This is a genomic window from Bradyrhizobium nitroreducens (assembly GCF_002776695.1).
Classification (GTDB): domain Bacteria; phylum Pseudomonadota; class Alphaproteobacteria; order Rhizobiales; family Xanthobacteraceae; genus Bradyrhizobium; species Bradyrhizobium nitroreducens.
Genome location: NZ_LFJC01000003.1, coordinates 6854774 through 6910838, shown reverse-complemented (window position 1 = coordinate 6910838; position 56065 = coordinate 6854774). Strand labels below are relative to the sequence as shown.

General features: G+C 63.1%; 58 protein-coding genes and 1 pseudogene (1 of these 59 only partly in view). 24 read left to right on the top strand and 35 right to left on the bottom strand.

Annotated elements, in window-relative coordinates:
- The 3 genes in view from gor to rpiA are tightly spaced (at most 46 nt apart) and all read right to left on the bottom strand, a layout consistent with a single transcriptional unit that may run on beyond the window.
- Positions 1 to 905 carry the 5' portion of a glutathione-disulfide reductase gene (gene gor, locus TSA1_RS32890; RefSeq protein ID WP_100179950.1) on the bottom strand. The gene continues 484 nt to the left of window position 1, outside the view, so 905 of the gene's 1389 nt are visible here — the first part of the coding sequence; it begins with the start codon at positions 903 to 905; the stop codon falls past the left edge of the window.
- Positions 906 to 951: 46 nt separating this feature from the next.
- Positions 952 to 1494 carry a DUF2059 domain-containing protein gene (locus TSA1_RS32885; RefSeq protein ID WP_100179949.1) on the bottom strand — a complete coding sequence of 181 codons (543 nt, stop codon included), beginning with the start codon at positions 1492 to 1494 and terminating at the stop codon, positions 952 to 954.
- A 2-nt stretch (positions 1495 to 1496) separates the two neighbouring features.
- Positions 1497 to 2210: a ribose-5-phosphate isomerase RpiA gene (gene rpiA, locus TSA1_RS32880; protein WP_100179948.1), complete on the bottom strand. Its 714-nt coding sequence runs from the start codon at positions 2208 to 2210 to the stop codon at positions 1497 to 1499.
- Positions 2211 to 2367: 157 nt separating this feature from the next.
- On the opposite strand from rpiA, the gene TSA1_RS32875 reads away from it, so the two are divergent.
- The 7 genes from TSA1_RS32875 (at position 2368) to TSA1_RS32845 (ending at position 9149) form a co-directional block, all read left to right on the top strand.
- A complete protein-coding gene (locus TSA1_RS32875; protein ID WP_100179947.1) occupies positions 2368 to 3042 on the top strand; it encodes an HAD-IA family hydrolase in 675 nt (224 codons plus the stop codon).
- Between the two features lie 155 nt (positions 3043 to 3197).
- On the top strand, positions 3198 to 3692 hold the full coding sequence (locus TSA1_RS32870) for a hypothetical protein (RefSeq protein WP_100179946.1): 495 nt from the start codon (positions 3198 to 3200) through the stop codon (positions 3690 to 3692).
- 108 nt (positions 3693 to 3800) lie between these two features.
- Complete coding sequence (moaA, locus tag TSA1_RS32865) at positions 3801 to 4820, top strand: GTP 3',8-cyclase MoaA (RefSeq protein ID WP_100179945.1); 1020 nt, start codon at positions 3801 to 3803, stop codon at positions 4818 to 4820.
- Between the two features lie 172 nt (positions 4821 to 4992).
- Positions 4993 to 5574: a TRAP transporter small permease subunit gene (locus TSA1_RS32860; protein ID WP_100179944.1), complete on the top strand. Its 582-nt coding sequence runs from the start codon at positions 4993 to 4995 to the stop codon at positions 5572 to 5574.
- A 26-nt stretch (positions 5575 to 5600) separates the two neighbouring features.
- Positions 5601 to 7256: a TRAP transporter large permease gene (locus TSA1_RS32855; protein WP_100179943.1), complete on the top strand. Its 1656-nt coding sequence runs from the start codon at positions 5601 to 5603 to the stop codon at positions 7254 to 7256.
- A gap of 120 nt (positions 7257 to 7376) precedes the next feature.
- On the top strand, positions 7377 to 8666 hold the full coding sequence (locus TSA1_RS32850; protein ID WP_100179942.1) for a M20/M25/M40 family metallo-hydrolase: 1290 nt from the start codon (positions 7377 to 7379) through the stop codon (positions 8664 to 8666).
- A gap of 72 nt (positions 8667 to 8738) precedes the next feature.
- Positions 8739 to 9149, top strand: coding sequence for a tudor domain-containing protein (locus TSA1_RS32845; protein WP_142253186.1), 411 nt, complete (start codon positions 8739 to 8741; stop codon positions 9147 to 9149).
- A gap of 118 nt (positions 9150 to 9267) precedes the next feature.
- Here TSA1_RS32845 and TSA1_RS32840 read toward each other — a convergent pair whose 3' ends face one another.
- The 8 genes from TSA1_RS32840 to TSA1_RS32805 form a co-directional block, all read right to left on the bottom strand.
- Complete coding sequence (locus TSA1_RS32840; protein ID WP_100179940.1) at positions 9268 to 10650, bottom strand: ATP-binding protein; 1383 nt, start codon at positions 10648 to 10650, stop codon at positions 9268 to 9270.
- A gap of 1 nt (position 10651) precedes the next feature.
- A complete protein-coding gene (locus TSA1_RS32835) occupies positions 10652 to 11326 on the bottom strand; it encodes a response regulator (RefSeq protein ID WP_097659014.1) in 675 nt (224 codons plus the stop codon).
- A 109-nt stretch (positions 11327 to 11435) separates the two neighbouring features.
- Entirely contained in the window at positions 11436 to 11795 is a 360-nt protein-coding gene (locus TSA1_RS32830) for a hypothetical protein (protein WP_245448465.1), read from the bottom strand.
- Between the two features lie 77 nt (positions 11796 to 11872).
- Complete coding sequence (locus tag TSA1_RS32825) at positions 11873 to 12436, bottom strand: MarR family winged helix-turn-helix transcriptional regulator (RefSeq protein WP_100179939.1); 564 nt, start codon at positions 12434 to 12436, stop codon at positions 11873 to 11875.
- A gap of 505 nt (positions 12437 to 12941) precedes the next feature.
- Entirely contained in the window at positions 12942 to 14030 is a 1089-nt protein-coding gene (locus TSA1_RS32820; RefSeq protein ID WP_100179938.1) for a TRAP transporter substrate-binding protein, read from the bottom strand.
- A gap of 167 nt (positions 14031 to 14197) precedes the next feature.
- On the bottom strand, positions 14198 to 15286 hold the full coding sequence (locus tag TSA1_RS32815) for a TRAP transporter substrate-binding protein (RefSeq protein ID WP_100179937.1): 1089 nt from the start codon (positions 15284 to 15286) through the stop codon (positions 14198 to 14200).
- 218 nt (positions 15287 to 15504) lie between these two features.
- Complete coding sequence (locus tag TSA1_RS32810; RefSeq protein ID WP_100179936.1) at positions 15505 to 16647, bottom strand: Mrp/NBP35 family ATP-binding protein; 1143 nt, start codon at positions 16645 to 16647, stop codon at positions 15505 to 15507.
- A gap of 54 nt (positions 16648 to 16701) precedes the next feature.
- Positions 16702 to 17151, bottom strand: a complete 450-nt coding sequence (locus TSA1_RS32805) for a VOC family protein (RefSeq protein ID WP_245448464.1) — start codon at positions 17149 to 17151, stop codon at positions 16702 to 16704.
- A gap of 199 nt (positions 17152 to 17350) precedes the next feature.
- On the opposite strand from TSA1_RS32805, the gene TSA1_RS32800 reads away from it, so the two are divergent.
- From TSA1_RS32800 to TSA1_RS32780, 5 genes are all read left to right on the top strand, one after another.
- Positions 17351 to 18223, top strand: a complete 873-nt coding sequence (locus TSA1_RS32800; protein WP_100179934.1) for an NAD(P)-dependent oxidoreductase — start codon at positions 17351 to 17353, stop codon at positions 18221 to 18223.
- Between the two features lie 114 nt (positions 18224 to 18337).
- Positions 18338 to 19618 (top strand): sodium:proton antiporter NhaD, encoded by a 1281-nt coding sequence (gene nhaD / locus TSA1_RS32795; protein WP_100179933.1) that lies wholly within the window; start codon positions 18338 to 18340, stop codon positions 19616 to 19618.
- A gap of 138 nt (positions 19619 to 19756) precedes the next feature.
- Positions 19757 to 21352: a sensor histidine kinase gene (locus TSA1_RS32790; RefSeq protein WP_100179932.1), complete on the top strand. Its 1596-nt coding sequence runs from the start codon at positions 19757 to 19759 to the stop codon at positions 21350 to 21352.
- Positions 21353 to 21396: 44 nt separating this feature from the next.
- Complete coding sequence (locus tag TSA1_RS32785; RefSeq protein WP_100179931.1) at positions 21397 to 21600, top strand: DUF1289 domain-containing protein; 204 nt, start codon at positions 21397 to 21399, stop codon at positions 21598 to 21600.
- A gap of 28 nt (positions 21601 to 21628) precedes the next feature.
- On the top strand, positions 21629 to 22183 hold the full coding sequence (locus TSA1_RS32780) for a TIGR02281 family clan AA aspartic protease (RefSeq protein WP_100179930.1): 555 nt from the start codon (positions 21629 to 21631) through the stop codon (positions 22181 to 22183).
- 399 nt (positions 22184 to 22582) lie between these two features.
- Here TSA1_RS32780 and dusA read toward each other — a convergent pair whose 3' ends face one another.
- Positions 22583 to 23581, bottom strand: coding sequence for a tRNA dihydrouridine(20/20a) synthase DusA (gene dusA / locus TSA1_RS32775; protein ID WP_100179929.1), 999 nt, complete (start codon positions 23579 to 23581; stop codon positions 22583 to 22585).
- A gap of 403 nt (positions 23582 to 23984) precedes the next feature.
- Between dusA and TSA1_RS40160 the strand changes: the two genes are divergently transcribed.
- Positions 23985 to 24233: a hypothetical protein gene (locus TSA1_RS40160; RefSeq protein WP_174719183.1), complete on the top strand. Its 249-nt coding sequence runs from the start codon at positions 23985 to 23987 to the stop codon at positions 24231 to 24233.
- 68 nt (positions 24234 to 24301) lie between these two features.
- On the opposite strand, the gene TSA1_RS40155 is transcribed toward TSA1_RS40160, so the two are convergent.
- Positions 24302 to 24502, bottom strand: a complete 201-nt coding sequence (locus tag TSA1_RS40155; protein WP_174719182.1) for a hypothetical protein — start codon at positions 24500 to 24502, stop codon at positions 24302 to 24304.
- A gap of 370 nt (positions 24503 to 24872) precedes the next feature.
- Here TSA1_RS40155 and TSA1_RS32765 point away from each other — a divergent pair, with 370 nt between their 5' ends.
- Positions 24873 to 25733, top strand: a complete 861-nt coding sequence (locus TSA1_RS32765; RefSeq protein ID WP_174719181.1) for an AraC family transcriptional regulator — start codon at positions 24873 to 24875, stop codon at positions 25731 to 25733.
- Between the two features lie 71 nt (positions 25734 to 25804).
- On the opposite strand, the gene TSA1_RS32760 is transcribed toward TSA1_RS32765, so the two are convergent.
- The 12 genes from TSA1_RS32760 to TSA1_RS32705 all read right to left on the bottom strand — a co-directional run bounded on the left by TSA1_RS32760 (position 25805) and on the right by TSA1_RS32705 (position 37124).
- Positions 25805 to 27028, bottom strand: coding sequence for an ABC transporter substrate-binding protein (locus TSA1_RS32760; protein ID WP_100179928.1), 1224 nt, complete (start codon positions 27026 to 27028; stop codon positions 25805 to 25807).
- Between the two features lie 76 nt (positions 27029 to 27104).
- A complete protein-coding gene (locus TSA1_RS32755; protein ID WP_100179927.1) occupies positions 27105 to 28970 on the bottom strand; it encodes an AMP-dependent synthetase/ligase in 1866 nt (621 codons plus the stop codon).
- A gap of 1 nt (position 28971) precedes the next feature.
- The gene (locus TSA1_RS32750) at positions 28972 to 29751 is read right to left on the bottom strand and encodes an enoyl-CoA hydratase/isomerase family protein (protein ID WP_100179926.1); all 780 of its coding nucleotides are present in this window, start codon (positions 29749 to 29751) and stop codon (positions 28972 to 28974) included.
- 16 nt (positions 29752 to 29767) lie between these two features.
- Complete coding sequence (locus tag TSA1_RS32745) at positions 29768 to 30901, bottom strand: LLM class flavin-dependent oxidoreductase (protein WP_100179925.1); 1134 nt, start codon at positions 30899 to 30901, stop codon at positions 29768 to 29770.
- Positions 30902 to 31068: 167 nt separating this feature from the next.
- Positions 31069 to 31863, bottom strand: a complete 795-nt coding sequence (locus tag TSA1_RS32740) for a creatininase family protein (RefSeq protein WP_100179924.1) — start codon at positions 31861 to 31863, stop codon at positions 31069 to 31071.
- On the bottom strand, positions 31864 to 32628 hold the full coding sequence (locus TSA1_RS32735; RefSeq protein ID WP_100179923.1) for an enoyl-CoA hydratase/isomerase family protein: 765 nt from the start codon (positions 32626 to 32628) through the stop codon (positions 31864 to 31866). It abuts the gene before it with no gap.
- Between the two features lie 103 nt (positions 32629 to 32731).
- Positions 32732 to 33451 carry an ABC transporter ATP-binding protein gene (locus tag TSA1_RS32730; RefSeq protein ID WP_100179922.1) on the bottom strand — a complete coding sequence of 240 codons (720 nt, stop codon included), beginning with the start codon at positions 33449 to 33451 and terminating at the stop codon, positions 32732 to 32734.
- Complete coding sequence (locus TSA1_RS32725) at positions 33444 to 34169, bottom strand: ABC transporter ATP-binding protein (RefSeq protein ID WP_100179921.1); 726 nt, start codon at positions 34167 to 34169, stop codon at positions 33444 to 33446. Before TSA1_RS32725 ends, TSA1_RS32730 begins: the two co-directional genes overlap by 8 nt.
- Positions 34166 to 35197 (bottom strand): branched-chain amino acid ABC transporter permease, encoded by a 1032-nt coding sequence (locus tag TSA1_RS32720; RefSeq protein WP_245448462.1) that lies wholly within the window; start codon positions 35195 to 35197, stop codon positions 34166 to 34168. The genes TSA1_RS32725 and TSA1_RS32720 overlap by 4 nt, the downstream gene beginning before the upstream one ends.
- Entirely contained in the window at positions 35181 to 36050 is an 870-nt protein-coding gene (locus tag TSA1_RS32715) for a branched-chain amino acid ABC transporter permease (RefSeq protein ID WP_092252326.1), read from the bottom strand. The genes TSA1_RS32720 and TSA1_RS32715 overlap by 17 nt, the downstream gene beginning before the upstream one ends.
- 114 nt (positions 36051 to 36164) lie before the next feature.
- Positions 36165 to 36689, bottom strand: coding sequence for a flavin reductase family protein (locus TSA1_RS32710; protein ID WP_100179919.1), 525 nt, complete (start codon positions 36687 to 36689; stop codon positions 36165 to 36167).
- Between the two features lie 90 nt (positions 36690 to 36779).
- Positions 36780 to 37124 carry a VOC family protein gene (locus TSA1_RS32705; protein WP_245448461.1) on the bottom strand — a complete coding sequence of 115 codons (345 nt, stop codon included), beginning with the start codon at positions 37122 to 37124 and terminating at the stop codon, positions 36780 to 36782.
- 632 nt (positions 37125 to 37756) lie between these two features.
- Here TSA1_RS32705 and TSA1_RS32700 point away from each other — a divergent pair.
- Both TSA1_RS32700 and ribB read left to right on the top strand, forming a co-directional pair.
- Positions 37757 to 38380 (top strand): Lrp/AsnC family transcriptional regulator, encoded by a 624-nt coding sequence (locus TSA1_RS32700; protein ID WP_100179917.1) that lies wholly within the window; start codon positions 37757 to 37759, stop codon positions 38378 to 38380.
- Between the two features lie 142 nt (positions 38381 to 38522).
- Positions 38523 to 39599 (top strand): 3,4-dihydroxy-2-butanone-4-phosphate synthase, encoded by a 1077-nt coding sequence (ribB, locus tag TSA1_RS32695; RefSeq protein WP_100179916.1) that lies wholly within the window; start codon positions 38523 to 38525, stop codon positions 39597 to 39599.
- Here ribB and TSA1_RS32690 read toward each other — a convergent pair.
- The 8 genes from TSA1_RS32690 to TSA1_RS32655 form a co-directional block, all read right to left on the bottom strand.
- A complete protein-coding gene (locus tag TSA1_RS32690) occupies positions 39558 to 39809 on the bottom strand; it encodes a hypothetical protein (protein WP_430649783.1) in 252 nt (83 codons plus the stop codon). The two genes, ribB and TSA1_RS32690, sit on opposite strands and share 42 nt — an antisense overlap.
- 105 nt (positions 39810 to 39914) lie before the next feature.
- Complete coding sequence (locus tag TSA1_RS32685) at positions 39915 to 40604, bottom strand: YoaK family protein (RefSeq protein WP_100179915.1); 690 nt, start codon at positions 40602 to 40604, stop codon at positions 39915 to 39917.
- A 1-nt stretch (position 40605) separates the two neighbouring features.
- Positions 40606 to 42021, bottom strand: a complete 1416-nt coding sequence (locus TSA1_RS32680; RefSeq protein WP_100179914.1) for an alginate export family protein — start codon at positions 42019 to 42021, stop codon at positions 40606 to 40608.
- Positions 42022 to 42035: 14 nt separating this feature from the next.
- Positions 42036 to 42968: a glyoxalase gene (locus tag TSA1_RS40150; protein ID WP_174719180.1), complete on the bottom strand. Its 933-nt coding sequence runs from the start codon at positions 42966 to 42968 to the stop codon at positions 42036 to 42038.
- The gene (locus TSA1_RS32670; RefSeq protein ID WP_100179913.1) at positions 42968 to 43432 is read right to left on the bottom strand and encodes a DoxX family protein; all 465 of its coding nucleotides are present in this window, start codon (positions 43430 to 43432) and stop codon (positions 42968 to 42970) included. The genes TSA1_RS40150 and TSA1_RS32670 overlap by 1 nt, the downstream gene beginning before the upstream one ends.
- Position 43433: 1 nt before the next feature.
- Complete coding sequence (locus TSA1_RS32665) at positions 43434 to 45320, bottom strand: amidohydrolase (protein WP_100179912.1); 1887 nt, start codon at positions 45318 to 45320, stop codon at positions 43434 to 43436.
- On the bottom strand, positions 45317 to 45607 hold the full coding sequence (locus TSA1_RS32660) for a XapX domain-containing protein (RefSeq protein WP_100179911.1): 291 nt from the start codon (positions 45605 to 45607) through the stop codon (positions 45317 to 45319). Before TSA1_RS32660 ends, TSA1_RS32665 begins: the two co-directional genes overlap by 4 nt.
- Before the next feature lie 26 nt (positions 45608 to 45633).
- Positions 45634 to 46284 carry a hydrolase gene (locus TSA1_RS32655; protein WP_100179910.1) on the bottom strand — a complete coding sequence of 217 codons (651 nt, stop codon included), beginning with the start codon at positions 46282 to 46284 and terminating at the stop codon, positions 45634 to 45636.
- A 314-nt stretch (positions 46285 to 46598) separates the two neighbouring features.
- Between TSA1_RS32655 and TSA1_RS32650 the strand changes: the two genes are divergently transcribed.
- Both TSA1_RS32650 and TSA1_RS32645 read left to right on the top strand, forming a co-directional pair.
- The gene (locus TSA1_RS32650) at positions 46599 to 47414 is read left to right on the top strand and encodes an alpha/beta fold hydrolase (protein WP_100179909.1); all 816 of its coding nucleotides are present in this window, start codon (positions 46599 to 46601) and stop codon (positions 47412 to 47414) included.
- Between the two features lie 13 nt (positions 47415 to 47427).
- A complete protein-coding gene (locus TSA1_RS32645) occupies positions 47428 to 48060 on the top strand; it encodes an isochorismatase family protein (RefSeq protein ID WP_100179908.1) in 633 nt (210 codons plus the stop codon).
- A gap of 18 nt (positions 48061 to 48078) precedes the next feature.
- On the opposite strand, the gene TSA1_RS32640 is transcribed toward TSA1_RS32645, so the two are convergent.
- Positions 48079 to 49005, bottom strand: coding sequence for a helix-turn-helix domain-containing protein (locus TSA1_RS32640; protein WP_100179907.1), 927 nt, complete (start codon positions 49003 to 49005; stop codon positions 48079 to 48081).
- A 262-nt stretch (positions 49006 to 49267) separates the two neighbouring features.
- Here TSA1_RS32640 and TSA1_RS32635 point away from each other — a divergent pair, with 262 nt between their 5' ends.
- Positions 49268 to 50257, top strand: a complete 990-nt coding sequence (locus TSA1_RS32635; protein WP_100179906.1) for a LysR family transcriptional regulator — start codon at positions 49268 to 49270, stop codon at positions 50255 to 50257.
- Here the strand turns inward: TSA1_RS32635 and TSA1_RS32630 are convergent.
- Positions 50191 to 51111, bottom strand: a complete 921-nt coding sequence (locus TSA1_RS32630; protein ID WP_100179905.1) for a ring-cleaving dioxygenase — start codon at positions 51109 to 51111, stop codon at positions 50191 to 50193. The two genes, TSA1_RS32635 and TSA1_RS32630, sit on opposite strands and share 67 nt — an antisense overlap.
- Positions 51112 to 51403: 292 nt before the next feature.
- On the opposite strand from TSA1_RS32630, the gene TSA1_RS32625 reads away from it, so the two are divergent.
- The 5 genes and pseudogenes from TSA1_RS32625 to TSA1_RS40820 all read left to right on the top strand — a co-directional run.
- Complete coding sequence (locus tag TSA1_RS32625; protein ID WP_100179904.1) at positions 51404 to 52276, top strand: alpha/beta fold hydrolase; 873 nt, start codon at positions 51404 to 51406, stop codon at positions 52274 to 52276.
- Positions 52277 to 52455: 179 nt separating this feature from the next.
- Positions 52456 to 53358 carry an MBL fold metallo-hydrolase gene (locus TSA1_RS32620; RefSeq protein WP_245448460.1) on the top strand — a complete coding sequence of 301 codons (903 nt, stop codon included), beginning with the start codon at positions 52456 to 52458 and terminating at the stop codon, positions 53356 to 53358.
- 80 nt (positions 53359 to 53438) lie between these two features.
- Positions 53439 to 55058 carry an MFS transporter gene (locus TSA1_RS32615; protein WP_100179902.1) on the top strand — a complete coding sequence of 540 codons (1620 nt, stop codon included), beginning with the start codon at positions 53439 to 53441 and terminating at the stop codon, positions 55056 to 55058.
- A 461-nt stretch (positions 55059 to 55519) separates the two neighbouring features.
- A complete protein-coding gene (locus TSA1_RS40825) occupies positions 55520 to 55660 on the top strand; it encodes a hypothetical protein (protein WP_245448459.1) in 141 nt (46 codons plus the stop codon).
- A gap of 59 nt (positions 55661 to 55719) precedes the next feature.
- Positions 55720 to 56065: pseudogene (locus TSA1_RS40820) on the top strand (hypothetical protein); the annotation flags it as partial.

Below are 56065 nucleotides of genomic sequence, written 5' to 3'. Positions count from 1 at the left end.
TAGATGCTGTCGACCGAGCTCTTGGAGAAATGGTCGACCGCGATGCCGCCATTCTTCGGGTTGATGGCGACGCCGGCGTTCTCGAGGCCAAGGTTGGCGACGGCCGGGTGGCGGCCGATCGCGAACATCACCTGGTCGGACGCGAGGCTCGATCCGTTCGACAGATGCGTGGTGAACTCATCGCCATGGCGATCGACCTTCGCCACCGTGCAGCCGGTGAGGATGGTGATGCCCTGCTTCTCCATCTCGGCACGAACGTGGGTCCGGACATCCTCGTCGAAACCGCGAAGAATGTTGTCGCCGCGATAGATCACGGTGACGTCGGAGCCGAAGCCGGCGAAGATGCCGGCGAATTCCAGCGCGATGTAGCCGCCGCCCTGGATCACGATCCGCTTCGGCAACTTCTTCAGATGAAACGCTTCATTGGAGGAGATCACGTGCTCGATGCCGGGGATCGGGGCGCCGTGATTGGGCGCGCCGCCGGTCGCGATCAGGATGTATTTCGCCGTGATCTTCTTGTCGTCCGCGAGCAGGCGGACGGTGTGCTTGTCCTCGATCACCGCACGGCTCTTGACGATCTGCGCGCCGGACTTCTCGACATTGGCGGTGTAGGCCGCCTCCAGCCGCGCGATCTCCTTGTCCTTGTTGGCGATCAGCGTCGGCCAGTCGAAGCTGGCGGGCGGAACGGTCCAGCCGAAGCCGGCGGCGTCCTCGAGCTCGTGACGGAAATGCGAGCCGATCACGAACAGCTTCTTCGGCACGCAGCCGCGGATCACGCAGGTGCCGCCCATGCGGTACTCTTCCGCGATCATCACGCGGGCGCCGTAACCGGCCGCGATACGGGCGGCACGCACGCCGCCCGAGCCACCACCGATCACGAAGAGGTCGACGTCGAATTCAGCCATTGTCCACTCCGACCTCTTTCAGGGATTTCTGACCAGATAGGTACTGTCAGATTTCCTTGCCACGCTTGCGCATCTCGGCGCGGAAGGCCCCCATCACGGTCTCGGAGAAATTCTGGGCCCAGGAGTTCATGAAAGCCATGCTGAGGCCGATGGCGCGCGGCTCGGCGTCGATCAGCTTCTTGCCGAGCGGCGACTTGTAGAAGGTGACGAGGTCCTTCAGCTCCTGCTCGGTGAACTCGCTGGCATAGATCTGCGCCATGCCGTCGCCAATCTCGTTCTGGCGGCCGTTGAGCTGCTGGGCGACGACCTGTGCGACCTCGTTGAGGTCCTTCTGGTAGTTCAGGTTCTGCTGGATCAGCGCGATCTTGGTCTTCTCGACGAGGCCGGGCACGGCGCCCTGATACATCGCGGTGGCGTTCTTGATCTGCAGGATCTCCTTGGCCGCCGCAACCGCGGCGGGCGAGGCTTTCGGCTGCGCGGGCGCCGCTGCGGCCTTGGGCTGGGCCGGAGCCGGCTGCTGCGCCACGGCCGGGACGGCCAATCCTGCAGCAAGAACCACGGCCGGCAAGAACTTCAATACGATCTTCATTCCTAGTCTCCTTTCGGCTTGCGCCGTTCAATCACGCGAATTCCCTCAGCCCCCGCCAGAACGGCGGAGCTGGCCAAGCCGATGAACAGCCCGTGCTCGACCACGCCTGGAATGGCGCTCAATGCCTTGGCGAGGCTGGCAGGATCCTCGATCCGTCCGAGCTGGGCATCGACGATCCAGTGGCCGCCGTCGGTGACGAAAACGTGGCCGTCCTTGCCCTTGCGGACCGCCATTTGCCCGGAAACGCCGCATTCGGCAAATGCCTTCTCGATCGCCCGGCGCGTCGCGCCGAGGCCGAACGGGATGACCTCGACCGGCAACGGAAACTTGCCGAGCGTCGGCACCCATTTGGTGTCATCGGCAATCACGATCATGCGATCGGAAGCCGCCGCCACGATCTTCTCGCGCAGCAACGCGCCGCCGCCGCCCTTGATCAGGTTGAGCGCGGGATCGATCTCGTCGGCGCCGTCGACGGTGATGTCGAGATGGTCGACCTCATCGAGCGTGGTCAGCGGCACGCCGCAGCGCTCCGCGTCCGCGCGGGTCTGCTCGGAGGTCGGCACGCCGATCACCTTCAAGCCGGCGGCGACGCGCTCGCCGAGCAGCTCGACGAAGTGCTTGGCGGTCGAGCCGGTCCCGAGCCCAAGCTGCATGCCGTCCCGCACCTCTTCGAGCGCGCGCGCCGCAGCCTGCCGCTTCAACTGGTCCATATTCACGTTTGCGCCCGCCTCTGAAGCCTCGAACCTGCCGGCCGATCCCGGCCCGCTTTCGGCGGCCTATGTAGCCTCGTTTTCCGCGCGGGAACAGGCCTATAAGGTGAACTTATGGGCCCGCCCCTTGCGTGGACACGACCGGGCCGGTAGCGCTTGGATCATGACCTCCGCTCACACCATTGTCTTCGATCTCGACGGCACGCTCGTGGACACGGCGCCCGACCTGATCACCGCGCTGAACTATGTGCTCGACCGCGAAGGGCTGCCGCCCGTGCCGATGGCCTCGGCCCGCAACATGATCGGCGCCGGCGCCCGCAAGCTGATCGAGCGAGGGCTGGAAGCGGAGGGCCGCGCCGTCACCCCCGCCGACATGGACCGAATGACCGCGGACTTCATCGCCTACTATGCCGACCATATCGCGGTCGAATCCCGTCCCTTCGAGGGGCTCGAGGCCGCGCTCGACCATTTTTCTGAGCAGGGCCATCGGCTCGCGGTCTGCACCAACAAGCTGGAATGGCTGTCGAAGCGCCTGCTGGACCAGCTCGACCTCAGCCGCCGCTTCGCGGCGATCTGCGGCGCGGACACTTTTGGGGTCCAGAAACCAGATCCGACCATTTTCCGTGAAACCGTGGCGCGCGCCGGCGGAGCGGTCAAAGCCAGCATCATGGTCGGCGATGCCGGAACCGACGTCGGGGTGGCCCGCCGCGCCGGGGTCCCGGTGATCGGGGTCAGCTTCGGCTATACGGACGTGCCGATTGCCGAGCTGAAGCCGGACCGGCTGATCCATCACATGCGCGACTTGCCGGCCGCGGCCTCCAGCCTGATGTCGCCATAGCACCATCAAGCCACTGAAATTGCGTTACTATTTTTCGGCAACCCGCGTTAACCACTCGCTAAGCATGCGCTGTGCGCCGGTTGCCTGCCTGCAACGACGCTCCTAAGGTCCGCACGGGGTTGTGGCGGTTCGTCGCAGTTTGAGTGGATGGGGTCATGCGTCGTGTCATCGCGGTTGCGTTAGCGGGAGCGGGTCTGCTGGGAGCGGCGGGCCTTGGCGGCTGCTCCTCGATGTCCTGGGACATGTTCAAATCGGCCCCGCCGCCCCTCCAGGTCCGACTCGAATCCAATCCTCCGGGCGCGGACGCCACCACCTCGGTAGGCCCGGGCTGCAAGACCCCCTGCTCCGTCTCGGTTCCCGCCCCCGATGCTCCCTTCACGGTCACCTTCGCGCTGCCCAAGTATCAGCCGGCGAGCGTCCCGGTGAACGTGATCAAGAATCCTGGGGATTTCACCACACCGGCCTCGGTGACATCAGACCCGAATCCGGTGTTTGCGGAACTCCAGCCGGCCACCCCGCCGAAACCGGTTCGCAAGCCGCACCGGCCCAGGAAGCCCAAACCGGCCGCGTCCGCGCCTGTCGCAGCACCGGTTGAGACCGCGCCGGCCGCAGCCTCGCCGTTCCCCGACCCGAACGCAGGCCGGCGCTGATCTACGTATACCACCCGATTGTCCTCGCCGCGTCCGATGCTTAGATTGCGTGCCCAAGCACCGCTGAAGCCAAGGTGCTCCCGTCGCCGTAAGTGACAAGGCCTTTCCATGAACGGATCCACCGCGCTGTCGACCCCGATGACCGATCCGTTCGGCCGGACCATCAGCTATCTGCGCGTCTCCGTCACCGACCGCTGCGACCTGCGCTGCTTCTACTGCATGTCGGAAGACATGACGTTCCTGCCCAAGGCGAATCTGTTGACGCTGGAGGAACTCGACCGGCTCTGCTCGGCCTTCATCGCCAAGGGCGTCAGGAAGCTGCGCCTCACCGGCGGCGAGCCGCTGGTCCGGCGCAACGTGATGACGCTCGTGCGCTCGCTGTCGCGGCATCTATCGAGCGGCGCCCTGAACGAGCTGACGCTGACCACCAACGGAACCCAGCTGGCGAAACACGCCGCCGAGCTCGCCGATTGCGGTGTCCGCCGCATCAATGTCTCGCTCGACACGCTCGATCCCCAGAAGTTTCGCGAGATCACCCGCTGGGGCGAGATCGACAAGGTGCTGGAAGGCATCGAGGCCGCGCGCGCCGCAGGACTTGCCGTCAAGATCAACGCGGTGGCGCTGAAGAACCTCAACGAGGACGAGCTTCCCGAACTGATGCGCTGGGCCCACGGAAAAGGCATGGGCCTGACACTGATCGAGGTCATGCCGATGGGCGAAATCGGGTCTGGACGGATCGACCAGTATCTGCCGCTGTCGCTGCTGCGCGCGCGCCTCGCCCAGCAATTCACGCTGACGGATCTGGTCGAGAGCACGGGCGGGCCGGCCCGCTATGTCAGCGTCGCCGAGACCGGCGGCAAGCTCGGCTTCATCACCCCGATGACGCACAATTTCTGTGAATCCTGCAACCGGGTTCGCATCACCTGCACCGGGACGCTGCACACCTGCCTCGGCCATGAGGATGCCTCGGACTTGCGCAAACCTCTGCGTGCATCCGATGACGACACGCTGCTTGCGGATGCGATCGACCGCGCCATCGGCCTGAAGCCCAAGGGCCACGATTTCATCATCGACCGCCGCCACGACCGTCCCAGCGTCAGCAGGCACATGAGCGTCACCGGCGGCTGACGCCCATCGGGGCGCGGCCTTATTCCCCTTAACTATCAACAAACTTCCGATTGACTGGCGGCACGCCCGCTGGTTTGGTGCGGCAGCCTCATGCCTGCGCGGCGAGACAAGCCACGCGCCAGTTCGGCGCAGTCAATGCGGCCGGGGCACACAATCGGGGGAGGACCTAGCGTTGCAAGCGCTCTTGAAGCTGAGCCAAGGGATTGACGCGTTCACGCGCTGGACGGGCAAACGCCTGGCGTGGCTGATCATGGCCGCCGTCGTCATCTCGGCGGTCAATGCGATCATCCGCAAGACCTTCGACACGTCGTCGAATTCGTGGCTCGAGCTGCAATGGGTGCTGTTCAGCATCGTGTTCCTGCTTTGCTCGCCCTGGACGCTGCTCGACAACGAGCACATCCGCATCGACATCGTGAACAACGCGTTGCCGAAGACGGTGCGCAACCTGATCGACGTGGTCGGTCACCTGTTCTTCCTCATTCCGCTGTGCATCGTCATGATCGTCACAGGCGTGCCGTTCTTCCAGCGCTCGATGCAGATCAACGAGCAATCCGGCAATGCCGGCGGCCTGCCGCAATGGCCCGCCAAGTCCCTCATCATGATCGGGTTCGCCTTGCTGCTGGTTCAGGGCATCTCCGAATTGATCAAGCGGATTGCGGTGATGCGCGGATTGATACCCGACCCGCATGAATCCCAGGTCTCGGCGCTGGAGGCGGAAGTCGAGCATCTCGTCGAAGCGATTGAGAAGAAATAGCCGTTGGCGACGGTTTAGGGGGAACTATGACCGCTTTTATCATCGCCAATATGGCGCCCATCATGTTCGCGTCGCTGGTCGTCGTGCTGCTGCTCGGCTATCCCGCGGCATTCTCGCTCGGCGCCGTCGGCCTGTTCTACGCCATCATCGGCGTCGAGCTCGGCCAATTCCACCCGGACTTCCTGCAGGCTCTCCCCGAGCGCGTCTACGGCGTGATGAACAACGACACGCTGCTCGCCATCCCCTTCTTCACCTTCATGGGACTGGTGCTGGAGCGGTCGGGCATGGCCGAGGACCTGCTGGACACCATCGGCCAGCTGTTCGGTACCATCCGCGGCGGCCTTGCCTATGCCGTGATCTTCGTCGGCGCGCTGCTCGCCGCGACGACGGGCGTGGTCGCCGCCTCCGTGATCTCGATGGGCCTGATCTCGCTGCCGATCATGCTGCGCTACGGCTATGACCGCCGCGTCGCGGCCGGCGTCATCGCCGCGTCGGGTACGCTCGCGCAGATCATTCCGCCCTCCCTCGTTTTGATCGTGATGGCCGACCAGCTCGGCAAGTCCGTCGGCGACATGTACGAGGGCGCCTTCATCCCCGGCCTCGTGCTCGCCGGCCTCTACGCCCTCTACGCCTTCCTCGTCAGCCTGATCTTCCCGAAGGCCACCCCGGGCCTGCCGAAGGAAGCCATCGGCTTCCGCGAGGAGAGTGGCGACCGCGGCCTCCGCTCTCTCGGCGTGCTGTTCCTGGCGAGCTGCGTGTTCGGCTGGTTCATGATGCGCAATTCCGAGACGCATGGCGCCGACTATGTCGTGCTCAGCATGTTCTACGGCATCATCTTCGCGTTCGCCGTCGCCGTGCTGAACTGGGTGATCGACAAGTTCACCGGCTTCCGCTTCCTCTCGAAGATGGCGCAACAGACCACCTTCGTGATGGTGCCGCCGCTGTTCCTGATCTTCCTGGTGCTGGGCACGATCTTCATCGGCATCGCCACCCCGACCGAAGGCGGCGCGATGGGTGCCGCCGGCGCCCTCATCCTCGGCGCCGCGAAGCGGCGGCTGAGCTGGGACCTGATCCGGCAGGCCACGGAATCCACCGCCAAGCTGTCGGCTTTCGTCGTGTTCATCCTGGTCGGCGCCCGCGTGTTCTCGCTCACCTTCTACGGCGTCAACGGGCACGTCTGGGTCGAGCACCTGCTCACCTCCCTGCCCGGCGGCCAGGTCGGCTTCCTGATCTTCGTCAACGTCTTCGTGTTCGTGCTGGCCTTCTTCCTCGACTTCTTCGAGCTGGCCTTCATCGTGATCCCGCTGCTCGGGCCTGCCGCGGAGCATCTCGGCATCGACCTGATCTGGTTCGGCGTCATCCTCGGCGTCAACATGCAGACCTCGTTCATGCATCCGCCGTTCGGCTTCGCGCTGTTCTATCTCCGGTCGGTCGCACCGAAGGAGCGCTACACCGATCGCGTCACCGGCAAGCGGATGGACCCCGTCACCACCGGCCAGATCTATTGGGGCGCGGTGCCATTCGTCGTCATCCAGGTCATCATGGTCGCGCTGGTGATCGCGTTCCCCTCGATGGTGATGCACTACAAGGGCGTGCAGTCCAACATCGATCCCAACACGATCAAGATCGAGGTGCCGCAGATCGAGCTGCCGCCGCTGGATCTCGGCCCGCCGTCGAAGTAGCGGCGGAGCGCCCCTCGCCGTCGTGCTCCGCTCTCGCGGCGCATGACGCGCGACGGCGCGCGTGACAAGCACCCGAAACGGAGGCATACCGGGCCATCCCCAGTCCATGGATGGCCGCTCATGCCCCGATTGCACCCTGCTCCCTCGGTCCTCGGCCCGGTGATCGCCTCGCTCTGGCTGACATGTGCCGCGACGATGGTGCGGGCCGAGCCGATCGCCGACGTCCACGCGCTGGCGCAAAAGGAGCAGCAGCCGCTGCTCGACACGCTGCGCGATCTCGTCAACATCGAATCCGGCAGCAAGGACATCGAGGGCCTGAACCAGATCGCCGAGCGCGTCGCCGGTCAGCTCAGGCAGCTCGGCGGCACGGTGGAGATCCTGCAGCCCACCGACATCACGCGTCTCGACGACACGCCGGAGAAGATCGGGCCGGCCGTGCACGCCGTGTTCAAGGGCACGGGAACCAGGAAGATCATGCTGATCGCCCATATGGACACGGTGTACCTGAAGGGCATGCTGAAGGACCAGCCGTTCCGCATCGACAGCGACAAGGCCTACGGGCTCGGTATTGCCGACGACAAGCAGGGTGTCGCGCTCATCCTCCACACCGTGGCCCTGCTGCAGAAGCTGGCTTTCAGGGATTACGGCACGCTGACGGTGCTCACGAACGGCGACGAGGAGATCTCCTCCCCCGGCTGGCGCAGCACCATCACCAAATTCGCATCGGACCAGGACGCGGTGTTCTCCTTCGAAGGCGGCGGCACCGACGGCACGCTGCGCCTCGCCACCAGCGGCATCGGCTCGGCCTATCTCACGGTGCAGGGCAAGTCTTCCCATGCAGGCGCGAGGCCCGAAGGCGGCGTGAATGCGCTGTACGAGCTCTCGCACCAAATTCTGCAGATGAAGGACCTGTCCAAGCCCGAGCAGGGCCTGAAGCTGAACTGGACGGTCTCCAAGGCCGGCACCAACCGCAACGTGATCCCCGCCGAGGCCAGCGCCCAGGCCGATGCGCGTGCGCTCAAAGTGTCCGACTTCGACGAGTTGGAGAAGGCGCTGCAGGACAAGATCAAGAATCGCCTGCTGCCGAACTCCAAGGTCGACTTGAAGTTCGAGGTGCGTCGCCCGCCGCTCGAAGCCAGCGAGGCCTCGCGCCAGGTCGCGGCCCACGGCAAGACGATTTACCAGGAGATCGGAATGCCCCTCAAGGTCGACGAGAGAGCGACCGGTGGCGGCACCGACGCCGCATTCGCCGCGCTCAAGGCCAGGGGAGCCGTGGTGGAAGGCATGGGCCTGTCGGGATTCGGCGCGCACTCCAACGATGCCGAATATGTTCAGATCAACAGCATCGTGCCGCGGCTCTATCTGGCGACGCGCATGATCATGGACCTGTCCACCGGCAAGCTGAAATAGCCTGATACGTGGACATCGCATGCACGTTTCCAATAGTATCGTCCCATTATGAGTGGGGGCGATATGAGATCATTGCTTTTTCTGACCGTTGTCCTTGTCATTCACGCATCGCCGGCCCGCTCGGAGGAATCGGAAGCCGAGCGCCTTGTTCATCGCGAAGGCCGGGCTCTCTTCGACGAAGGGCACGACGCCTACAAAGCCGGTGACTACAAGGCAGCGTTGAGGAAATTCCAGCAGTCGAGGATCAGGTACGCGTCGCTTCGATTGCCCGATGACATTGAGAAATGCGACCGGGCCATTCGCGCTGCCGCTTGCATGGACCGCATCGACGAAAAGAATCTCAATCAGCTCAAGGAGCTGATCGGCGAGCAGACGGACAAGCCGCCGAGATCCAACGATCCCTATGTCGGGGCGTGTCTGCCTTTTCCTGATCTGTCAAAACGGGTGAAGGCGAACATTGCGGTGCTCGAGGGTCAGCGGTGACGCGAGCGAAGCTGCAGCCTGCATGAATTGAGAGATCGACCACCCCGCCACGACCGCCTCCTGGCTCGACCTTCTCCGCCGTCCTCCCTTCCTCCTGCCCCCGGGAGAGGATGTCGTGTCAGTGCCCGGCGATGTCCGTGTCGACCTTCACCTCGTCCGCCAGCCGAAACTGCAGCGTGAACTCGGCCCCGCCTTCCGGAAGATTCACCACCGCGATCGTCGCGGCATGGTCGTCCGCCACTGCGCGCACGATGGAAAGCCCCAGGCCCGCGCCGTCGCTGCGCTGGCGGTCGGCGCGCCAGAAGCGCTGGAAGATCAGCTCGCGCTCGGCCTCCGCAATGCCCGGGCCGCAATCGCGCACCCGCACCGAGCCGTCCTCGCGAACCTCGACGTCGACCGACGTATCTCGCGCGGTGAACTTGATGGCGTTTTCCGCGAGATTGAAGATCGCACGCTGCAGCATCTCTGCATTGCCGTGGATCTTGACCGGCGCGTCGGTGCCCTTGAGCGCGATGTCCTTGTGCTGGCTGATCGCGAACGGAGCGATCGAGCCGACCACCTCGGCGCAGACGGCGCGCAGATCCGCGCTCTCGCCGGGGTCGAGCACGAGGGTGTCGAGCTCGGCGATCTCCAGGAGCTGGGCGACGATGCGGCTCATGCCTTCGATGTCGGCATGCAGCGCCTGCCGCGCCGCGCGATCGTCAAGCGTCTCGATTCGCGTCCGCAGGATCGCGAGCGGCGTGCGCAGCTGGTGCGCGGCATCCGCCGTGAACTGCCGCTGCACCCGAAAGCCGCCTTCGAGGCGGTCGAGCGCCTGGTTGACGGCGGTGACGAGCGGCAAGATCTCGCGTGGGATCTGCTCCGTCGGCAGGCGGATGTCGGTGCGCGCCGGACCGATGTTGCTGGCCTTCTCGGAGGCCCTCCACAGCGGCGCGATCGCGCGGCGAAAGATGATGATGTCGGTGGCGAGCAGAACCAGGAGGATCGGGATCGTGATCCATCCCACGCGCCGGAAGAAGTTCGAGACGATGTCGTCGATGATGACATCCCGGTGCGCGAGGTCCTCGGCGACCTGGATGCGCACCGTCTTGCCGTCGATGTCGCGGGTAACCGTCGCGCCGGAAATGCTCTCCGACAGGCGCGCCGCGGGAGCCGAGCGCCGGTGCGAGGAAAACAGCAAGCGGCCCTCGGCATCGCGAATATCGTATTGATAGCGGCCATACGCATCCGAATAGAGGCCCTTGAGGCTGTCGGGCAGATTGAAGGTCAACTGGCCGTCCGGCTGCACCATGATGCGCTCCGCCAGCACTTCGGCTTGGGCGCGCATGGCATCGCGATGCAGCTGGTCGATCTCCGAATTGAGCAGCCAGAACAGCACCAGCGGCAGGAAGATCGCGACCACCGCGACCGCCAGGATGTGCAGGAACACGATGCGCCAGATCAGCGATTTGAAGGTCGGCGACCTGCCATAGGACCCGGCATTGGATCCGACCCTGGTCACGCTATTTCTCCACGTCCATGAGATAGCCGACGCCGCGGATGGTGTGGATCACGACCTTGGCGCCGTGCTCGGCGAGCTGCTTGCGCAGCCTGGAGACATAGACCTCGACCGCGTTGGAGGCGACCTCGCCGTCGAGGCCGAAGATGTGGTCCTCGACGTTCTTCTTCGGCACCACCCGGCCCTGCCGGCGCAGCAGGATCTCGAGCACCGAGGTCTCGCGCGCGGAGATGATCCGCGGCTGGTCGTCGACGAAGATCTGGCGGCTCTCGGTGTCGTAGACGAGGTTGGCGAGACTGAGCGAGCGGCCGAGCAGCTGGCCGGGCCGGCGCAGGATCGCTTCCAGCCGCGCGACCAGCTCCTCCATCGCGAACGGCTTGGCGAGATAATCGTCGGCGCCGCTGCGCAGGCCGCTGACGCGGTCCTGCAGGCCGCCGCGCGCGGTCAGCACCAGCACGGGAAGCGGCTCCATCTTGAGGCGCAGCTCGCGCAGCACCGACAGACCGTCGCCGTCGGGCAGCCCGAGGTCGAGGATCATCGCGGCATAGCTGACGCTGCTCACCGCCTCGCGTGCCTCTGCCGCGCTGCCCACGATGTCGCTCTGGTAGCCGGCCGCCGCCAGCCCGGCCGCAACGAGCCGCGACAGCTCGGCATTGTCCTCGACGATCAGAAGGCGCATTGCGGTCCTGCGGGATAGCCAGATCAGCGCACGGCTCGCGCCGCATTCGCGTTGTCTTCCATCATTCGACCGGTTTCAGCCAGCAAAAAGGCAGGTCTTGCCTGCTTTTTCATACCCTGTCAGATTCGTGTAAGCTTTGCGCGCCGGCTTGTTGATCGGAACACCGCCGCTCGATCAGGAACGAGCTGCCGGCCGCGGCGGCAAACATGCACGCCACCGCGAGGATACTCATAGGCAGCGAGATCAGGCCATGCTCGTAAGCGTTGATGGCGGCGGATCCAAATGTCAGCCAACATCCCATCATGATGAAGCTCGCGGCGGCTTGCAGGACCGCACACCGCGTGACCGGCTCCTCATTCAAGAACTTCAGCAACAGTGGCCCGGCCATCAATGCAAGCGTGAAGGCCCATGCATAGATCAGCGTCGGAATGTGAAACAGATCGATCAGACCCGGGGACAAGGCAGGCACCCTCAAATATCCCGGGTTTGACGTCCTCCGCCGGAATGAGGTTCAAGGGCGATTGCGCCGCAGCAGAAGGGACTTCTTCAGCTCCGCCCCTCGAAATAGGTGCACAGCTGGCTCGTCTCCGTCGGGGCGATCGATTTCCGAAAGAGCCGGCACTTGAAATGACGGTCCTTGCCCTCTCCGTTCTCGACCAGGAACACACATTGATTGCAAACGTCGGTGTGATGACGGCGCTCGGCAACATCCAGCCCGACGAGGACGCGGCGAAGCGTATCGCGCAGCCGAGATCGATCGGAGCCTTCGAGTGCCACGATCTGGTCTCGCAGGGCATTGATCGGATCTTGCTTGAGGAACTTCTCGCCTTCAGCCGTGAGACATAGCGTGATCGAGCGCTTGTCGTCCGCAGATGGCTTGCGGACCACCAATCCCTTTTCCTGGAGCGCGGCGGTAATCTGAGATGCGCCGCCGCGCGTGGTCCCCAGAAAGCCGGCGAGAGCCGTCGGGGTCCGCGAAAGTCTGTTCGCGAGAGCAAGAAAGCGCAAGGCCATCCATTCGCGATCGCTCAGGTCCGAACGCGTGCCTTCGAAGAGCCAAGTACCGGCCGATTGCACGAGGAGTTGTACGATTTCAGTTGCCATGCTCATTGATAGATACCGACCGGAAACGGCTCTTCGACATCTCGATCGAGGATCAAGATGTCGCCGCATTCGATGAAACGCTGAATTTGGTCGGGACTGGTTGAGTCCGGTATATCGTACCGTGAAGTCCGGATGGCGCAGAAATACGCCGAAGGCCGCGACTCCAGCCCGATTGCAGGCTCCCGATAGCCCGCCCCTTTCGCGAAAGGAACACCGCAAAACTACGCATCGTGTTCACGGCAAGGTTACGAGCGTCCAACTTCGGCCGCGCGGGCGACGAATCCTATTTCGGATTATTCGACGATCGCGTCCGGCCCTGTTTTGCCCGACGAGTCAAAGCGTTCCGACTCCGCCCGAGCTGCTGCACCGCTGATTTTCTTACGACCTATCAACCCGTTGGCTACTGTGCATGGGGTTGTTTTTCGAATTTTGAGTTGGGGCTCCCTTGGACGAACGAAAAAAGGCCCCGGAGCCTTCGCTCCGGGGCGCTGCACCGATCGGTGATGCGTGATCAGCTCTGCGAGCGCCGCGCCATGAAGATGTCGTAGCCGACCTCGGCGACCTGGAACCAGGCGTAGCCGTCGCCCGTGAACTTGGCGAGCGAGTCGTGCACCTTCTTGAAGTTGGGGTTGGTCGCAGCGACTTCGGCGTGCAGCTCCTTGGCGGCCTTGTAGCAGGCATCCATGATCGCCGGCGAGAAGGCGTGCAGCTTGGCGCCGCCCGCCAGCAGCTTCTTCAGCGCCAGCGGATTGGCGGTGTCGTAGCGCGCCATCATGTAGTTGTTGGCGTAGTGGCCGGCCTGCTCCAGCACGCTCTGGTAATATTTCGGCAGCGCGTTCCACTTGTCGAGGTTGACGAAGGCCAGCAGCATCGGCCCGCCTTCCCACCAGCCGGGATAGTAGTAGTGCGGCGCGATCTTGTAGAAGCCGAGCTTCTCGTCGTCATAGGGGCCGACCCATTCGGCGGCGTCGATGGTGCCCTTTTCCAGCGCGGGATAGATGTCGCCGCCGGCGAGCTGCTGCGGCACGACACCGAGCTTCTGGAGCACACGGCCGGCGAAGCCGCCGATGCGGAATTTCATGCCGCTGAGATCCTCGGGCGTGTTGACCTCTTTCCTGAACCAGCCGCCCATCTGACAACCGGTGTTGCCTGCGAGCAGCGAGACGACGTTGTAGCCCTTGTAGAACTCGTTGAGCACTTCGCGCCCGCCGCCCTGCATGTACCAGGCCTGGTTGATGCGCATGTTCGGGCCGAACGGCACGGCCGATCCGAAGGTGAAGGTCGGATCCTTGCCGAAATAATAGTAGGACGCGGTGTGGCCGATTTCGCAGGTGCCGTTCTGCACGGCGTCGAGCACCTGAAGGCCCGGCACGATCTCGCCTGCCGCGAAGATCTGGATCTGGAATTTGTTGTCGGTCGCCTCCGCGACCATCTTGCACATCATCTCGGCGCCGCCAAACAGCGTGTCGAGCGATTTCGGCCAGCTCGTCGGCATGCGCCATTTGATTTCCGGCATCGATTGCGCGATCGCGGGAGCCGCGAGCGTGGCCGCGCCGGCCGCGCCAAGTCCTGTGACCTTGATGAAGTCTCTTCTCTTCATGATTTCCTGCCCTGATGTATCAGTGATTGTGAGCCTTCTTTCCGAGGCTTGGGACCAGCATGGCGCAAGCGGCGACCTAATTCCATCGCGATCGCACTGCGGCAAAGAAAAAGCCCGGCCTCCACGGAGGCCGGGCTTTCCGGTCTTGCGACTTTAGGATGAGGCGATCAGCCGCGCGTGCGCGAGCGGATCATGAAGCTGTCGTAGGTATATTCGGCAACCTGCCACCACAGATATTCGTCGGAGCGGTAGGCCTGCATCGCGTCGATCGACTTCTTGAAGTCGGGGTTCTTGGCCGAGATCTCGCCCCAGAGCTCGTTGGTCGCCTTGAGGCAGGCTTCCAGCACCTCGTTGGTGAAGGGACGAAGCTGGGTGCCGCCGGCAACCAGGCGCTTCAGGGCCGCCGGGTTCTGCATGTCGTAGCGCGCGGCCATCCAGGTGTTGGCATTGGTCATCGCGTTGGTGAGGATCGCCTGGTAGTTCTTCGGCAGCGCATTCCACTTCTCCAGGTTGGCGAAGGCGTGGACGGTCGGACCGCCTTCCCAGAAGCCCGGATAATAGTAGTACTTGGCGACCTTGGCGAAGCCGAGCTTCTCGTCATCGTAGGGGCCGACCCACTCGGCGGCGTCGATGGTGCCCTTCTCCAGCGCCGGATAGATGTCGCCGCCGGCGAGCTGCTGCGGCACCACGCCGACCTTCTGAAGCACCTGACCGGCAATGCCGCCGATGCGCATCTTGAGGCCGGAGAGGTCGGCGACGGTCTTGATCTCCTTGCGGAACCAGCCGCCCATCTGGGTGCCGGTGTTGCCGCAGGGGAAGCCGATCACGTTCGACTTCTTGAAGAACTCGTTGGCGAGCTCGTTGCCGCCGCCCTGGAACAGCCACGAATTCTGCTGGCGCGCGTTGAGGCCGAACGGCACCGAGGCGTAGATCGCGAAGGTCGGGTCCTTGCCGACATAGTAGTACGAGACGGTGTGGCACATCTCGACGGTGCCGTTGGACGTCGCATCGAGCGCCTGCAGGGCCGGAACGATCTCGCCGCCGGCGAACACCTGGATCTGGAATTTGTTGTCGGTCATCTCGGCGACGTACTTTGCCACCTGCTCGGCGCCGCCATAGATGGTGTCCAGCGACTTCGGGAAGCTCGAAGTCAGGCGCCACTTGATCTCGGGCGAGGACTGCGCGATCGCCGGCGAGGCCACCGCGGTCGCCGCCGCGCCTGCCGCCGACACTTTCAGAAAATCACGACGCTTCATCTTCAGGTCTCTCCTTGCTGGGGCGTTTCCCCTTGACTTCTCTTCTTGCCGCCGCTCATTCCGGCGACGCGTTAGGCCGCGTCGAACCGAAGGGGCTTGACTGCCGTGGGCCTTTACCACGGAAGCCCCGCTGGCGGAACGCGACAATGGCATGACGGGGCTCTACGAAAGTCGCATGTCCCCAAAAAGTACGAAAAGGCGTGCCGCCGGCGCGCGATTCAGGCCGGCGCGATGACGCCCTTGAGCTGGTCCCGGACCTGCCCTGCAATGGCGCGGTAGATCGCCGCATGGGGACCGTCCGGCTCGCTGTCGACGACGGGATTGCCGGCATCCGAGCTGGCCCGAATCGCCATGTGCAGCGGTATCTCGCCGAGGAAGGGGACCTTGAGCTTCTCGGCCTCGTGCCGCGCCCCGCCGTGGCCGAAAATGTCCGACCGCGTGCCGCAATGCGGGCACTGGAAGTAGCTCATGTTCTCGACGATGCCGAGCACGGGCACGTTGACCTTCTTGAACATGGCAAGCCCCCGCCGCGCGTCGATCAGGGACAGGTCCTGCGGGGTCGAGACGATCACCGCGCCCTTCAATGGCACGTTCTGCGCCAGCGTGAGCTGGGCATCTCCGGTGCCCGGCGGCATGTCGACGACCAGCACGTCGAGCTTGCCCCATTCGACGTCGCGCAGCATCTGAGTCACCGCCGACATCACCATGGGGCCGCGCCAGATCATCGCGGTCTCTTCCTCGACCAGGAAGCCGATCGACATGATGGCGAGGCCGAAGCGCCGAAGCGGAATCATTTTTCGCTCGCCGTTCAGCTCCGGCTTGTCGTGCAGGCCGGTTAGCCGCGGCACCGAAGGTCCGTAAATGTCGGCATCGAGCAGCCCGACCTTGAGACCGAGGTCGCGCAGGCCCAGCGCCAGGTTCAGCGCGGTGGTCGACTTGCCGACGCCGCCCTTGCCGGAGGCGACCGCGATCACCGCGGCGACGCCGGGGATCTCCGACTGCCGCGCCATCGGCGATTGGGCGCCACCCTGTGGCGGCGGCTTGTGGGCGTGGACCGGCTGCACGCCCGGCGTGCCACGACTTGGCTGCGGGGGTGGCGGCGGGGCGGAGCCCGGCTTGCGCTCGGCGGTCAGCGCCACCATGACGGTGGTGACGCCGGGAATGGTGCGCACGGCGGCCTCGGCCTCGGCCCGGACGGATTCCCAGGCCCTGGCCTCGGCAGCATCGACATTGATCGAGAAGAACACCTTGCCGTCCGACGCGCTGATCGCGCTCAGCACATTGGCATTGGTGAGCGCGACCCCGCGGGGCGACTTGATCCTGGCGAGGCTGTCGAGAACCTGTTGCTGCGTCACGCTCAAAGCGCATCTCCTCAAAGTTCAGGATGCCCCATTAGAGCGGAAACGCCCAAAAGGCTACTGCCTGCCGATATCGCCGGCATTCTCGGCGGGCGCCGCCCCCTGCTCCGTGGCGGCCTCGTAATTCAGCTCGATCATGACCCCGTTGGGATCGTTGACGAAGATCTGCCAGAGCTCGCCGCCGGGCACCTGGCGGGAGTCGAACGTCATGCCCTTGGATGCCAGCCGCTGCTTCATGCCGTCGAAGCCGCGGCTGACGAAGGCGACATGATGGACGACGCCGGAATCCGGCTTCTGCGGCTCTGCGGTCGCGGAAATATCGACGAGATGCACCACCGCCTTGCCTTCGCTGTACATCCAGGCGCCGGGAAAGGCGAAATTCGGCCGGGGGCCTTTTTCCAGGCCCAGCACATCCTCGTAGAAACGGACGGTCTCGCCCAGATTCCGGGTCCGGATGTTGAAATGATCGAGGACGCCAACGCTCACACCGCCCAAGCCCGATGCCATGCTCTCGCTCCCTTTTTTTGAAGTCCTTAGGTCCCGTATCCTAGCACAGGGGGCCGCCAAACGAAGCCGTTGCCCTCCGCCCTTAACGGTTTATGGTGCCCCTCCGGTCCGCCCTTGCAGCGGAACTTCGGGGACGCCGCCCGGCGCCCTCGCCCGGCTACAACCGTAAAAACTCAAAACTACGGACAAGGTACCACACATGGCTAAAGTCGCTTTCCTCGGTCTCGGCGTGATGGGCTTCCCCATGGCCGGACACCTCGTGAAAAAAGGGGGCCATGAGGTCACCGTCTACAACCGCACCGCGGCCAAGGCGAAGGAATGGGCGGACAAGTTTGGCGGCAAGACGGCGGCGACCCCGAAGGCGGCCGCCGAGGGGCAGGATTTCGTGATGTGCTGCGTCGGCAACGACAACGACCTGCGCGCGGTCACGATCGGCGCCGACGGCGCCTTTGCCGGCATGAAGAAGGGGGCGACCTTCGTCGACCACACCACCGCCTCCGCCGAGGTCGCCCGTGAGCTGGACGCCGCCGCCACCAAGGCGGGCTTCAAATTCGTCGATGCGCCGGTCTCCGGCGGCCAGGCCGGCGCCGAGAACGGTGTGCTGACGGTGATGTGCGGCGGCGCGCAGGATGCGTATTCCGGCGCCGAGCCGATCATCACGGGCGCCTATGCGCGGATGTGCAAGCTGCTCGGACCCGCCGGAAGCGGCCAGCTGACCAAGATGGTCAACCAGATCTGCATCGCCGGGCTGGTGCAGGGCCTCTCCGAGGGAATCCACTTCGCCAAGAAGAGCGGGCTCGACGTCGCCGCTGTGATCGAGACCATCTCGAAGGGGGCCGCGCAGTCCTGGCAGATGGAGAACCGCTACAAGACCATGAACGAAGACAAGTACGATTTCGGCTTTGCGGTCGAATGGATGCGCAAGGACCTCTCGATCGCGATCGCCGAAGCCCGCCGCAATGGCGCCAACCTTCCCGTCACCGCGCTGGTCGACCAGTTCTATTCCGAGGTCGAGAAGATGGGCGGCAAGCGCTGGGATACGTCGAGCCTGCTCGCCCGCCTGCAGCGCTGAGGAATGCATCGACGGCCGCAGCCGGGCAGCTGCGGCCCTCGCGGGGTCTCGACGCGGCGCCCGCCGCGACGGGCCCAGCATTGAGCCGAAGAACGAATTCCGGGGGGAATTGACTTGCTGAGCGTGATCGCCGCCGTTTTCATCGTTGCGTATGCTGCCATCGCGCTCGAACATCCCCTCGGCGTCAACAAGAGCGCTTCGGCGCTCCTGGGAGCGGGCCTGCTCTGGACCATCTATGCGATGTCCATCGGCGATGCCTCGCTCGTCAACCACCAGCTCGACGAATCCGTCGCCTCGACCGCGCAGATCGTCTTCTTCCTGATCGGCGCCATGACGATCGTCGAGGTGATCGACGCCCACAACGGCTTCGAAGTCATCACCTCGGTCATCCGCACCACGAAGCAGACCACGCTGATGTGGATCATCGGCTTCGTGACGTTCTTCCTGAGCGCGATCCTCGACAATCTGACGACCACCATCGTGATGATCTCGCTGATCCAGAAGCTGATCGGCAACAAGAGCGATCGCCTGCTGTTCGCCTCCATCATCGTGATCGCCGCCAATGCCGGCGGCGCCTGGACCGTGATCGGCGACGTCACGACCACGATGCTCTGGATCGGGGGCCAGATCTCTCCCGTCAGCATCATGAAGTCGGTGTTCCTGCCGTCGCTGGTCAACCTTCTGATCCCGCTGCTCGTCATCGGCTACTCGCTCAGGGGAAAAGAGATCATCCCTCCGCTGCAAGGGGGAGAGCAGGCCCTCCGGGTCGAGGCGTTCGAGCGCAATCTGATGTTCTATCTCGGCCTCGGCACCCTGGTTGCGGTTCCAGTTTTCAAGGCCGTGACGCACCTTGCGCCCTTCATGGGTATCCTTTTCGGGCTGGGCATCCTCTGGCTGGTCGGCGAGGTCGTTCACCGTCACAAGGACGAGGACGCGCGCCGGCCCCTCACCCTCGTCCATGCCCTGACGCGCATCGACATGAGCTCCATCGTGTTCTTCGTCGGCATCCTCATGGCGGTGGCATGCCTGGAGCACGCCCGCGTCCTCGAGCTGCTCGCGAAATGGCTCGACGCCACGGTCGGTCGCCTCGACATCATCGTGATCCTGCTCGGCCTCCTGAGCGCCATCATCGACAACGTGCCGCTCGTCGCTGCCACCATGGGCATGTACAATCTGGTGCAATATCCGCCAGATAGCTTCATCTGGGAGTTCATCGCCTATTGCGCCGGGACCGGCGGCTCGATCCTGATCATCGGCTCGGCCGCGGGCGTTGCCGCCATGGGCCTCGAGAAGATCGAGTTCTTCTGGTACGCCCGCCGCATCGCGGGCCCCGCGCTGATGGGATATCTGGCGGGAGCGGCGGTCTACATCGTGCAGCACGCGGCGCTGCACTGAACGGCGCGGGCCGGATCCGAATTAACGCCGGGTTAACGTAATTCTTTAGCTCCTTAAGTCACCTCTTAAGGATTTCTTGCCAGAGATAGACAATGCAGAAGGCCCGCGTCCGGCGTGGGCAGGAATCGTTGTTGCTTGATGAGTAACCCCGCTGAAAAGCCTGAGGTAGTGCAGCTTCCGGCCGAGCCGGTGAGCGCTCCATCGGCGAGCAGCCGAAGGGCTGCGGCGCAGCGGGTGCGCGAGGCGCGGGACAAGTTAACGTCGACCAGTGGAACCCGTCCGGCCTTCGACGCCGAGATGCTGCGCCAATATGCCCAGACCCGGCTGTCGGCTTCCTATGTCGTGATGCTGCTGGTGGTCGCAACCGGCGTGCTGTTCGGCCTGTGGATGCAGCCGATCCCGGCCGCCGCCTGGACCGTCGGCATGCTCTGCATCCACGCCGCGATGATCCGCAGCTGCCGGCGCTTCCTGACCGAGCCCGCCTCGCCCGCGGCAACGCGGGCATGGCGGACGCGCTTCGTCGTGCTCGACCTGCTCTACGGCCTGTGCTGGATGGCGATCCTGATCCATCCCGTGCTCGACATGGTCACGGAAACGCTGATGATGTTCCTGATGCTGCTGGTGATCGCAGTGTCGAGCATGCTCGCCGCGAACCTGCCGATCGCCGCCCTCGCCGCCACCGCGCCGGTCGCGGTTGCGATGGCGCTGAGCTTCGCGATGACCGGCTCGCTGGACAACTATATCCTGGCTGCGCTCGCGATTGCTGCAGAAGGCTATTTCGTGCTGCTGGCGCATCGCCTGCATTCCTCGACCTTCGCGACGCTCGAGGCGCGGGCCGAGAAGGACGCGCTGATCGGCGAGCTCGAACAGGCCAAGGCGATCTCCGACGAAGCGCGTCACCGCGCCGAGTCCGCCAATGTCGCCAAGTCGCGCTTCCTTGCGCAGATGAGCCACGAGCTGCGTACTCCGCTGAACGCCATCCTCGGCTTCTCCGAGGTGATGAAGAGTGAGATCTTCGGCGCGCATGCGGTGCCGGTCTACAAGGAGTACTCGGCGGACATTCATAATTCCGGCGTCCACCTGCTCAACCTCATCAACGAGATCCTCGACCTCTCGCGGATCGAGGCCGGCCGTTACGAGCTCAACGAGGAAGCCGTGTCGCTGGTCGGCATCGTCGCCGACTGCCATCATCTGATGAAGCTGCGTGCCTCGAGCCGCGGCATCACCATTCACGAAGTCTTCGAGCAGGGCATGCCGCGGCTCTGGGCCGACGAGCGCGCGATCCGCCAGGTCGTGCTCAACCTGATTTCCAACTCGATCAAGTTCACCCCGCAGGGCGGCGAGATCTGGCTCAAGGCGGGTTGGACCGCGTCGGGTGGACAATATCTCTCGGTGAAGGATTCCGGCTCCGGAATCCCTGAGGACGAGATCCCGGTCGTGCTCGCTTCGTTTGGCCAGGGCTCCAACTCGATCAAATCGGCCGAACAGGGCGCCGGCCTCGGCCTGCCGATCGCCAAGAATCTGATCGACCTGCATGGCGGCACGTTCACGCTGAAATCGAAGCTGCGCATCGGCACCGAAGTGATCGTCACCTTCCCGCCGGAACGCGTGATGAGCGCGCTGGCGCCGCTATCGGATGATTCCCCGCCGCTCCAACCGGAGAATTCCGTGCTGCCCGAGGAGAAGCGCCGGGCGCGCCACAAGCCGATCATGAGCGCCGGCACAGGCTCCTAACCAGATGCTTGCAGACATGCCCGACAATCCCCCACTATGTCCGAATGAGCAAAGAAACGCCGTGCGTCGCCGTCTGCATGATCGATCCCAAAACCAAGCTTTGCTTCGGCTGCGGCCGGACCTTGCCCGAGATCGCGCGCTGGCACGCCATGGAAAGTACGGAACGGCTCGCGGTCATGGCCCTGTTGCCGGCACGCATGACGGACGCTGGACTTGCGCCGATCGCGGCATCGCCGAAACGCAGCTGACCGGCCTGCGCGCCTGCGGAGGCGCGCGATGATCCGCTTCCTGCTCGTTCTCGCCATCCTCGCCGGCACGGCAGGCGCGGTCGTCGCCTATGGCGATCCCGACCAGATCGCGCGCGCCAGCCACAAGGTCTCGCACATTTTCCGCGCGCAGACGGCGACGCCTGCCCCCGCCGTGCAGATCCCTCGCGGCCAGGGCGGCGAATTTGCGCTAAAGGCGAAAATCAACGGTGTCGCCGCGCCGATGGTGATCGATACCGGCGCGACGTCGGTGGTGCTGACCTGGGAAACTGCAAAAGCCATCGGGCTGCCGCTCGAAATGCTGGAATACGACGTCGACCTCGAAACCGCGGGAGGCCATACCAAGGCGGCCCGTCTCACCCTCGACCGTCTCTCCGTCGGTCATCTCGTCGAGAAATCGGTACCAGCCCTCGTCGTCCAGCGCGGGCAGATGAAGACCAATCTGCTCGGCATGAGCTTCCTCGACCGCCTGGAGAGCTGGGGCGTGCGCGCCGACAAGTTGATGCTGACCGGCTATCCCGAGCTTCAGAGCAGCCACCGCCGCTCGCGCACCGCGATCGACTAGAGCATCCGCACAGAGATTTTGACCCTTTGAATCCAGCCGAAAATGTCTGCTGAATAGACATTTTGGACGCCGGTCAAAACCATTGCGACGAGGAACTAGCCCCTCCATCGCATCGCGCCAGGTTGCCGCCCAGATGCCATGATTGATCCATCTCCAAAACTAGCGAAGCTGAGAGCGCCGTACCCCGACGACATCAAGCGCATAGAGGAGGACGAAAAGCGCATCGTGGACCTTCTGCGCATGCATGAGTTTTCGCAGCAGCCTGTCGTAGGCGTTACAGAGCTTTCGCAGCCCTTAGTCTGTGATTATTGCCCTGCAAGCAATTATCATTAGCCCCATAATTTATGACGGCCCCCCGAGCAGAAGGCCGCTGACAAAGCGGCGAAGCAACGCGAGAAGCTAGGCCGCGGCCTCCTCCGCAGCAGCGCGCGCTCCGACGCGCGCGATCGCATCGCGCAGCACCTCGAGGCCGGCGCCCGCCTTCACCCCCTGCTCGGCCAGATGGCGGCGGAATGCCCGTGCGCCGGGCACCGCATGGAATGCACCGACGAAATGCCGCGTGATCGCATGCAGCCGCGTGCCACGCGCAAGCTGCTGCTCGATGTAGGGCATCATCGCCTCGAGCGCGTCCTGCATGGTCGCGTGCGGAGCCACCTCGCCGAAGATGTCGGAATCGACGGAGAGCAGCCGCCACGGCTCCTGATAGGCGGCACGGCCGAGCATGACGCCGTCGACATGTTCGAGATGCGCCTTAGCCTCGTCGATTCCGGGAATGCCGCCATTGATGATGACGGGCACATCAGGCATCGCGCGCTTGAGGCGATAGACGCGATCATAGTCGAGCGGCGGGATGTCGCGGTTCTCCTTCGGCGACAATCCGTTGAGCCACGCCTTGCGGGCATGCACGATCAGGGCGTCACAACCGGAGGCGACCACCGCGCGCGCAAGCGCATCAAGCGCGACTTCCGGGTCCTGATCGTCGATGCCTATGCGGCATTTCACCGTGACGGGCACGGCGACTGCGCGCTTCATCGCCTCGACGCAGCGCGCCACGAGCTCCGGCTCCGCCATGAGGCAGGCACCAAAGCGGCCGTCCTTCACGCGGTCGGACGGACAACCGACATTGAGGTTGATCTCGTCATAGCCGAAAGCCTCGCCGATCCGCGCAGCCTGCGCGAGCTCGTGCCGATCCGAGCCTCCAAGCTGAAGCGCCACCGGATGCTCGATCGCATCGAACCCAAGCAGCCGCTCCCGGTCGCCATGGATCACGGCGCCAGTGGTCAGCATCTCGGTATAGAGCAACGCCCGTCGCGTCAGGTGACGATGGAACACCCGGCAGTGCCGGTCGGTCCAGTCCATCATGGGCGCCACGGAAAAGCGATAGTCTTGATATTTCAATAAGTTGCCCTATTCTTTCAATGGACTGGAACGTGAACCAGGTGCACACGTGTGCACTTAAACTAGCCCAAATTGCACACGTTTGTACCGCATTTGATCTCCCGGTGCACACGTAGCGCACACGAAATCGGGGGTGGAGTGCACACGCAATGCCGACGTTTACAAAACTCAGATCGGGAAGATGGCGCGTTCAGGTCAGGAGGAAAAACGAGTACGTCGCAAACACGTTCGTGCGACGGCGCGATGCTGAAGAATGGGCGCTTGATGTGGAGCGCTCTATCGATCTCGGCACCCCAATTCGACGGTCCCGGCCTTTTGAGCAGCCTCGTTTTTTTTCGATTTGATCACCCTGCATCTCGACGATCTTGCCCAGGTCGGCAAGCCCGTACGACGACCCAAGTCGATGGTGCTCAAGGCCCTCAAGATCTCGCTTGGACGAACAAACCTCAAAGAGCTGACCAGGGAGAGATTGATTGAGTTCGGGCGAAAGCGAGCTGCTCAAGGCGCTGAAGCGGCGACCCTTGCGATCGATTTCTCATTCATCCGAACGATCCTACTTCACGCTGCCGCAATCCACGGCATTAACGTTTCAGTCGAGAACGTACAGCTGGCCAGAGCTGCGCTAAGACATCTGGATCTCGTCGGAAAGTGAAACGAGCGAGATCGGCGCCCTAGCCAAGACGAACTCGATCGACTGATCGGATACACCGAATCCAACGCTCAACAATATCTACCACTCGGTAGAATTGTTCGCTTTGCTGTGGCGACAGCAATGCGCCAAGCTGAGATCTGCCGCTCGTCGGCGACGATCGGAACGATGCGCGGGCCGAGCGATCCAAGCGATGCGAGCCAATCGGCGGTTTCGACCGCGTCCTGATCGGCGTTGACGGCCTTGCGTGGCGGATCGATGTGTACGGTCATGCGCCGGGCTCCCAGAAAGCCCGCACTTGGTAGCATCGGGTGCTGTGGCACGTGCTGCTGAATACGGCCGCGTTCCGACGGATTGCCCGGCTCCGGAGGGACGCCGAAGCTCGCATCGCAGCACTCCCTGCTGTTGGTCTAATCAGGCGAGCGATCGAGCCGTGGGCCGCCTGACAGGTGCTTCCGCTTGGTCGCGGCGCAACATGCCGCATCACTGAGCGCTCACGCCGCAGGAGCAGGCATCTTGTCGCAAATCAGCGAACTCGACGGCTCGCCGCGACTAGTGACCTGACCTTTCAAAACAGCTAACCTCGGTTGGCAGCAGGATCTGCATCAGGCTTGACTGACTTGACGAATTGGCAGGATTGAAATGCCGCCCGAGACCGAGTTCGATCGCAATTTTGCGCGAATGGATCTGCCCGATCTTCGGATCAACTATGATCCGGTCGATCCGGATCAGTTCGATCGTCCCGTCACTTCATTCTGTCTCGAAACCAGCAAAGACAACGACGACCTGCCGCTGCACTCACACCGCAAAGGCCAATTGGTCGTCGCATCTCATGGCTCGGTGATGTGCCGGGCGCCTGGCGGCTTGTGGATCGTACCTCCGCAAGGCGCGGTATGGATCCCGGCCGGCGTGCAGCACAGCAATTGCGTGGCCGATTTCGGCAAACTCTACACCGTGTTCATCGATCCACAGGTCAGCATGCTGCCGCGGACCTGCTGCACGCTGATGATCACGTCGCTCGTGCGCGAATTGATCCACCGCCTCTCGGTGTTCCCGCCGCTCTATCCGCTGGAAGGACCGACCAGCCGTCTCGGCCGGGTTTTACTCGACGAACTCGTGCAGATGTCGACGACGGATGAAATGTATCTGCCGATCTCCCCCGACGCCCGTCTTCAACACCTCGCGACCTCCTTGTTGAATAATCCGGGCGACCGCAGCACGATGGACGAAGTCGCCTCGCGCTACGCGATGAGCGAGAGTACGTTCGCACGCTTCATCGCCAAGGAAACAGGGATGACCTTCGGGCGCTGGCGCCAGCGTCTCCACATACTGATCGCCATGCAACGCCTCACGGCGGGCAGTTCGGTCCAGGCCGTGTCGCTGGAACTGGGCTACGAAACGCCCAGCGCGTTCATCACGATGTTCAAGAAGACAATGGGAAAGAGCCCCCGCCGCTTCCTTGCCGAGCGGTCACGCCTGATCAATTCGGATAGTTTGCCCTAGCTCGCACGTCCCTGCCCGACATTTGACGACCGCGACCCCACGACGCTTTCGCGGGGCCGCACGTAACGACGTCAGCGTTTGCTGTAAGGCGCAAGCGGATACTCGAGCGACGCTTCCGCAATGGCCTTTGGAGCCACCACCCGCGGCCTGCCTTTCAAACCCTGCAGCATCACCATCGAACAGTGGATGTTCTGGCCGGTCTCGTCGAAGCTGGTGTTGTCGCCGTACATCAGGATCGGCTTCATGTCGGTCGTCTTGAGCGCGCCGCGAATCGCCACCGACTCCGACGACGCCGCCCGCGTCACGGCGTCTGCGACGATCTGCACCGCCTCGAACGCGCAGCCCGCATTGGCATCGAACCAGTCGTTCGGGTAGTCGGCCGCGAATATCTTCATGATCCTGTCGGTCTCGGCGCCCTTGGGATTGAGCCACAACGCCGACAGAACCGGACCGTCACCGTACTTTCCGAGCGCGTCGTGATACGCCTTGTCCGACACGCCGTTGGAGTTGGGCGAAAACACCATCTTGGGATCCCAGCCCTGCTTGATGCATTCGCGGGCGATCATGATCGCGTCGTTGACGCGCGTGACCGAGATCAAAGCATCGGCACCCGACGCTTTCGCCTTGGCGACCTCTACCGACAGATCCTTGGCCTTCTCGTCATAGGCAACGTACTGCGCGATCTTAAGCGGAACACCCACTTCCTTCCACGCCTGATCGATGCTGGCCGCCGTCGACTGTCCCATCGTGTTGTTGAGATGGAGAACGACGGCGCTGCCCGGCGGATCCTTCAGCGTGCCGAGCACGGACTTCAGCTCGGTCAGCGATTGCCGCACGATGGTCAGCGACGTGGGGTAATAGCGGAACACTTGGGTGAAGCCTTGCGAAGTCACCTGGGTGGCGCTCGCGATGTGGACCACCATCGGCACCTTGGCGGCCTCGCAGGCCTGCAGCGCCGAAATGGTGGCGCCGGAATCCCACGCGCCGATCAGCACGGTGCAGCCCTGCCGGATCAGGCTCTCGGCGGCAATCCGGCCGTTCTCCGGACGGCTTTGCGTATCGGCGTGAACGATCTCGATGTCGAGGCCGAACTTCTCACGCGCGAATTTGGCGCCGAGATCGATGCCGCGCACGCAGGCCTGACCGGGAAACGCCAGCACGCCGCTACTGGGCATGATCGCTCCGACCTTCACCTTCGTGTTCGCCGCAAACGATGGCTTTGATACCAGGCCTGCCGCAATTCCCAATCCACTTCCGACAATCGTCCGCCGCGTGATTCCGCTTCGCTTGGTCATCTCGATGTCCTGTTGCTGAAGGAGTGAACTTCATCTTGACTAATAGCTTCGTAGGTTTGGGGAGCGACCGCCGACGTCAAAGGCCCATCTCGGCCTTGATCAGTTTTTCCTCGGTCTCGTCGTAGAGCGACGCGATCAGCGACTGATAGCGCTCGTTGATCTGCTTGCGACGCTTCTTCCGCGTCGGCGTCATCACGCCGTTCTCGAGCGACAGCTCCTCCGGCAGAATGCGGAACGCCTTGATCTGCTCGGCTCGCGCCAGCCTTCCGTTGGCCTTGCCGATCTCCGCCTCGATCAGCCGGTTGACGATCTCGGAGGCTGCCAGGTCGGCGTAACTCGCGATCTTGTCGTCGCGCGACTTCGCCCAGTCCATTGTGGCGGTGGCATCCACTTCGATCAGGGCGGTGAGATATTTTCGCCCCTCGCCGATGACTGCCGCCTCGGAGATGAAGGGGCTGTGCCTCAGCTCGTTCTCGATCTGAGTTGGGCTGATCGATTTGCCGTTCGACGTGTTGATGATCTCCTTCTTACGGTCGACCAGCTTGAAGATTCCTTCCGGCGACACTTCGACAATGTCGCCGGTGTAGAGCCAGCCGTCGCGAAGCGCTGTTTTCGTCTCGTCCGGCTTGTTCCAATAGCCCGCGAACAATCCCGGTCCACGGACGATCATCTCGCCGTCCTGGAGCACGGCGGTTTCCCAGGCCGGATCCGGCAACGGGACCCCGACGTTGCCGGCCTTCGGCCACTCCGCCATCTGCACCAGATTGGCACCGACCAATTCGGTCTGGCCGTAGCACTCCTTGAGCTGCAAGCCCCACAGCTGCCACAGCGACATCAGCTCGGACGGCATCGCCGCCGACGAGGTGAACGCGACCTTCAGCTCGTCGAAACCGACCTCCGCAAGCAGCGGCAGGAACACTTGCTCGCGGCAGGCCGCGAACAGTTTCGAGACGAAGGCATTTTCGTGGCCGCGCTGACGGTCTTCGAGCGCCCTGCGCGCGATCGTCATGGCGAGCGCGTAGTTCTGATCTCCCGCACCGCCGGCGGGATGCACCTTGCTGAGAATTTGCGTCGCAAAGCGCTGGTAAAACCGCGGCGGCGCCATATAGTAGGTCGGCTTCACCTCTTTGATCGTCTGGGCGAAGTCCGCGGTCGTCTCGCCGAAATATGGAACAGCGTCGGCGATCAGCGGCAACGTGGTCGCCTGCCCGCGCGCCACGGTGTGCGACATCGGCAAATGCACGACCACCCTGTGTTCCTCTTCGCGCATGCTGGGGCCGAACAAGGTAATGCAATGAACGCCGGCGAGAATGGAAAGGTGCGTCAGCATCGCGCCTTTGGGGTTTCCGGTGGTCCCGGACGTATAGCCGATGCTGACGACATCGGACGCCTTTGCTGTCGCGCTCTCCTTCTGCAGATAATCATGCGCATCGACATCGCGTGCTCCGACAAAGTCGGCCAGCGACTTGATCGACGCCGTGGCCTCGCCGGTCCAATCCGGGTCGAGCACGATGATACCGCGGAGCTGCTCGGCCCGACCGGAGGCGATCACGATGCGAAGCTGCTGCTCCCCGCCGACGAACGCGAACTTCGCGCCTGAATCCGTGAAGCAGTAAGCCACTTCTTCGGGTGACGAGGTGAAGTACACGCCCACCATGACGCCGCCAGCGCACATCGTGGCCATGTCGGCGATCAGCCATTCCTCGGACGAATCGCCCATGATCGCGACCCGATCGCCGCGCTCGAGACCAGCACACCGCAGCGCGCTGGCCAGGTTGACGACACGCTGCGCATAGGCGCCCCACGTCATGGCGGTCCAGGCGCCCTGACGCTTTTGTTGCAAGGCGATCTTGTCGGGCCGCTCCGCGAGTCGCGCAGCTAAAAGTTGCGCGACGGTCGTATCGGCCAACTGGGCGCCGGATGTAATCGCAGCGACGCTCATCTCAGCGCTCCGCGAAACGCTTGCGCTTGGCCGCGAAGGCGGCAACCGCCTCGGCCCGCTCGGGCGACTTGAAGGTCAACATCTCCAGTGCCGCAGAGGTGTCGAGCAGCAGGTGGGCGTACTGCTTGATGATCTTGTTGACGCTGTACTTGGTCCACACGATCGATTCCTTCGGCCCGCTTGCCAGCAGTTCGGCGTATTCGATCGCGGCATCGAGAACGTTGCCGTCCGCGATCACCTCGTTGATCATGCCGATAGCAGCCGCTTTCTCGGCGGAGATGAATTCGCCGGTCATCAGATAGTGCTTCGCGCGCACCGGCCCCATCAGCAGCGGCCAGATCACCGCGCCGCCATCGCCCGCGACGACGCCGGCATTGACGTGCGTGTCGGCGAAACGAGCTGTCGAACTCGCATAGATCACGTCGCAGAACAGCGCGAGCGTGGCACCCAGGCCGACCGCGACACCGTTGACGGCCGCGACGATCGGCACTTCGACTTCCAGCATGTTGCGGATGAGGTGGCGACCGCTGCGCGTCGGGGACGGCAAGGTTCCCTTATCCAGCGACTTCTGATCGCCACCGGAGCAAAATCCGCGGCCCGCGCCGGTGAGAACGATCGCGTTGACAGAACTGTCGTGATCCAGCTTGACGAAGACGTCTTCGAGCTCCTCGTGCATCTCCCAGTTGATCGCGTTGAGGACCTCCGGTCGATTCATCGTGACGATCGCGACGCCGGTGGCGCGCCGTTCGACGATCAGGTACTTGTAGCCGTATTGCGACATTGATTTCACCGTTGGATTACTTGTTCTTGGTCCGCATCAGCCGGATCTGACCGAGGATCTCCTCGGTCGGCCGCACGACGTTGTTTCTGTCGTTGAAATGCGGGATGACGTAGCGACCGACCATGTCGATCGCCTCCATGATCTTTTCGTGCGGGACGGAGTCCATGTGCAGCAGCACCTCGTCGATCCCCATGGCCTCGAACTTCTCGATCTGACGAATGACCGTATCGGGGCTGCCGCACACCGTCGTGGCCGACTCGTTGACCAGATAGTCCCAGTCGTTGGCGGCACGCTCCATCGACGGCACGCTCTCTCCCATGTACTTGTAGTCGTCGGCAATCGCCGCGAGACGCGGATAGGCATCGGTCGAGATCTTGGCATAGTGCATCAGCGGGCCGGCATAATCCGCCTTGGCTTGCTCGTCCGTTTTACCGATGCCGATGAACAGCGGAATGCCGATACGCGGACGCTGCAGCGGTCCCTCCTCGTCGCGCTTCCAGTTTGTTTGATAGGCGCCGATCAGCTTCTGCTGAGCTTCCCAGCCCTGATAGATGTTGCTGCTCATCACGGCGAAGCCCTGCGAGGCAGCCCAGACGTGACTGCGCTCGCTGGTCGCCGCGATCCCGATCACCGGGTGCGGCTTCTGCAGCGGCTTTGGAACCAGCTGGCGCGGAGGGATCTGGTAGTACTTGCCGTCAAACGTGAAAATGTCCTGGCGCATCGCCGTTTTCAGCAGCGCCAGACCTTCTTCCATCTGAGCCAGCGTTTCGTTCGGATCGACGTTGAACGCCCGCATCGCGATGGTGGTGTTGGCGCGACCGCCGTAGAATTCCATGCGGCCGTTGGACAGGATGTCGGTCACCGCAAGCCGCTCGGCCGAACGCAGGGCGTGGTTGATGCGCTGCGGCATCAGCGTCACCGCCGCGCGCAGCTTGACGCGCGACGTCACCGCGGCCAGATAGCCGAACACCACTTCGGGCGCTGAGCTCGAGATCCCACCCAGTGCCACGTGCTGCTCAGAGAGCGCGACACAGTCGAAGCCGACCTTCTCGGCCAGGCGGACTTCGTCGACCAGTTCGTGAAGCCTGCGCGAGTAACTGTGGCCGACCTGGGTTTCCTGTTCAGACCAGAACCCGAACGTAAGTGCCATGTCTCAATCCTCTTAGCTTTCGAGATGCCAGAGGGTTTCATAGGCGGGGCGATATTTTCGCCCGAAAGCCGCGTTGCGTAGTCAAGCTTTCCGAACTTTATGCTGTCAGTATCCGCAACATGGCAGACGCCGCGGGAAGCTTCGCCGCGCGGCGGACGGGCTGACCGTCAACGGCGGACGCCGGCGTCTCCGGCCTCGCTATCGAAGGTCTTTATCAGCAACTCGGCGACCGCCGCGAGGCACGCTTCGCCGATGCTGTGGCTCGAGCCGAACGGACTTCCGATCACGCCGTTATGCGAAACCGATCGGATGCCGTTCGTCCACATCAGCTCGAGATCAGCCTCCGACAAGCCGCCGAGATGGCCCACCTCGAAGCGGTCCGGCCTGACGCTGTCGGGCCGAATGACCATCATCAGCGACGTCTCGGCGATATCGGCGTGGCCGCCGACGGCCGACACGTCTCCTCCGGCTTCGCGCACCGCATCGCGCCACGTGTCGATCCATTTCGTCGAGTCGAAGAACGCCAGGATCGCAACATCCGAGGGGACGGCCTCGCGCAAGCGACCGAGCATGTCCTTCAGGACCGGAAAATTGCCGATGTGACCCGAGTGAATCAGGATGCGCTTGAAGCCGTGCCGCGCCAGGCTTGTGCAATAATCGACACAAATCGCTTCCAGCGTCTCCGGCCGTAGCGAGATCGTACCCGGGAATGGCAGATGGTGAGACGAGCAGCCGGCCCTGATGGTCGGCGCCACCAGCGTGTTGCCGCGGCTGCGCGCGATCCGCTCGGCCAGAGCGTCGGCATGATCCGCATCCATGCCCAAAGACAAATGCGGTCCATGCTGCTCGACGGCCCCCAGCGGGATCACCACCGTCGTGCACCCACCGGCCAGCGCCGCGGCGACTTCCTCGTGGCTCATCTGCTCCAGATAGATCTGATCGGGATATCCGCGCGCCATCATTCAGCCCTTACTGTTCCTTGACAAAAACCTCGCACGCACATTAATCGAGCTCTCGTCTGTGACATAGGCGTCGAGGTCGGCCACGGTCATTTCTTCGAGCGCCTGATCGCTCATTTGCCTGGTGAGGTTGAGCGATCGTTTGATGGCGTGGAACAGCTTGCGGTCTTTCTGCCGCAACGCGCCGCACACGTCTCGCGCTCGGGACGCGACCTCCTCGGTCGCGACGATCTCGTTCACGGCGCCGATCGCCACAGCGCGCTCCGCGCCGACGAGCTCGCCCCAATACAGCAGCTCTTGTGCCGCCCGCACGCCGAGCTTCTCGACGGCCCGGCGCATGCCTTTGGTCACCGGCAGCAGGCCGTGGTTGATTTCCGGGAACCCGATCTTGCACGACGCATCCGCCACGACGTAGTCCGCATGCAGCAGAAACTCCAGGGCGCCTCCGACCGCATAGCCGCGGACGGCGCAGACGATCGGGCCCGGATAGTTCTCCATCGCCACGAGGAGTTCGTGGAAGAACCGGATGCGCGGCCTCGCGACATCGATCCCGACGACTTCCTTGATGTCGCCGCCTGCGCTGAAGAAGCGGTCGCCGCCTCCGGTGAGCACAATGCCGGGCGGATTCTCGTCGTCGGCAGAGCGCCGGATCGCCTCCAGCAACTCGACGATGAGTTGAGCATTCAGCGCATTGGCCGGCGGCCGGTTCATCGTGATCGTGACCAGGTCTTGATCACGCTCGATCAGGAGAGAAGTGGCAGTGTTCATAGTGAGACCCAAGCGAGAGCGGCTGCAACAGCCGGGGAGCGGTGAACCAAACGGCGGCGCGACGAGAGCGGCACTGCCCGACGCCTCGCCGAGACGGCGCGGCTCACAATCCCAAATAGGCGCGCTGGACATCGGGGGTCTCGAGCAGATCGAGGCTCGATCCGTGCAACACCACGGAGCCGTTCTCGAGCACATAGCCGCGGCTGCTCAGCGCGAGCGACTTGGCGACATTCTGCTCGACGAGAAGGACCGTGATGCCCTGCTCGTTAAGGGATTTCACGACGCCGAACATTACGTCGGTGAGCGCCGGCGACAGCCCGATCGACGGCTCGTCGAACATCACGATTTCCGGCTTCGACATGATCGCGCGACCGATCGCCAGCATCTGCTGCTCGCCGCCGGAGAGCGTGCCGGCGAGCTGGTCGCGGCGCTCGCGAAGTCGCCCGAACAGCTGATAGACGAAATCAAGCGTGTTTGCCCGGGCGTGCCTGGCCCGCTTCAGCGAGCCTCCGATCAGCAGATTGTCCTCGACAGAGAGCGCACCGAAGATCTGGCGGCCCTCGGCGACCTGAGCGATGCCCATTTCGCAGATGTCCCACGGCGGTCGCCGCGAGATATCGACTCCGTTGAACCTGACGGAACCGCCCGACGACGGCACGATCCCCGCGATTGATCGGATCAGAGAGGTCTTGCCGGCGCCGTTGGCGCCGACAACGCAGATCAGTTCACCCTTGCCGATGCGGAGCGACACGCCGTTCAGCGCATTTGAGCCGTCGTAGGCCACGCACAGGTCGTCGATGGCGAGAAGCGCGTCGTCAGGCATGGAAGCCGGCTCCCAGATAACTTTCCAGCACCGCAGGATTCGCCACCACCTCTGACGGCTTGCCCTCGGCGATCTTGGCGCCGTGGTGAAGCACCACCACGGTCGACGCCACCTCCATCACGATCCGCATCACGTGCTCGACCAGCAGGATCGTCAATCCGCCCTCGGCGAGCCTGTGCAGCACGCCGACGACGCCGGCCGCTTCGGTCGGACGCAGCCCCGCCATCACTTCGTCGAGCAGCAGCAGCTTGGGGCGGGTCGAGAGCGCCTTCGCCATCTCCAGCATCTTGCGATCGGGCAACGTCAACTGATCCGTCCGGGCATTCGCCTTGCCGGCGAGCCCGACATTTTCGAGCGACTCATACGCCTTCTCCCGCGCCTCCTTGACGTTCGTCGTCCAGCTGAAGGCGCCCACCATGGCATTCTCGAGCACCGACATATCTGTCATCGGCCGGACGATCTGGAAGGTGCGCGCAATGCCCATGCGGCACACCGCTTCGGGCGGCTCGCGCTCGAGCGAACGCCCCTCGAACAGCACCTGCCCGGCGGTCGGTCTCAGCGCCCCGGCAACGAGATTGAAGCAGGTGGTCTTGCCGGCGCCGTTCGGCCCGATCAGGGCGGTGATGCGCCCTGCCTGCAGTGAGAAGCTGACGTCATTGACCGCGACCAATCCAACGAACGCTCTGGTCAGGTTCTTCACTTCGAGCAGCGCGGTCATTCCTCGACCTTCCGCAATTGTGGGATCCGGCCGCGCGCCGGCAGCTGGGTCGCCCCGTAGAGCCGGACGATCGACGGCCAGATGCCGTCGGGCAGAAACCACACGACCAGGATCAGCACCGCCCCGTAGGCGACGCTGTTCAGTCCGGGGAGCCCCAGGGCGTCGCCGAGAGCTCCCATGGCGTGATGCAGCGGGATTGCGGCCATCGAGCCAACCAACGGGCCGAACGCAGTGCCCAATCCGCCGACCACGGGGCCGATCAGGACGTCGACCGAGATCGCCATGCCCATGATCGAATCCGGAAAGATAGCGCCCTGCACCAGGCCCAGCACGCCGCCGCCGATCGCGGCCGTCGCGGCCGATATCGAGACAACCAGCACCTTGTGGCGAAACGTCCGCACCCCCAGCGCGCGGGCGGCCTCGTCGTCATCCCGCATCGCCCGCCAGACATAGCCCCAATAGGACCGCGAGATCAGCTCCGTTCCCGCGACGCCGATGGCCGCAAGCGCGAGCGCGACGAAGTAGTAGAACCGCGCGTCACCGCGCAGCATCCCGAGGTCCATCGCGCCGCTCGGCGCCTGATAGAACAGGCCCTGCATGCCGCCGACATAGTCCCACCCGCCGAACATGATCCGGACGAATTCGGCGGCTGCGATCGTGAGCAGCGCGAAATAGATTCCACGGACCTCGAAGCGGAAGCTCAGCCACGCGAGCACCGCGCCGACGAAGCCCGCAATCACGGCGCCCAGCAGCAGACCGATCCACGGGGTGACGCCGTATTTGATGTTGAGGATCGCCACCGCATACGCACCGATTCCAACGAACAGCGCGTGACCGATGGATAACTGCCCGCCGATCCCGAGCATCAGGTTCCACGATTGTCCCATGAAGGTGAACAACAGGACGATCGTCAGGAGCGAGATGACGTAGGCGTTGGACATGCCACCCACCACGGCGAGCGCGGCGAAGACCAGAGCGCCGGCGCTCCAACGCTTGGTGTCGCTGGCCTGATTAGATGTCCTTTGCACCGAAAAACCCCCTCGGACGGAAAATCAGGATGATGATCAGGAGCGCGTAAGGGAGTGCTGTTTTCATCGACGGCGTGAACATCAAGGCTGCGATCGCTTCGGCGACCCCGATCGTCAGGCCGCCCAGAAGAGCGCCGCCGAAGCTGCCCAGACCGCCGACGATCACCGTCACGAAGGCCAGCAGCGTGAAGTCGACGGCGAGATAGGGCTGCGCATCGAACAGCGGCGAGATCAATGCGCCGGCGACGCCAGCGCAGGCGGTTCCGATGCCGAAGGTCACCGCATAGACCCGAGGGATATTCAGCCCGACCACCAGTCCGCCCAGTCGATTATTGGCGGCGCCCCGCAGCGATCGGCCGAATGCGGAATACTTCAGATAGGCTCCCAGTGCGGCGATCAGCAGTCCGGCCGTAGCGGCCGCCTGGATGCGGGCCCAATCCAAGGTGAGCGGTCCCACGCTCACGGTCTGGAAGGACAGCTGAGACGCCGTCGGCCGCGGGTCCGGACCGAACGACATCAGCAATACGCCGCTGAAAAGCAGTGAGAGGCCGATGAAGACGATGAACTGATAGTGATGCGGCCGATTGACGAACCGTTTCACGACGAGCGTCTCCAGCAGATAGCCGAACACGAACATGACGACCGCGGCGATCGCGGCGGCTAGAACGATCGGGACGTCCCAGATTCGAACAGTCCAGTATCCGATGTAGATCCCGAACACGACCATCTCGCCATGAGCGAAATTGACCACGCGCATGACGCCGAAGATGATCGTGAGACCGAGCGCGACGAGCCCGTAAACCAGCCCGATGAGCACCCCGCCGGCGATTACATTGAGCCAGAGCGACAGCATCAGCGACCGACCGCTGATGGATGCGCGATGGAAAGTCTTCGTCTTCCTTGCATGCAGATCGGTTCCATCTTGGCTGTGGCGGAAACGTAGCGGCGTCGGACGTCGTCCTGTGATTCAGACCGCCTTTGGCGCGGCGAAAGATCCGTCGATGTAGACGACCGCCTCACATCCGGCTCTCGTCGTCTGAGCCACCACCTCTCCGGTGAAGATGGTGTGACTACTGTCGCTGTAAGCATTCAACACGCGGCAATCGAAGCTGCAGACCGCGCCGACCAGACTTGGTGCTCCGGTTTTGAGATCGCACCACAAACCGTCGCCGAAGCGGATATCGCCCTTGCTGCCGTCCTGCCCGGAAAACTTGAGCGCCAGATCGCGATGCTCGCCCCCCAGAATATTCCAGCAGAACGACCCACTGCTGAGAATGGTGTCGTGCGCACCGGCAGATCGATTGACGCAAACCAGCACGCTGGGCGGAGCCGCCGACAGCGAGCAGCCCGCCGTCAGTGTCAGACCATGACGGTTCGGCGCCCGGCCTGTCGTGACGATCGACACGGTGCCCGGCACGTTGCGCATTGCAGCGCGGAATGCTGCGGCATCGAGTGGGCTCGGTTCGGACAGCGGCGGTGTTGCGGACGACATGGCTACGACTCTTCGATTCACGAGATGGATGCGCCCTATTTGTCTGATTGTGAGTCCGGGCATGCAGCGCTGCCCCGGTGAACGTCTGAACTATCCGGCTGCTTGATAGAACTGGATGACGTTGCCGCCCGGATCCCGCACCTTCACCGCACGGCCATGACTGGCCATGTCCCGAACCGCGCCGACTTGCGCACCCATGGCTGCGGCACGCTCCATGGCGGCCTCCAGGTTGTCGACATCGAAGACGAGAACGGCATCCTTGAGTTGTTCCGACGCGGACTCCATCGGGTCGGCGACGCAGAACGCAGCCGCATCGCTGACGAACTGGATCCACTTGCCGGGATCAGCGAAGCGCACCTTCAAACCCAAGCCTTCATAGAACTCGGCCAGGCGTCCAGGATCGTTCGCTGTCAGATAGACTTGCTTCAGTTTCACGCTCGACAATCCAACCGTCCGCCGCCCTAGTGCGATCGTGGATGAATAGTCGCTCGAGCCTCTCAGCATTACTGCTTGAACAACGCGTGTCGCAGAAGCTTCATCAGCATTTTATGCTGCAGCGACCTGTCGGCGTCGCTTGATCCAGCTCTCTCGTCCGGCCGATCTTTGCCATTATCTGGTCGTCGAGGGTGGGCTGTTGTTCCTGCCGAACCACTTGGCACAACGCCGGCGGTGTGGTCAGCGACCTGGGACCACGGCCACACGCGGCGAAAGGCGGTCGTACGAAACAGGGCCGCAGAGTTGCGACACTCGACACCGAAGCTCTGCTGCACATCCCGTCAAGTGCCAGGGGGAGCCACTCGATGAAGCGCCGACCGTTGCATCGTGATCGATCCGTTGGATCAACATCGGCCTGCATATCGCATGTGCAAAAAATGTATCGAAATTAGGCAACTAACACCCTGATCGCAACGCACAATCCGAAGGTTGACGGTTTTTCGATACAAGTCGGCGATTTGTCGAAATCCCACAAGCGCAATTGCGGTTAGCGTTTACCACGCGATTGTCATCGCCCCGCAAACGATGGTGATAAGCGCCGCAAGAAGACTGCCAGATTTGGGAGACACGCGATGTCGACAACCTCTCTCGACAGAATAGATATCAAGATCCTCAACGAGCTCCAGCAGAATGCGAGCTTGACCAATGTTGAACTCGCATCACGCGTCAATCTCTCGCCGTCGCCGTGTCTGGCTCGCGTCAGAACACTCGAAAAACTCGGCGTGATCGATCGACGGATCGCTCTTCTCGATCCCGCCGTGCTCGGCATTGGTATAACGGCTTTCATCCAGATCAAGCTGGAAAAGCAGGTCCAGACGTCACTCGAGAGTTTCACCCGATCCATTGACCGGCTGGCCCAGGTGATGGAATGCTATCTGATGACCGGTGAGAGCGACTACATGCTCCGCGTCATGGCGGCTGACATCGAAGATCTCGAAGACCTCATCGTCAACAAACTGTCCCGCATCCCCGGTGTCAGCAGCATTCGATCAAATCTGGCCCTCAAGCGTATTTCGTACAAGACGGTGCTGCCGATCGACACCAATCGGCCGGTCATCGTGAAGGCTTGCGCCCCCCCCTCGCACCCTCTGGAGCGCTCTCCAAGACCCCGATACGACGCAGCTGGTCCTTTGCTGTCCGACGCGCCGATCGGGCTCGACACCAATTGCCCCAGCTACAGCGTGGAACGACTATGAGGCGCCCCGCCATGGGCTCCGGCCAGTTAGCAATAATGGTGAAATCAAGATCGGCAGAGTGCTCGAGCGGCGCTCAGAGCCTGACAGTCCGCACACGACCCAACGCAAGCACACGTCGACTCCAGCGAGCAGAGCGACCGAGATGACGGCATCGATCGAAGCGGCCCTGCAGGCGTTCGCCGACGGCGAAATCGTCGTGGTCACCGACGACGACGATCGCGAGGGCGAAGGCGACCTCGTCGTCGCCGCCTCGCGGTGCACGGCTGAGAAAATGGCCTTCATCATCCGCCATACATCGGGAATCGTTTGCGCTCCGATTACCCTCGAAGACGCGAGACGCCTGCGGCTTGACCCGATGGTTCTCAACAACGACTCGGCTCACAACACGGCGTTCACCGTGTCGGTGGACTACCGGCCGGATAACGGAACGGGCATCTCGGCCGAAGAGCGGGCCTCGTGCTGCCGTGCACTCGCCAACCCCAACGCTGGCGCCGGCGATTTTTGCCGGCCGGGACACGTCTTCCCTCTGATCGCAAAGGAGGGGGGCGTACTCATGCGCTCGGGTCACACCGAGGCCGCCGTCGACCTGTGCAGACTGGCAGGTCTCGAGCCGGTCGGTGTCATCGGCGAACTGATGAACGACGATGGCTCAGTGATGAAGGGTCCGCAAGTCGCGGCGTTCGCCGACAAGCACAAGCTGAAACGGGTCACCATCGCCGACCTCATCAGCTTCCGGCAGGCCCGCGAGACGCTGATCGAGCGCGTCTCGAGCGTCACGGCGGAGAGCCCGATCGGCCCGCTCCAGGGCTATTCGTATCGCTCGCCGTTCGACCCCATTCATCACGTCGCCTATATCTACGGAGAACTGGGCGACGGCACCAACGTCCTCACGCGCTTCTACAAACCAAACATCCTGCGCGATTTGTTCTCGGGTCAGGAACAGGCTAAGATGAACGTCATTCTGCAACGCTTCAAGGATAATGGCAGCGGCGTGCTCGTCTATCTGCGCGACGGCGCGGCGGGCGTTCCGCCTGCTCCGCTAGGCCCGATCGGTTCGCGCGAAGACGACCGCAATCGGCAATGGCGCGAGATCGGCGTCGGCGCCCAGATCCTGCGGGATCTCAAGATCAGCTCCATCCGTCACCTCACGTCGTCGACGCATCACTTCAAGGGACTGTCAGGCTTCGGTATCGAGATCGTCCGAAACGAAGCGCTCTAACTCCAGCCGACTGCGTTGCGAAAGTCCATTGAGCGCGTCCCGCACCTCAGGCACCCGGCGAAGCTTGCAGTTCGTCTCGCGGCAGATCTCTCCCGGCCCAGTCCGGCCGGCCTCGCGCTCGGAGAAGTAGCGCGCCGGCGACTTGCCAAGCGCCTTCTTGAACATGGTGATGAACGCGCTCACCGATTCGTAGCCGAGCGCCCCGGACACGGACCGGGCGTTCCGGGACGACTTTTAAGCTTGTTCAGCGGCACAAGAATCTCGGTGCCGCTTTGCGTGACCGACCAAGCTTTTCGTCAGCTCCTTCAATCCCGATCACTCACGCCACTTCGGCTCGGTGGCCGCCAGAAACACCGCCGGTAACGCGATCAGCGGAGGCAGGACGAAACACCACGTCCCGAACTTTGCATAGAGACAGGCGCCGGCTGCGCATCCCAATGCGAAGGCAGCCACGCTTGCCGCCATCTTGCCGAGCCGCGGCCGGGCGACGATTTGCACCGACGCTGGCGCGCCGCGAAAAACGTCTGCGACGTCGATCATGATCTGGGTGGTCGTGCCCGTCATCAAGGTGCTGGGAGGTTCGGTGCCCATATGGATGCGGTGCGCGGCGTTCTGGATGGCCATGGCGGCAACCAATATCATGCCGGTGCAGATCGCCTGCCAGCTGTCGCCTTGGACAAATGGCCCGAAGTAGACGGCACACGCGCCGCCTGCCGCCAGAAGTATCATCTTGATGGCCAGCATCGAGCGGAAGATCGGGAGTCCCATTGGCGGGAGATAGAAGCTCAGGATTCTGCTGACAACCACGACGAAGCAGAAGACGGGGAGAGCGAGCAGCTTCGCCAGGCCTCCGGATGTCCCCAACACCATGGCCGCACCGAAGGTAACGAAGTTGCCCGTGACGTGCGCGGTGAACAATCCCTGGAGCGCAAGAAAGCCGGCGGTATCGACCAAGCCGGCATTCAGGCTCATGAGGAGCGGAAGCAGAAGTATATTCCGTTGCATGTCACCAACCGTATTGAAGCTGGACACCGAGATAGTTGCTGGTGTGCCCACCAGCGCGGATGATCGTGTCACCGGCGTCGAAATGCACGGCCTCGATGGCGCCCGTAAGGTGATCGTTGAACGCGTAGTCGACGCGAAGCTGGCCGTAGGCTCCCGTCCAATTGCTGCCCGTCCCGGCGGTGCCCGCTATCGGCACGCTGGGCTGGACGTAGATCGCATCGGCCGTCGTTTCGCGCCACTGCAAGCCGATCGCTCCCATCACCTTCAGCCGGTCCGCGGGACCGATGGTTATAGAGGGTTTGAGGTGAAGGATGTTCGCATATCCCGTATATCCGGCCAGCGTGAAATAATAGCCATTCGGGAACAGCGGATTGAACGTTCCCAGCGTTCCGTCTCCGGAGCGATGGTCGCCCGAAGCAGCGTCGAACTGGAGGCCGATGCGCGGCAGCCAGGGAACACCGGTCAATGTATATCCGATCCGCGTGCCGACGGCCCAGGCACGGATATCCTTCGCTCCCACCTGACCCGCCTGCCCCATGGCTTCGAGGTCCCAGTCGAACTGTTGAGACTTTCCCGCGAATCTCGCATCCAGAACGTGACGGCTTTCGTCGCCCAATGCATCGAGATATCTGGCACTCTTCCGCTCGTACAGCGAGTAGTAGCCCGACAGCTCGTTGTCACCCATGACCTTCCGCTCGACCCGGAGCGTGCTGAAGCGGGAGTTGTCGTTCGAGGTGTCGTCGAAAGGGCGAACGTCGAAATATTGGACGGGGCGGCTGACGAAGCCGATGAACCGCCAGACGCCCGTCTCCCAATCGGCCCAGATCGCATCGAATGATTGTCTGACGTTGGGACCATCCCGCGACGATACGAAGCGCTGCAGGTCGAAGGCGAAGTCCTGTCGTCCGATGCGCGCCTTCAGGGTCCCGCCCGCGAAAATGTTGACGTATTCGAGGAAGGCAAGGCGAAGGTCGGCACGGTCCTGGTCGACAGGGGAGATGTTGAGCTTGTCGAAGGCCCGATCGTCCTCGAGCTGCACGAAGGCGCGCCAGTTCTCGTTGAAGTGAATGTCGGCGTGGACCTGCAAACGCTGTATGAGATAGCTGTCCGAGGACGTGTTGCCGGTGCCGAACGCCGCTGCGCTATTGGTCTCGAAGCGTTCGCGCAGCGTCGCCCCCAGCGAGACGTAGCTTTTCGGATCGGTGGCCCAAAGCGGGATGTACTTGAGCCCGTCAAACGGTTCGGTACGCAACCTCGGATCGGCAAGGACCGACCAGTCCTCTGCCCAGCGGTTCGCCTGGATCGCTGGCCGCTTGGAGACCGCAGCGTCCTCTGCCCGCGCGAACCCGACGCCGGCGCCAAGGGTCGCAAGCGTCAGAACGATCCAGAAGTTGCGCATATCGCCCCGTGCCAGCATCGGCGGACGTCACCTCATTTGGCGTCCGCCCGCGATGCACTCTTCGGGCCAAGGGAGTGGATCTCGGCGACGTACCCGCCGGGGAACATGACGAACGCAGCAGACCGGCTGCTCGACGTGTAGGATTCGACCAACACTGTGGCTCCGGCGTCCTTCGCCTTGCCGAGGGTGGCTGCGAGGTCAGCGACTTCATAACCCGTCGTCTCCCGACCGTAGGGATAGGGCAGATGACCGTCGGTGACCAACACGACCATCTTCCCGAATGGGGACTCGATCCGGATGCGCCGGTAGGTCAAATCGGGTCTTCCGATCTCGACGCCGGGCGCCTTCGCGTCGTCCGAGACGACCTTGCCGCGGGAGAAGGCAAGAAAACTCCGGGTGAAGGCGGCGGCCCGGTCGGGCGAGACGTATACGCGATTCTCCGGAATCCGCTCGAAGGGAGCGTAGTCGGGTTTCGTCGTATGCCAGTAGAGCTGGAGGTTGACGCCGCCGGGCCACTGGACCACGGCATCGCGCCCGATGGGATCCGGGAAGGTGGAGACGATCACGTCAGCCCCCGCAGCGCGGGCCGCCTTGATCGCCTCGTCCATGTCCGCAACCAGATAGCCGTTGCGCTCGGCGCCAAACGGATAGGGGATCGGCGTCTTGAAGCCGAACAGCGAGACGGTGCCGACAGGCGTCTGCAACAGTTGCGACGTGGTGCTGCTCGGCGTGGGCGTTACGGTTGCGACCACCTGCTTGGTGCTCTTGCCGCCAAATGTGGCCAGAAAACTGGACACGAACTTGTCCACGTCCTCAGGCGCGACGTAGACGTGCGTTGTGTCGTATTGCGGGGCAACGGCAACAGCCTGCTCCTTCGACTTCATCGCTTCCCTGGCGACGCCCGGCGAGCTCACCGCGACAGCCGCCGCCAACGCCACGACAGCGAACATCCGTGTTGATTTCATCAGGAAACTCCTTGGACGGATTGAGATCGCGGCGCCCGGTCCGGGTGATGCGAAGTCTCATTGGACAGAATCGATACGATGACAAGCCCCGCAATCAAGCCGAGATGCTCGAAGAAGGCATTCGTGGCCATGAATCTCTCATGGCCGCCCATCGTCCAGAACGCGTTTGCGGTGAGCATCGCGACGAACGTCAGGATGCCGAGCCCGCCGGCCCCCAGCCACACGAAACGATTCACGACGACAAGCAGAGACCCGCCGAGTTCGACCACGATAGCGGCGGTCGCCCACAGCGAGCCCGGATACAGGCCGAAATGTTCCTGCTCGGCCACCGCGCCCGCGAAATCGAGCAGTTTGGCAAAGCCGCCGAGCAGATAGGCCGACACCAGAGCCAGCCTGGCCGCATGCCACAGAAGCGGCCAGCGCAGGATCACGGAGATCCAGTTCGGTGTGGCTGCGGCAGGCATGTCAGACCGCCCAGCAGGCGCATCCCAGCGCGCCCCAGAAGCTTCGGAGGTCGGAGACCGGCAAGCGGCTCGACCAGGCCGTAGCATGGTCGTGTCCATGGACGCCGCAGGAATTGGCGCAACCGCACATCTGCATGGCCTTCATCGCAAGGCTGGTGTCCTTCGTCTTTGCCTTTTCGTCGGCCCAGGCCGCGTACCCGCCGAAGCGGCGGACCGGAGACCAGTCCGGCATGGCGGGCGGAGGTGTGACACTCTCCAGCTTGGCGAAGTCTCCCGCGCTATAAACAATCCTGCCTCCGACCATGGTCAGCAGCGAACTCGTATCGGCGATCTCGGCCTCGCTGCACGAGAAGTAGTCCCGGTCCGGGACGATGAGGTCGGCGAGCTGGCCGACCTGGATCCGCCCCTTGTTACCCTCCTCGTTCGAGAACCATGTCACGTTTTCGGTCCACATCCGCAGCGCCGTCTCGCGATCCAGACAATTGCGCTGGGGCGTGATGCGCAACCCGCCGACGGTCCGGCCGGTGACGAGCCAGGACAGAGAGACCCACGGGTTGTAGGACGCAACGCGGGTCGCGTCCGTACCGGCCGACACCTTGACGCCCTTGTCGATGATCTTCTTGACCGGCGGCGTCGCCTCGGCGGCGCCCGCCCCATAGCGCTCGACGAAGTATTCGCCCTGATAGGCCATCCGGTGCTGCACGGCGATGCCGCCGCCGAGCGCCGCGATACGATCGATCGACTGGTCCGAGATCGTCTCGGCGTGATCGAAGAACCAGTGCAGGCCTTCCAGGGGCATGTCCTGATTGACGCGCTCGAAAACGTCCAGCGCCCGTGAGATCGTCTCGTCGTAGGTGGCATGGAGACGCCAGGGCCATTTGTTCTGAACGAGGACGCGAACGACCTCCTCGAGCTCGCCTTCCATCTCCGCAGGCATGTCCGGACGCGCGACCCGAAAATCCTCGAAGTCGGCCGCCGAGAACACCAGCATCTCGCCGGCACCGTTGTGCCGGAAATAGTCGTCACCCTGCTTGTACTTCGAGGTTTTCGTCCAGTTCAGGAAGTCCTCCTTCTCGCCCTTGGGCTTCTGGGTGAAAAGGTTGTAGGCGAGCCGTATCGTCAGGAGGCCTTCGTCGCTCAGCTTCTGGATGACGGCGTAGTCGTCGGGATAGTTCTGGAATCCTCCGCCGGCGTCGATCGCACCGGTGACGCCGAGCCGGTTCAATTCGCGCATGAAATGACGCGTCGAACTGACCTGATAATCGAACGGAAGTTTCGGGCCCTTGGCGAGAGTCGCGTAGAGGATGTTGGCGTTGGGCTTGGCCAGCAGCAAACCCGTCGGATTGCCCTTGGTATCGCGCATGATCTCGCCGCCCGGCGGTTCTGGCGTGTCCTTAGCATAACCGACGGCCCGCAGCGCCGCGCCGTTGAGGATGGCCCGATCGTAGAGATGCAGCAGGAAGACCGGCGTGTCGGGCGCGACGGCGTTGAGCTCGTCGATCGTCGGAAGCCGCTTCTCCGCGAATTGGTGTTCGGTGAATCCGCCGACCACTCTGACCCACTGCGGCGGTGGCGTGACGGCGACCTGCCGCTTCAGCATGTCCATCGCAGTGGCGAGCGAGCGTACCCCGTCCCAGCGCAGCTCCATGTTGAAGTTCAGACCGCCGCGGATGATGTGAAGGTGGTTGTCGATCAGGCCCGGCAACACGCGCCGTCCCCTGAGATCGACGATCTTCGTGGACGGCCCCGCCAGCTTCATCACGTCCTGATCGTGCCCGACCGCGACGAAGCGGCCATCGGCGATCGCGACCGCCGAAGCCGTCGGGTTCGAGCGATCGAGCGTCGTGAACAGACCACGATGCAGGATGATATCGGGTGCGGAGCTCATGAATGTTTCTCCAGGCCGTCCACCGAGGCGGCACTTTTCGATTGGTCGTTTCGGCGTCCAGGCAGCATGCCGAACATGTGCGGAGCGCACTTGGCCTGCTGCCACGCCGACGCCAGCCCGTGCCCGGAAAGCAACTGTCGGGCTACGGGAACGATCTGCTCACCGGCGAGGATGCCAAGAAGCCCGACCAGCGCCACCAACGGAGGCGCCGGCGAGCGCACGTTCAGCAGGCTGTAGATGACGCCGACCAAAAGGCCGGCGCCAAGGGACAACAGATAGATTTTCATCACGGTGATCCGCGATTGGAGGAGTTTCAGCCGGCTTTCGCGCCTCCTTCGGACGCATGTTCGCCGAGCGCCCATTTCGAGAAGCGGATCTGGATCCCGTAGGGCGAATGCGCGCGCTGGATGTCCATCATTCCCTCATATGTCTCGCTGCGCGCCCAGTCCTGCTGAAGCTCGTAAGCGTATTGCGACGAGGTGATGGGAACCGCCCCTGCCTGGATGGCGCGCTCCATCGCGCGGTTGTGGGCTTCGAGCGAGAGGTCGCCGCAAGCATCGGCGGCAATGTAGATCTCGTAACCCTCCTTGAGCATGTCCAGGGTCGGAAAGATCACGCAGGCCTCGGTCCAGAGACCGGCTAGCACGAATTTCTTGCGACCGGTGGCAGCCACCGCCTTTCGGAAGTTCGCGTCGAGCCAGGAATTCATCGACGTGCGGTCGATGATGTCGTGCTCCGGAAACAGCGAGGTGACTTCCGGCATGAAGGGGCCGGAGAAGGAATCCCGCGCCACCGTGGTCAGCACGGTCGGAATCTTGAAGAGCTTCGCGGCCTTTGCCAGGATCTGGACGTTGTTAACCGTGACCAGGCGGTCATGCGATTGAACGCCCTGGAACATGGCCGGCTGATAGTCGATCAGTGCGATCGCGCTGTTGTCGGGGGTGAGCATATCGAGTTTCGACATCGAGAAGTTCTCCTTGCGATCGGCATGAGCGATCGAGCGAAAGGGGATGGATGGGCGGCTGTATCGTGGCCCCTGAACGCCGGCCAACGCTTGGACGATTTCGTCGCGGCTTGGATTTCGGCGCGATGATCATTTAGGTGCGGCGAATTGCCGAGCGCATGTCCGCAGCGCCGGTCGGAGATCGCCAGCTTGTCCAAACGACGCGCAGATCGTGCAAGCCAATCCGCACACCATCCGCGACCTTGCGCGCAGGAGGGCCGAACGCTCGAGCAGAATGTCGTTCGCCCTTCATCTTTTCGTCACAGGAGCGAACAATGGCCTTGCTTGAACTGCGGGACGGCACCGAGCTTTATTACAAGGACTGGGGAAGCGGAAAGCCGATCCTGTTCAGCCACGGCTGGCCGCTCAGCGCGGACATGTGGGACGCGCAGATGCTTTTCTTCGCCGAGCGCGGCTACCGAGCCGTGGCGTTCGACCGCAGGGGCTTCGGCCGGTCGAGCCAGCCCTGGACAGGCTATGACTACGACACCTTCGCCGACGACATCGCTGACATCGTCAATCATCTCGACCTGAAGGATGTGACGCTGGTCGGATTCTCCATGGGCGGCGGAGACATCGCGCGCTACGTGGCGCGGCATGGCACGTCGCGGGTCGCCAAATTCGTCCTGCTCAGCGCCGTGACGCCTCTCTTCGTCAAGACCTCGGACCATGACGGCGTCGACAAGTCGGTGTTTGACGGCATCAAGGCCGGCCTGATCAAGGACCGCGCGCAGTTCCTCGACGACTTCAGCCCGCTCTTCTACGGTACGAACCACGGCATGAAGGTGTCGCAAGGCGTATTCAAGCAGACCCTCCAGATCGCGCTTCAGGCGTCGATCAAGGCGACCATCGATTGTGTGACCGCATTCTCAGAAACCGACTTCCGGCCCGACATGGCCAAGATCGGCGTGCCCACCCTGGTGATCCACGGCGAGGACGATCAGGTCGTGCCGCTCCCCTACACGGGCAAGCTGGCCGCCGAGATGATCAAGGGCGCCAAGTTGAGGACCTATCCGGGCGCTCCGCACGCGACGGCGACGACGCATGCCGACCAGGTCAATGCAGACCTCCTTGCATTCCTGAAGGCCTAGCCGGAGAAAGTCGATGACCCAGGATCCTCTTCATCTGCTCGAGCCCAGGGACTGTGCCCTGCTTTTGATCGACCAACAGGCCGGTCTGGCTTTCGGAGTGGGTTCGATCGATCGGCAGGTTCTCGTGAACAACGTGGTCGCGCTCGTGAAGACCGCGACGGTGTTCGACCTGCCTGTCGTCGCCTCCACCTCGGCGACGAAAGTGTACAGCGGGCCCCTGATGCCGGCGGTTAAATCGGCGCTTCCAGGCGTCGAGCCGATCGACCGACGCAGCATGAACGTGTGGGAGGACGACAAGGCTCGCGAGGCCATCCTCGCCACCGGTCGAAGCCGCCTGATCGTTTCGGGCCTGCTGACCGAGGCCTGCGTGACGTTCGCGGTGCTTTCGGCCCTATCAGCCGGTCTGGAAGTCTACGTCGTCGGCGACGCCTGCGGAGGATTGACGACCGCAAGCCACGACCTGGCTCTCGGCCGGATGCAGGCCGCCGGCGCGCGCCTCACGTCCTGGATCCAGGTTCTGCTGGAGATGCAGCGCGATTGGACGAGGCATGAAACCTACGATGGCGCACGCGCCATCGTCGAATCCCATGCCGGGGGATACGGGATCGGCCTGGCTTATGCCCGCGACATGATCCGCCCCGGTTGAGACAACGCCGAGCTCGCATCAGCCCTCGGAGCGGGCCCTTCGCCAGGCTCCGGGGCTGGCCCCCACATTGCGGGAAAACACCCTGGTGAAGTAGCTCTGGTCGCCAAAGCCGCAAATAAGCGCAATGTCGGCCAGCGGAAGCTTCGTGCTCAACATCAGGCGCTTCGCCTCATCGATGCGAAGCTGGGACAGGAATTCGTGCGGGGCAACGCCCGTGCTGCGTCGGAACGATCTCGCAAAATGGCTTGGCGTCAACTTGCATTCCGCGGCGACGTCGGCAATCGTCAAATTGCTGGCGAGACGCGCTCGCATGATTTCCTTCGCGCGACGCTCCTGCCAGGGAGCAAGGCCTCCACCCGCAGCTTTTTCCTGTGGGCGCATTCCGCCGTAGGTCTGGGCGAAATGAGCCAGGACACTCAACCCGATCTGATCGACGAAGAGCTGATTGCTCGTCGGATCCTGCTCCACTGCGCTGAGCAGAACGCTGGACAGGGTCGAGAGGAAGGGATCACGCTGATCCCTGCTCCACTTGAGCGTCGAGATCGGCTTGGCTCCGTGCTCTCGGGCGAACTCGTCGAGGGCCGTCTGTGGCACGTAGTACTGGACGGCATCGAACGGGCCCTTGAACTCACATTGGGGATTGTCCATCAGGTTGATAACGCTGACGCTCCCCGCACCGAAAGCTCCCGAATACCTCGGTCGTCCCGCGAGCCAGCAGGAATGCCGTTCGAGGTCGCCCAGCTGGTGCAGGATGCTGTAGGCCGGCTCGGAAGGAATCGGCGCGGTCCGCTCCCGAATGAATTGGGAGCAGGTCAGCCGGGTCATCGCCAGGGCCAATCGCCCTTCGCGCTTGACGCTCAGCAGGCAGTCACCCTCCATTCCCAGGTGCTGGCTGAGGCGACGCCCATAGAAGCCGGCCGCCGTGCTATCGGACTCTTCCATCATCGGAGGTGTTCAAAGCTATCCATCGTCGGATATGCGGCCATCGTGAGTCCGAAGGACCACGTGCGGATCACATCCACCGCATCGATTTTCCTCATAGAGCGATAGTCGTCCTCGTTCAAGTCACTGATCCGCCAGCAAGGCTGCCAACCGGAAAACCGATTGCAGAAGGAAACGATGACCCAGAATAGGTGACATTTGGCGGACTTGATAATCCGTCCTAATTCCACTTTATCTGTGAAACAATTTCAAAAATGGATACGCGATGGATAATCGCATCGGCGAAATGCAGGTCTTCCTCCGTGTGGTCGAAGCCAAGAGCTATTCCGAGGCGGCGCGTCGACTGTTGATGACGCCGTCCACCGTCAGCAAGCTCATCGGAAGGATCGAGGCACGGCTTGGCGTCAGACTGTTCGAGCGTTCGACGCGGCGGCTGTCGCTGACATCCGAGGGACGGATGTACCACGACAAGAGTGTCGCGCTGCTGGCCGAGCTCGATGGCATCGAACGCGGAATCTCTCGGGGGGCAGCCGCCGCGGGCGGAACGATTCGGGTCAACACTACGGTTTCCTTCGGCATTCTCGGCCTTGAGCCGCTGCTCCCCGCCTTCTGGCAAGCTCACCCCGAGATCGTGGTCGACATCTCGCTCTCCGACGAAATCGTCGACATGTACCTCGACCGGACCGATGTCGCCTTCCGCGTCGGTCCCTTGCAGGCCTCCGCAATGGTCGCCCGGCGCATTGGGGTCGTCAAACGAAGGATCGTCGCATCTCCAGACTACATAAATCGCCTGGGAAAGCCGAAGAAGGTTCAGGACCTTTCACGTCACAATTGCTTAGGATTCAATTTCCGACGCTCTGCCCCGGTCTGGCCTCTGAAGGAGAGCGGGCGAATTGTCGACCGCGCAATCAGCGGCTCGCTGCTCGCAAACAACGCTCAAAGCCTGCGGCGAATGGCAATCGCGGGCATCGGCCTTGCAAGGCTCGCCGATTATCACGTTCGCGACGACATATCGGCTGGCCACCTGGTTGAAGTGCTCGAGGGCACGGCAGGCGACGAAGAGCAAATACACGCGCTTTATCACGGCGGACCGCGGCTGCCCTTTCGCGTGAGAGCATTCCTTGACTTCATGTGCCCGCGACTGACCGATTTCATGGAAGGTCGAGCTCGCAACGGTCGACAGGCAGTTCAAGCGAGCGGAGGCAGGATCGCCGCCAATTCGGCGCGACGCTCTTCGAGAAAAGACGGCAGCTGAAGTTGCTGGCCCAACCTTTCCGGCGCCTCGTCAACCGCGAACCCCGGGCCGTCAGTCGCAATCTCGAAAAGCACGCCGCAAGGCGCGCGAAAGCCGACTGCGTTCAAGTAGGTTCGCTCGATGGGATCGCTCACCACGATGCCGTACACCGACCGGAGTTTCTCGACCATCTCCGATCGATGATCGAGATTGCTCGCGCGGAAGGCGACGTGCCGGATGGTGCCGCCGCCGAGGCGCCCACGCGATGACTTTCCGATCATGCGCAAGGTGATCGTCCCGCCCGGGCCGTCATGAGCCACGAAGCGCATGGCACCATTTCTCTGGGAGACCAACTGGAAATCGAAAACCTTCTGAAGGATGTCGATGGTCTCATCCTCCTCGCGGACGTTCAGCGTGACGCCATGAAGGCCGCGCAGCGCGAGATCAGCCTTGTTTGGGTCCGCCTGCCCCGATCGTCCCTCCCATGTCTCGATCAGCGAGAGGGCCGTACCATCGGGATCCGAGAAACAGAGCGTCCGCTCGCCGAAGGGCGACACCTCCGATCGATAGGTCACGCCCGCAGAAGCGAGCCGATCCGCCCACCAGTCGAGTGAATCCCCTGCGACGCGGAAGGCGGTCTGCACCACCTCGCCGGCGCCGGTCAGCCCCGGCGTCACGCAATTCCAGGCCAGCGTACTCATTACGGTGCCCGGATTGCCGACGTCGTCGCCGTAGTACACGTGGTAACTGCCGGGGTCGTCATAGCAGACGGTCTTCTTGACCCGCTTGAGCCGCAGCACACCCGCGTAGAAGTCGGCGGCGCGCCGTACGTCGCCGATGATCGCTGTGACGTGATGAAGTCCCCGTGCGTTCACGCAATTGCTGCCTAATCCTCGGTCCCGAGGCCGTCCGTTCGGAGCACCATCTCCGCGCGCGGGTCCTCGTTCTCCCTCCGGTTGCTACTCGTTTCGAACAGACAATCCCGAACATCGCCGCGCGTCTTGGACTTTCTCCCGATCCTGGAACCGCCGCCAGGGTAAAATACGGCACCTGACCGGGCGTTCCCGCAGCTGCAGCGATGCAATCGTGCAAAACGCCGTGAAAACCTGCAATCAGTTACCTCCGACTTGACGAAGGATCGCGCCCGAAAACCCTCGCACCCCGGGCATGAGATCGGTGACCGCCATTCGTCGAGCAACTTGCCGGGCAAACGGCATCCGCCAGTTCTATCTGGAGGCCGGGGCCGGCCCCCCGGTCGCGCTGCTGCACGGCTTCCCGGAGACCAGCTTCGCCTGGCGTTTCCAGATACCGGCGCTTGCCGCCCACTACCGGGTGATCGCGCCGGACCTGCGCGGATACGGCGAGACCGACAAGCCGCCGAACGGCTACGACAAGAGGACGATGGCCAACGACATCGTCGAGCTCTTGAAGACACTCGGCATAAGGCGCGTGGCACTGATCGGACACGATCGCGGCGCGCGGGTCGCGACCCGCCTGGTCAAGGACCACCCGGATCTGGTCGATCGCCTCGTCGTCATGGATAACGTTCCAACCCGCATCGTGGCGCGCGAGATGAACGCGAAAGTCGCCCGCGAATACTGGTTCTTCATGTTCCACCAAATCCCCGATCTGCCCGAGGCATTGATCGCGGGACGCGAGGACATCTGGCTTCGTCACTTCTTCTCCGACTGGTGCCACGACCCGAAGACGATCTCCGGCGAGGCGTTCGAGACCTATGTGAAGTCCTACAGCGCGCCTGGCGCCGTACGGGGCGCGATGTCCGACTATCGCGCCGGCGCAGAAGACATCGCGCAGGATCTCGAGGACGCCGAGCAGAAGATCCGGTGCCCCGTGCTTTCCCTTTGGGGTGAAGACTTCGGCGCCGTCGGCGGCCTCTTCAACATGAAAGCGGTCTGGAGCGAGATGGCCGAAAACCTCTCGGTCGCCCCGATCGAACGTTGCGGCCATCTTCCGCAGGAAGAACAGCCGGAACGGGTCAACAAGCTTCTTCTCGATTTTCTGAAGGGCTGGAAGGGGTGAGATCGTCAATTGCGCCATGTCACGCGGTCGACTGAACCGAAGCACCTGGAGATGAGGAGACTAGGATGAAGCCGATCCGTATCGTAGCGATATTGACGTTCGTATCCTCACTATCTCATGGCCAGGTGCATGCCGGCGCTCCGCAGGTCCGCAACCAGGCGCCGGGCTTCTACCGCATCATGCTCGGCCGCGTCGAGATAACGGCCTTGCTCGACGGGACCCACCCCTTTCCCGTCCACGACGTGATGACGAGGAACGAGACGATGCCGGGCGGAGACCGGAAAGCCGTGAAGCTCGCGGAAAGCCATCCCGGTAGAGCGGATGCCGTGCTCGCCGCCTCCGATCTCGCGGCCCCGGTGGAAGGCTCGATCAATGCCTTCTTGGTCAACACGGGAGACAGGCTCATTCTGATCGACAGCGGCGCAGGCAGCCTCTATGGCGCATGTTGCGGGCACCTCCTCGAAAATCTGCGTGCGTCCGGATACAGACCGGAGCAGATCGACGAGATCTATCTCACGCACTTGCATGCCGATCACGTCGGCGGCATCGCTCCGGAAGGAAAGCCAGCGTTCGCCAATGCGACCATAAGGGTCAACCAGAAGGACCTCGACTACTGGCTCGACGCCAAGAACGAGAATGAAGCTCCCAAATTCCTCAAGCCGATGTTCGAGGGCGATCGCGCCTCGTTGAAGCCCTACAGGGAATCCGGCCAGCTGAAGCCCTTCTCAGAAGGCCAGGAGCTCTCGCCGGGGATCCGCGCAATTCCTACTCCCGGGCACACCCCAGGCCACACGTCATACGAGGTCTCGAGCGAAGGGCAAACATTGCTTGTCTGGGGCGATCTCGTCCATGTTGCGCCGATCCAGTTTCCCGATCCCGCCGTGACCGTGACTTACGACAGCAATCCGCTGTCGGCGGAACTGGAACGCACGGCAGCCTTCGCTCGGGCCGCGCGGACGTCGACGTGGATCGCGGCGGCTCACATCGCCTTTCCTGGAATCGGACATATCCGCTCGGTCGATGGCCGGTTCGAGTGGCTGCCGGCGAACTACACCACCGTGTTGAAACCGACGAATGACTGACGCAACGCTCGAAGTTCGAGCATTTTGATCCGGCGTTGCCGGCCTATGGGCGGGCAGAGTTCGATCGATTGAGTGAACCGATGCCCCTATCCGACGAAAAGCCCGATCCATCGCCCACAATGCCCAACGCTTCTCCATGGATCGCATTTCGGCACACCACGTTCACGGTTGTGTGGATCGCGACCGTCGTCGCCAACGTCGGCACGTGGATGTACAACGCAGCGTCAGGATGGCTGATGACCAGCCTCGATGCCAATCCCCTCACCGTCTCCCTGGTTCAGGTCGCGAGCAGCCTTCCGATGTTCCTGTTCGCGCTGCCGGCCGGCGCGCTGGCGGATACCGTCGACAAACGCCGTTTTCTGATTGGTTGTGAAATCGTCCTTACCATCATCGCGGCAGCAAGCGCAGTGCTCGTCGGGCTCAACCTCGTTACTCCGTCCATCCTTCTACTGTTCACGTTTCTCCTCGGCGCCGGCGCTGCCTTCACCGCGCCCGCATGGCAGTCGGTTGTCCCGCAGCTTGTGCCGAGGCAGGACCTGACCGCGGCCGTGGCCGGCAACGGCGTAGGCGTCAACATCAGCAGAGCCATCGGGCCGGCGCTGGGTGGCGCCGTCATCGGCGGGTTCGGCATCGCGGCACCCTTCTGGATCAATGCGCTGAGCAATTTCGCCGTGATCGGAGCGCTCCTGTGGTGGCGCCCGGCGTCCTCGCAAGGCAGCGCGCTGCCACCGGAACGTCTCGCTGGCGCCATGGTGATCGGCTTCCGCCATGCGCGCTTCAATCCGAAGCTTCGTGCGACACTCGTCCGAGCGGCGGCGTTCTTCTTCTTCGCGAGCGCCTATTGGGCACTGCTCCCGCTCGTCGCCCGCAATCAGATCGCGGGCGGTCCAGCACTCTACGGCATCTTGCTCGGAGCGATCGGCGTGGGTGCCGTCGTCGGTGCGTTCATACTGCCCTGGATGAAGACGACCTTCGGGCCCGACGGGCTCGTTGCGGCCGGCACCGCCGGCACGGCGCTTAGTCTGATCCTCCTGGGCATCGCGCGTTACCCGGAGATCGGACTCGCAGCGTGCCTGATCGCGGGTATCTCGTGGATCGGCGTCCTCGCGACGGTCAATGTCTCAGTTCAGGTCTCACTGCCGGACTGGGTGCGCGGCCGGGGGTTGGCGATTTTCGTCACCGTGTTCTTCGGCGCGATGACCGCCGGCAGCGCGCTCTGGGGTCAAATTGCCTCTGGACTCGGCTTACCTGCGGCACACTTCCTCGCCGCTGCGGGCGCCCTCGCAGGAATCGCGTTGACCTGGCGTTGGAAGCTTCAAACCGGTGCAGGCATCGACCTTGCGCCCTCGATGCATTGGCCCTCACCTGTCCTGGCAATCGACGCAGACGCTGACCGCGGGCCCGTCCTGATTACGGTCGAATACCGCCTCTCCCCGGAGCGCCGCGAAGCCTTCCTCGTCTCCATCAGAGACTTGGAACAACAGCGAAGGCGTGATGGCGCATATTCTTGGGATGTCTTCGAAGACGCCGCCGAGAGCGGACGCTTTCTGGAGACATTCATGGTCGCGTCTTGGCTCGAGCACCTGCGGCAACACCAGCGCGTGACCAACACCGACAGATCTGTTCAGGACCTCATCCGCGAGTTCAGCGCCGCGGCCGAGACCAGGGTAACCCACTTCATCGCCGCCAAGTTTCGGTAAACCGGCCTTGGCACGCACAGCAAACAGTCATTGCCGTAGATGCTGATATGCCGACGTTGGGGCGCTACCATCTAGCGTGAGAAATCGTATAAAACCGTGGTTTGGAGCACAGATCATAGCCTTGGTAGCGGGATCGAATCGGACTGCCCACATCAGCGTTCTTCACCCTTACACCGAATAACGGCCTCCTCCCCACAGGCGAGACGCCTCGGACCGGCTGTTCAGATTTGCCGTCAGTAGATTTTTCTTGATCTCTCGGTGCACACTCTCAAGGGGATGAAGCGTGGCGACTTACACTCAATTGGCATCTGGAAACTGGCGCGTCCAAGTCCGCCGCAAGACCCGTTATGTGGCCGAGACGTTCCGAAGACGCAAGGACGGAGAAGAATGGGCGCTCGAGATGGAGCGCAATCGACCGCAACGGATCGTCCAAGCCACGCGTGGTCCGGAACGTTCGCACATTGGGCGACCTGATCGACCTGCACGACGAAGACATGCGCGAAGTTGGAAAGCCCCCTCGCCGATCAAAAGCTGCCGTGATGGCGTCGCTCAAGACTGAGCTAGGCAGTGTGAAGCTGCCGCTCTCAATCGAGAGCGGCTAATCGAGTTCGGAAGAAAGCGTGCCAAGCAGGGTGCTGGCCCCGCGACATCGGCGATCGATTTGTCCTTCATCCGCACGATCATAACGCATGCCGCCGCTGTGCATGGCATCGAGGTTTCGGCCGAGGAAGCCCGCCTCGCACGCGTCGCGTTAGGTCACCTCAATTTGGTTGGAAAGAGCAAAGAGCGTGACCGACGGCCCACGCAGGACGAGCTCGACGAGCTGATCGAATACTTTGAGACGAACCGTCGGCAATTCATACCGATGGGTCGGATCGTCAGATATGCCGTGGCGACGACTTTGCGCCAGCTACCGGCACAAACGTCATTCTGGACTCGATCACGCTGCCGCTTCGACTCGCCCCTTCGCCTTGGTGGCCTTCATGTCCTTTGCAGGCGGCATACCA

Excerpts from the sequence above, each read along its gene's own strand:
- TSA1_RS32885 (WP_100179949.1), bottom strand. The coding sequence starts at position 1,494 with ATGAAGATCGTATTGAAGTTCTTGCCGGCCGTGGTTCTTGCTGCAGGA.
- TSA1_RS32875 (WP_100179947.1), top strand. The coding sequence starts at position 2,368 with ATGACCTCCGCTCACACCATTGTCTTCGATCTCGACGGCACGCTCGTG.
- TSA1_RS32870 (WP_100179946.1), top strand. The coding sequence starts at position 3,198 with ATGCGTCGTGTCATCGCGGTTGCGTTAGCGGGAGCGGGTCTGCTGGGA.
- moaA (WP_100179945.1), top strand. The coding sequence starts at position 3,801 with ATGAACGGATCCACCGCGCTGTCGACCCCGATGACCGATCCGTTCGGC.
- TSA1_RS32855 (WP_100179943.1), top strand. The coding sequence starts at position 5,601 with ATGACCGCTTTTATCATCGCCAATATGGCGCCCATCATGTTCGCGTCG.
- TSA1_RS32850 (WP_100179942.1), top strand. The coding sequence starts at position 7,377 with ATGCCCCGATTGCACCCTGCTCCCTCGGTCCTCGGCCCGGTGATCGCC.
- TSA1_RS32835 (WP_097659014.1), bottom strand. The coding sequence starts at position 11,326 with ATGCGCCTTCTGATCGTCGAGGACAATGCCGAGCTGTCGCGGCTCGTT.
- TSA1_RS32825 (WP_100179939.1), bottom strand. The coding sequence starts at position 12,436 with ATGAGCATGGCAACTGAAATCGTACAACTCCTCGTGCAATCGGCCGGT.
- TSA1_RS32820 (WP_100179938.1), bottom strand. The coding sequence starts at position 14,030 with ATGAAGAGAAGAGACTTCATCAAGGTCACAGGACTTGGCGCGGCCGGC.
- TSA1_RS32815 (WP_100179937.1), bottom strand. The coding sequence starts at position 15,286 with ATGAAGCGTCGTGATTTTCTGAAAGTGTCGGCGGCAGGCGCGGCGGCG.
- TSA1_RS32805 (WP_245448464.1), bottom strand. The coding sequence starts at position 17,151 with ATGGCATCGGGCTTGGGCGGTGTGAGCGTTGGCGTCCTCGATCATTTC.
- TSA1_RS32800 (WP_100179934.1), top strand. The coding sequence starts at position 17,351 with ATGGCTAAAGTCGCTTTCCTCGGTCTCGGCGTGATGGGCTTCCCCATG.
- TSA1_RS32790 (WP_100179932.1), top strand. The coding sequence starts at position 19,757 with ATGAGTAACCCCGCTGAAAAGCCTGAGGTAGTGCAGCTTCCGGCCGAG.
- TSA1_RS32785 (WP_100179931.1), top strand. The coding sequence starts at position 21,397 with ATGAGCAAAGAAACGCCGTGCGTCGCCGTCTGCATGATCGATCCCAAA.
- TSA1_RS32780 (WP_100179930.1), top strand. The coding sequence starts at position 21,629 with ATGATCCGCTTCCTGCTCGTTCTCGCCATCCTCGCCGGCACGGCAGGC.
- TSA1_RS40160 (WP_174719183.1), top strand. The coding sequence starts at position 23,985 with ATGGTGCTCAAGGCCCTCAAGATCTCGCTTGGACGAACAAACCTCAAA.
- TSA1_RS40155 (WP_174719182.1), bottom strand. The coding sequence starts at position 24,502 with ATGACCGTACACATCGATCCGCCACGCAAGGCCGTCAACGCCGATCAG.
- TSA1_RS32765 (WP_174719181.1), top strand. The coding sequence starts at position 24,873 with ATGCCGCCCGAGACCGAGTTCGATCGCAATTTTGCGCGAATGGATCTG.
- TSA1_RS32760 (WP_100179928.1), bottom strand. The coding sequence starts at position 27,028 with ATGACCAAGCGAAGCGGAATCACGCGGCGGACGATTGTCGGAAGTGGA.
- TSA1_RS32755 (WP_100179927.1), bottom strand. The coding sequence starts at position 28,970 with ATGAGCGTCGCTGCGATTACATCCGGCGCCCAGTTGGCCGATACGACC.
- TSA1_RS32750 (WP_100179926.1), bottom strand. The coding sequence starts at position 29,751 with ATGTCGCAATACGGCTACAAGTACCTGATCGTCGAACGGCGCGCCACC.
- TSA1_RS32745 (WP_100179925.1), bottom strand. The coding sequence starts at position 30,901 with ATGGCACTTACGTTCGGGTTCTGGTCTGAACAGGAAACCCAGGTCGGC.
- TSA1_RS32740 (WP_100179924.1), bottom strand. The coding sequence starts at position 31,863 with ATGATGGCGCGCGGATATCCCGATCAGATCTATCTGGAGCAGATGAGC.
- TSA1_RS32735 (WP_100179923.1), bottom strand. The coding sequence starts at position 32,628 with ATGAACACTGCCACTTCTCTCCTGATCGAGCGTGATCAAGACCTGGTC.
- TSA1_RS32730 (WP_100179922.1), bottom strand. The coding sequence starts at position 33,451 with ATGCCTGACGACGCGCTTCTCGCCATCGACGACCTGTGCGTGGCCTAC.
- TSA1_RS32725 (WP_100179921.1), bottom strand. The coding sequence starts at position 34,169 with ATGACCGCGCTGCTCGAAGTGAAGAACCTGACCAGAGCGTTCGTTGGA.
- TSA1_RS32715 (WP_092252326.1), bottom strand. The coding sequence starts at position 36,050 with ATGCTGTCGCTCTGGCTCAATGTAATCGCCGGCGGGGTGCTCATCGGG.
- TSA1_RS32710 (WP_100179919.1), bottom strand. The coding sequence starts at position 36,689 with ATGTCGTCCGCAACACCGCCGCTGTCCGAACCGAGCCCACTCGATGCC.
- TSA1_RS32700 (WP_100179917.1), top strand. The coding sequence starts at position 37,757 with ATGTCGACAACCTCTCTCGACAGAATAGATATCAAGATCCTCAACGAG.
- ribB (WP_100179916.1), top strand. The coding sequence starts at position 38,523 with ATGACGGCATCGATCGAAGCGGCCCTGCAGGCGTTCGCCGACGGCGAA.
- TSA1_RS32685 (WP_100179915.1), bottom strand. The coding sequence starts at position 40,604 with ATGCAACGGAATATACTTCTGCTTCCGCTCCTCATGAGCCTGAATGCC.
- TSA1_RS32680 (WP_100179914.1), bottom strand. The coding sequence starts at position 42,021 with ATGCTGGCACGGGGCGATATGCGCAACTTCTGGATCGTTCTGACGCTT.
- TSA1_RS40150 (WP_174719180.1), bottom strand. The coding sequence starts at position 42,968 with ATGAAATCAACACGGATGTTCGCTGTCGTGGCGTTGGCGGCGGCTGTC.
- TSA1_RS32670 (WP_100179913.1), bottom strand. The coding sequence starts at position 43,432 with ATGCCTGCCGCAGCCACACCGAACTGGATCTCCGTGATCCTGCGCTGG.
- TSA1_RS32665 (WP_100179912.1), bottom strand. The coding sequence starts at position 45,320 with ATGAGCTCCGCACCCGATATCATCCTGCATCGTGGTCTGTTCACGACG.
- TSA1_RS32660 (WP_100179911.1), bottom strand. The coding sequence starts at position 45,607 with ATGAAAATCTATCTGTTGTCCCTTGGCGCCGGCCTTTTGGTCGGCGTC.
- TSA1_RS32655 (WP_100179910.1), bottom strand. The coding sequence starts at position 46,284 with ATGTCGAAACTCGATATGCTCACCCCCGACAACAGCGCGATCGCACTG.
- TSA1_RS32650 (WP_100179909.1), top strand. The coding sequence starts at position 46,599 with ATGGCCTTGCTTGAACTGCGGGACGGCACCGAGCTTTATTACAAGGAC.
- TSA1_RS32645 (WP_100179908.1), top strand. The coding sequence starts at position 47,428 with ATGACCCAGGATCCTCTTCATCTGCTCGAGCCCAGGGACTGTGCCCTG.
- TSA1_RS32640 (WP_100179907.1), bottom strand. The coding sequence starts at position 49,005 with ATGATGGAAGAGTCCGATAGCACGGCGGCCGGCTTCTATGGGCGTCGC.
- TSA1_RS32635 (WP_100179906.1), top strand. The coding sequence starts at position 49,268 with ATGGATAATCGCATCGGCGAAATGCAGGTCTTCCTCCGTGTGGTCGAA.
- TSA1_RS32625 (WP_100179904.1), top strand. The coding sequence starts at position 51,404 with ATGAGATCGGTGACCGCCATTCGTCGAGCAACTTGCCGGGCAAACGGC.
- TSA1_RS32620 (WP_245448460.1), top strand. The coding sequence starts at position 52,456 with ATGCTCGGCCGCGTCGAGATAACGGCCTTGCTCGACGGGACCCACCCC.
- TSA1_RS32615 (WP_100179902.1), top strand. The coding sequence starts at position 53,439 with ATGCCCCTATCCGACGAAAAGCCCGATCCATCGCCCACAATGCCCAAC.